32 protein-coding genes and 1 tRNA gene are annotated in these 41611 nt (G+C 46.1%); 23 read left to right on the top strand and 10 right to left on the bottom strand.

The features are described from left to right. Positions 1–119 precede the first annotated feature (119 nt). The 4 genes from I6E38_RS06375 to I6E38_RS06360 form a co-directional block, all read right to left on the bottom strand. On the bottom strand, positions 120–1535 hold the full coding sequence (locus tag I6E38_RS06375) for an MFS transporter (protein WP_235393165.1): 1416 nt from the start codon (positions 1533–1535) through the stop codon (positions 120–122). Positions 1536–1772: 237 nt separating this feature from the next. Then, positions 1773–3941, bottom strand: a complete 2169-nt coding sequence (gene dpp5, locus I6E38_RS06370) for a dipeptidyl-peptidase Dpp5 (RefSeq protein ID WP_235393164.1) — start codon at positions 3939–3941, stop codon at positions 1773–1775. A gap of 201 nt (positions 3942–4142) precedes the next feature. Further along, positions 4143–6041, bottom strand: a complete 1899-nt coding sequence (gene yidC / locus I6E38_RS06365) for a membrane protein insertase YidC (RefSeq protein ID WP_235393163.1) — start codon at positions 6039–6041, stop codon at positions 4143–4145. Positions 6042–6277: 236 nt separating this feature from the next. Further along, a complete protein-coding gene (locus I6E38_RS06360) occupies positions 6278–7903 on the bottom strand; it encodes a CTP synthase (protein WP_235393162.1) in 1626 nt (541 codons plus the stop codon). Positions 7904–8054: 151 nt separating this feature from the next. On the opposite strand from I6E38_RS06360, the gene I6E38_RS06355 reads away from it, so the two are divergent. The 4 genes from I6E38_RS06355 (at position 8055) to I6E38_RS06340 (ending at position 12307) form a co-directional block, all read left to right on the top strand. Further along, positions 8055–9338 (top strand): DUF3078 domain-containing protein, encoded by a 1284-nt coding sequence (locus I6E38_RS06355; protein WP_235393161.1) that lies wholly within the window; start codon positions 8055–8057, stop codon positions 9336–9338. A 176-nt stretch (positions 9339–9514) separates the two neighbouring features. Further along, positions 9515–10186, top strand: coding sequence for a tRNA (N6-threonylcarbamoyladenosine(37)-N6)-methyltransferase TrmO (tsaA, locus tag I6E38_RS06350; protein ID WP_235393160.1), 672 nt, complete (start codon positions 9515–9517; stop codon positions 10184–10186). A gap of 601 nt (positions 10187–10787) precedes the next feature. Further along, complete coding sequence (locus I6E38_RS06345; protein ID WP_235393159.1) at positions 10788–11783, top strand: helix-turn-helix domain-containing protein; 996 nt, start codon at positions 10788–10790, stop codon at positions 11781–11783. A 2-nt stretch (positions 11784–11785) separates the two neighbouring features. After that, entirely contained in the window at positions 11786–12307 is a 522-nt protein-coding gene (locus I6E38_RS06340; protein ID WP_235393158.1) for a PIN domain-containing protein, read from the top strand. Between the two features lie 57 nt (positions 12308–12364). On the opposite strand, the gene I6E38_RS06335 is transcribed toward I6E38_RS06340, so the two are convergent. Together I6E38_RS06335 and I6E38_RS06330 are read right to left on the bottom strand one after the other, a co-directional pair. Further along, positions 12365–12586, bottom strand: coding sequence for a hypothetical protein (locus tag I6E38_RS06335; RefSeq protein ID WP_235393157.1), 222 nt, complete (start codon positions 12584–12586; stop codon positions 12365–12367). Between the two features lie 11 nt (positions 12587–12597). Then, positions 12598–12759 carry a DpnD/PcfM family protein gene (locus tag I6E38_RS06330; protein ID WP_235393156.1) on the bottom strand — a complete coding sequence of 54 codons (162 nt, stop codon included), beginning with the start codon at positions 12757–12759 and terminating at the stop codon, positions 12598–12600. A gap of 260 nt (positions 12760–13019) precedes the next feature. On the opposite strand from I6E38_RS06330, the gene I6E38_RS06325 reads away from it, so the two are divergent. The 8 genes from I6E38_RS06325 (at position 13020) to I6E38_RS06290 (ending at position 22724) form a co-directional block, all read left to right on the top strand. After that, positions 13020–14438, top strand: a complete 1419-nt coding sequence (locus I6E38_RS06325) for a MutH/Sau3AI family endonuclease (protein WP_235393155.1) — start codon at positions 13020–13022, stop codon at positions 14436–14438. Further along, positions 14425–15960: a MutH/Sau3AI family endonuclease gene (locus I6E38_RS06320; protein WP_235393154.1), complete on the top strand. Its 1536-nt coding sequence runs from the start codon at positions 14425–14427 to the stop codon at positions 15958–15960. Before I6E38_RS06325 ends, I6E38_RS06320 begins: the two co-directional genes overlap by 14 nt. 3 nt (positions 15961–15963) lie before the next feature. Further along, positions 15964–17703, top strand: coding sequence for a DNA (cytosine-5-)-methyltransferase (gene dcm, locus I6E38_RS06315; protein ID WP_235393153.1), 1740 nt, complete (start codon positions 15964–15966; stop codon positions 17701–17703). 91 nt (positions 17704–17794) lie between these two features. After that, positions 17795–18703 carry a hypothetical protein gene (locus I6E38_RS06310; RefSeq protein WP_235393152.1) on the top strand — a complete coding sequence of 303 codons (909 nt, stop codon included), beginning with the start codon at positions 17795–17797 and terminating at the stop codon, positions 18701–18703. 142 nt (positions 18704–18845) lie between these two features. Continuing rightward, positions 18846–19787 carry a hypothetical protein gene (locus tag I6E38_RS06305; protein ID WP_235393151.1) on the top strand — a complete coding sequence of 314 codons (942 nt, stop codon included), beginning with the start codon at positions 18846–18848 and terminating at the stop codon, positions 19785–19787. Between the two features lie 224 nt (positions 19788–20011). Beyond that, the gene (locus tag I6E38_RS06300) at positions 20012–20893 is read left to right on the top strand and encodes a DNA-methyltransferase (RefSeq protein WP_235393150.1); all 882 of its coding nucleotides are present in this window, start codon (positions 20012–20014) and stop codon (positions 20891–20893) included. A gap of 156 nt (positions 20894–21049) precedes the next feature. Further along, positions 21050–21988, top strand: a complete 939-nt coding sequence (gene tcmP, locus I6E38_RS06295) for a three-Cys-motif partner protein TcmP (protein WP_235393149.1) — start codon at positions 21050–21052, stop codon at positions 21986–21988. A gap of 4 nt (positions 21989–21992) precedes the next feature. Beyond that, positions 21993–22724 (top strand): phage Gp37/Gp68 family protein, encoded by a 732-nt coding sequence (locus I6E38_RS06290; RefSeq protein WP_235393148.1) that lies wholly within the window; start codon positions 21993–21995, stop codon positions 22722–22724. Positions 22725–22845: 121 nt separating this feature from the next. Here I6E38_RS06290 and I6E38_RS06285 read toward each other — a convergent pair whose 3' ends face one another. Beyond that, on the bottom strand, positions 22846–23259 hold the full coding sequence (locus tag I6E38_RS06285; RefSeq protein ID WP_235393147.1) for a DUF3127 domain-containing protein: 414 nt from the start codon (positions 23257–23259) through the stop codon (positions 22846–22848). Between the two features lie 179 nt (positions 23260–23438). On the opposite strand from I6E38_RS06285, the gene dnaN reads away from it, so the two are divergent. From dnaN to I6E38_RS06255, 6 genes are all read left to right on the top strand, one after another. Further along, complete coding sequence (gene dnaN / locus I6E38_RS06280) at positions 23439–24566, top strand: DNA polymerase III subunit beta (RefSeq protein WP_235393146.1); 1128 nt, start codon at positions 23439–23441, stop codon at positions 24564–24566. 196 nt (positions 24567–24762) lie between these two features. Beyond that, entirely contained in the window at positions 24763–25614 is an 852-nt protein-coding gene (locus I6E38_RS06275; RefSeq protein WP_235393145.1) for a 3'-5' exonuclease, read from the top strand. Positions 25615–25770: 156 nt separating this feature from the next. Continuing rightward, entirely contained in the window at positions 25771–26979 is a 1209-nt protein-coding gene (coaBC, locus tag I6E38_RS06270) for a bifunctional phosphopantothenoylcysteine decarboxylase/phosphopantothenate--cysteine ligase CoaBC (protein WP_235393144.1), read from the top strand. Between the two features lie 63 nt (positions 26980–27042). After that, entirely contained in the window at positions 27043–27921 is an 879-nt protein-coding gene (porD, locus tag I6E38_RS06265; protein WP_235393166.1) for a type IX secretion system protein PorD, read from the top strand. Positions 27922–27924: 3 nt separating this feature from the next. Further along, complete coding sequence (gene recN / locus I6E38_RS06260) at positions 27925–29601, top strand: DNA repair protein RecN (protein ID WP_235393143.1); 1677 nt, start codon at positions 27925–27927, stop codon at positions 29599–29601. 20 nt (positions 29602–29621) lie between these two features. Continuing rightward, the gene (locus tag I6E38_RS06255) at positions 29622–31295 is read left to right on the top strand and encodes a tetratricopeptide repeat protein (RefSeq protein ID WP_235393142.1); all 1674 of its coding nucleotides are present in this window, start codon (positions 29622–29624) and stop codon (positions 31293–31295) included. Between the two features lie 277 nt (positions 31296–31572). Here I6E38_RS06255 and I6E38_RS06250 read toward each other — a convergent pair whose 3' ends face one another. Continuing rightward, positions 31573–32388 (bottom strand): hypothetical protein, encoded by an 816-nt coding sequence (locus tag I6E38_RS06250; protein WP_235393141.1) that lies wholly within the window; start codon positions 32386–32388, stop codon positions 31573–31575. Positions 32389–32609: 221 nt separating this feature from the next. Here I6E38_RS06250 and I6E38_RS06245 point away from each other — a divergent pair, with 221 nt between their 5' ends. From I6E38_RS06245 to I6E38_RS06225, 5 genes are all read left to right on the top strand, one after another. After that, positions 32610–33890 (top strand): replication-associated recombination protein A, encoded by a 1281-nt coding sequence (locus tag I6E38_RS06245; RefSeq protein WP_235393140.1) that lies wholly within the window; start codon positions 32610–32612, stop codon positions 33888–33890. A 4-nt stretch (positions 33891–33894) separates the two neighbouring features. Beyond that, positions 33895–34854 (top strand): D-2-hydroxyacid dehydrogenase, encoded by a 960-nt coding sequence (locus I6E38_RS06240; RefSeq protein WP_235393139.1) that lies wholly within the window; start codon positions 33895–33897, stop codon positions 34852–34854. Next, positions 34851–35483, top strand: coding sequence for a trimeric intracellular cation channel family protein (locus I6E38_RS06235; RefSeq protein WP_235393138.1), 633 nt, complete (start codon positions 34851–34853; stop codon positions 35481–35483). The genes I6E38_RS06240 and I6E38_RS06235 overlap by 4 nt, the downstream gene beginning before the upstream one ends. A gap of 126 nt (positions 35484–35609) precedes the next feature. Beyond that, positions 35610–35684, top strand: a tRNA-Arg gene (locus tag I6E38_RS06230). A 109-nt stretch (positions 35685–35793) separates the two neighbouring features. Next, positions 35794–37941 (top strand): DPP IV N-terminal domain-containing protein, encoded by a 2148-nt coding sequence (locus I6E38_RS06225; RefSeq protein ID WP_235393137.1) that lies wholly within the window; start codon positions 35794–35796, stop codon positions 37939–37941. A 136-nt stretch (positions 37942–38077) separates the two neighbouring features. Here the strand turns inward: I6E38_RS06225 and I6E38_RS06220 are convergent, their stop codons facing one another. Beyond that, positions 38078–38515 carry a hypothetical protein gene (locus tag I6E38_RS06220; protein ID WP_235393136.1) on the bottom strand — a complete coding sequence of 146 codons (438 nt, stop codon included), beginning with the start codon at positions 38513–38515 and terminating at the stop codon, positions 38078–38080. Between the two features lie 88 nt (positions 38516–38603). Then, positions 38604–41611 (bottom strand): LPD3 domain-containing protein (locus tag I6E38_RS06215; protein ID WP_235393135.1); only part of this gene is annotated, 3008 nt, incomplete at its 5' end.

Raw genomic sequence — 41611 nt, 5'->3', positions numbered from 1 at the left:
CAAAGTCCGAGCTTGTGAAAGTTCGGGCTTTGTGATATTTTAAAAGAGGGTGTGAATTTTGACACACCCCCTTTTCTCTTTTTATGTGAGTTTCGCTATAACTCTTTTCGCCTACGTTATTATGCCTTAATGTTAGGCTCTTCCAGACCGAAGCCTCTCTTCTTGTCGAGAGCCTTGAGATAGATGGCGAAGAGCAGGGCGAGAACGCCGAAGCTTGCGAATACTATCAATGGCACGGTGTAGTCGTAGGGGATGAAGTCGGCACCGGCTTCCTTGGCTGCTATAACGGCAGGGTTGTCGGCGTTGGTAGAAGCGAGGAGGTTGCCGATGAGCTTCGGTACGAAGCAGAGGCCGATGTTCTGTACCCAGAAGATGAGGCAGTAAGCCGAACCGAGAATCTTCTCGTCGATAATCTTAGGAACGCTTGGCCACAGAGCTGCGGGCACGAGGGCAAACGAGATACCGAGCAATACGATGGTAGAGTAGGCGATGAGCGGACTCTTTGTAGCCGGCAATACGAAGGCGAACACGAGGTGGCAGCAGATGAGGAGCAATGCGCCGCCCATAAGCATTGTGGCACCCTTACCCTTGCGGTCGAGGAAGTTGCCGAGGAACGGAGTGATTACGGCTGCTCCAATCGGGAACCAACGGAAGATGTTGGCAGCTGCTTCGGCAGAGATACCGTCGAGGTTGCACTGCAGCATGTTGGCACCGTAGCGCTGGAACGGGAAGATGGCCGAATAGTAGAGCACGCAGAGCAGAGCTACAATCCAGAACACCTGCGAAGAGAAAATCTTGCCGAGGTCGCTGAACTTGAATTCCTCCTCGGGGTCGCCTGCCTCCTCTGTTGTGCCCAACTGCTTGTCGAGCGTCTTGTCCATGAAGGTGAACACGATGAAGGTGATAAGGCCGATGAGCAGCAATACTGTGCAGAATGCTACAGGAGCTACTACTGTGCCGAAGTGGTTGGCGATGATTGGCGAGATAGAGAAGATAGCGAACACGCCTACACGTGCGATAGCCATTTCCAATCCCATAGCCAGCGCCATCTCCTTACCCTTAAACCACTTTGCAATGGCCTTAGATACGGTAGTACCAGCCATCTCGCAGCCACAACCGAAGAGCATGAAGCCGAAGCAAGCCATCTTGGCACTTGCAGGCAGAGTCACCCACCATGAGTTGAGCCAGTCGGCAAAGGCTGTCTGAGCGAACCAGTCACTGATACCGATAAGCTTGATAAGCGCACCGATGAACATCATTGAGGCAGACAGAACGCCAGTGAAGCGCACGCCCATCTTGTCGAGGATAACACCTGCAATGATGAGGAAGCCGAGCACGTTGACGATGTACTCTGATGCTGCATAGGTACCGAATGTGTCCGGACCCCATCCCTTCTGGCTTTCCATAAGGGCCTGGATTGGTGACATTACATCGACAAACATGTAGCCGAAGAACATCATGGAAGCGACAAGCACAAGGGCTGTCCAACGTGCCCATGCCTTATCGTTCAATAATTGATTTACTTGTTGAACCATATTTTAAATTTTGAGTTTTGAATTTTGAGTTTTGAATTGTTGCGCGGTGCGCAATTTTGAGTTTTGAGTTTTGAGTTTTGAGTTTTGAATTGTCACCTGCGGCGATTTTGAATTGTTCAATTTTGATTTTTGAGTTGTTGATTCTTTGTTTCCTATAAGTAATTTTCAATTCAAAACTGAACAATTCCTAATCGGCTTTGCCGATAATTCAACATTCAAAACTCAAAACTCCTAATTCTATTTAAGCCACTTATCCAGCCATCCGAAGAATGTGCGCTGCCAGAGCACACCGTTCTGCGGTTTGAGTACCCAGTGGTTCTCGTCGGGGAAGATGAGGAGCTCGGCGGGTATGCCGCGCATGCGTGCTGCGTTGAAAGCGCCGAATCCCTGGTTGGCATTGATGCGGTAGTCCATCTCGCCGTGGATGCAGAGTATAGGAGTGTCCCACTTGTCAACAAACTTGTGCGGCGAGTTCTCGTAGGTGCGGCGTGCACGGTCGGTCATGTCTTTGTTCCAGTAAGCGTCGTCATACTCCCAGTTGGAGAACCAAGCCTCCTCGGTGTCGGTGTACATCGACTCAAGGTTGAAGGCACCGTCGTGGGCAATGAAAGCCTTGAAGCGCTTGTTGTGGTGGCCGGCAAGATAGTAAACCGAGAATCCGCCGAAGCTTGCGCCTACACATCCCAGACGGTCCTTGTCTACGTAAGGCAGGTTGTTGGCAGCGTCGTCGATAGCCGACAGATAGTCGTCCATGCACTGACCGGTCCAGTCGCCCGATACAGCCTCGTTCCACTCATGGCCGTAGCCCGGCAGTCCGCGACGGTTGGGGGCAATGACTACGTAGTCGTTGGCTGCCATAATCTGGAAGTTCCAGCGATAGCTCCAGAACTGGCTTACGGGGCTCTGTGGTCCACCCTCGCAGAAGAGCAGTGTGGGGTACTTCTTGTTGGGGGCGAAGTGTGGAGGCAGAATCACCCATACCTGCATCTGCTTGCCGTCGGTGGTCTTCACCCAGCGCTCCTGCACCTTGCCCATTTCGAGCTGGTCGTAGAAAGCCTTGTTCTCGTTGGTAATCTGCTGCACCTTGGTCTTCTTCACGTCCTTGCCCGGAGTGATGATGTACAGCTCGTCGGCCTGTGAGATGCTGTGGCGTGAAGCCAGAATCTTGCCGGTTTTGCCGAGCATCTGTATTGATCCGAAGTCCATCCAGTCGTCGGTGAGTGCACGCACGTCGCCGTTGAGGTTGGTCTGGTACATGTTCACGCAGGCGTGCCAGCATCCGATGAAGTAGAGAGTTTTCGAGTCGGCATTCCAGCAGAATGCGTCAACGTTCGAGTCGAACTTCTCAGCCACATACTTCTTCTCGCCGGTAGCGAGATTGTACACGCAGAGACGGTTGCGGTCGCTCTCATATCCGTCGTTCTTCATCGACTGCCAAGCCACGTACTTGCCGTCGGGAGAGAACTGGGGATTGGTGTCGTATCCCATGTTGAGGTCGCCCTGCTGATGGTTAATGGCCTGGGTCTTCATGGTCTTGGTGACGTTGATTTCGGGGTCCTTATATCCCTCAGGCTTGCAGAGGTTCTTGGTCGAACCTGAAGCCACGTCATACAGATAGATGTCAGAGTCGGTAGAGATGGCGTAGTTTACGCCGGTCTTCTTGCGGCATGTGTATGCAATGGTCTTCGAGTCGGGGCTCCAAGCCAGCTGCTCCACACCGCCGAAGGGTGCCATCGGGCACTCGTAAGGTTCGCCCTCGATGATGTCCTTTCCGTTGTCTATACAATTCTCGGTTACGTCAGCCACGAAGGGATGGGCTACGCTTTCCACGTAGTGGTCCCAGTGGCGGTAGTTGAGGTCGGTCACGCGGCGACCGGTAGCCAGTGGCAGGTCGTCGGGATTCTTCTGTATGCTTTCGTGATAGGGCAGCGACTTGATGAGAATCACCTTCTTCTCGTCGGGCGAGAACTTGAATCCCTCAATGTCGATGTCGCTCTTGGTGAGCTGTCGGCGGTCGGTGCCGTCGGCGTTCATCGACCACAGCTGTCCCTTTGTGAGGAACGCGATGCGCTTGCCGCCCTCTATCCATGCTGCGTCAGTCTCGCTGGCAGCGGTAGTGGTGAGAGTGCGCTGTAGTTTGCCGTCAGCGCTTACGGTGTAGAGCATTTGGTGGCTCTTGTTCTGCTTAACGCTGTAGTAACCCACCTGATAAACTACGGTCTTGCCGTCGGGCGAAGCTGCAGCTCCGCCTACGCGTCCCATTGCCCATAGTGTTTCGGGTGTCATACGGTCGCCCTTGCTGATAGCAGCAACATTGGTAGTTTTGCCAATCATAGTTTGTGCTTCGGCATTGATGCTGGCGCAGCCGATAAGAGCGGCGGCAGCGATTGATAAAGCTTTGTTCATTGTAGGTATGTTTAGGGTAAGATATTTAAAAATAAAGTTGAGAGTTGTTTCTTAACGTTGAGAGTTGAGAGTTGAAAGTTTAGAGTTATGATATGCTTTATAGCAAATGTTTGGAATAAAAACATCCGTTATCGGTAATCATAACTCTCAACTCCAGACTCTCAACTCTCAATTAATATAGCTCTCAACTGTCTATTTCTTTTAAAGTCCCTTGCGCTTGCGCTCCAGTTCTTCGCGCTTGCGCTGCATTTCCTGCTGCTGCTCCTGCATAGCCTGGAGGCGTGCAGCCAGTCCGCTGAGCTTCTTAGGGTTGTTCTTGTTCTCCTCATACTTCTTCTCGAGAATGGCGAGCAGCTTCTCGTCGTTTGTAGTCTTGCGCAGTATCCACATGATGGCAGCGCTGAAGAACAGCGAGATGAAGTAGTAGAAGTTCAGTCCGGCAGAGTAGTCGTTGAACATGAAGAAGAACATCAGCGGCATGAGGAACATCATCCACTGCATCATCTTCATCTGCTCAGCCTGCTGGCCCACCATCTGGTCGCGCTGCTGGCGCATGGTCATCAACGAGTAGAGGATGTTGGCAACGCAGAAGAGTATACATGTCAGCGAGAGGTGGTCGCCGATGAGCCACAGATTGGTGTTCCACTCGATGATGGGGTCGTAGGTCGAGAGGTCCTTAATCCATAGGAAGCTCTCGCCACGCAGCTGAATGGCGTTAGGCACGAAGTTGAACATTGCAATCCAAATAGGCATCTGTATGAGCATAGGCAGACATCCCGACAGTGGCGAAACGCCATACTTGGCATATTCGGTCATCATGGCTTGCTGCTTCTGCATCTGGTCCTCAGGCTTGTTGAGGTGCTTTGTAGCCTCCTCCAATTTCGGCTTCAGCACGCGCATCTTTGCCGACGACATATAGCTCTTCTTCACCATAGGATAGGTGATGAACTTCAGGAGCAATGTGATGAGAATCAGCACGATACCCATGTTGATGTTCAGTCCGGTGAGGAAGTCGAACACGTAGATAGTGAACCATCGGTTGATGATGCGGAAGAGTGGCCAACCGAGGTATACGAGGCGCTGCATGTCGAGATCCTTGTCGAATGCGCACTCCTTTTCAACACGCTTCAGCAGACGGAAGTCGTTCGGACCATAGTAGAAGTCAAACTCCGACGGAGTCTTTCCGCTTGGGTCGAAGAAGGTCTTCATCTTGGCCTCATACTGCTTCAGATAGCCCGAGCCCTTATCCTGCGGAATGCTTGTCATCTGCGAATTCTCGGCGAAGTCGTTCTTGGCAATCATCACAGCCGAGAAGAACTGGTTCTTGAAAGCCACCCAGTCAATCTTCTTCTCGATGGTCTCGTTCTCAATCTTCTTGCCTTCCGACAGGTAGTCGGTGCCACCCTCAGCCTCATGATAGGTCAGAGTAGCGTAGCGGTTCTCGAATGTGAATCCGCGCTCCTGCTGACGAGCCATGTCCTTCCACTGTACATCCATCTGTGTTGTCGACGGGGCGAAAGCGCCAGCCAGTCCTATTGCCTGCACCTTAGTGTGCAGCATATAGTCCTTGCCCAGCACATAGTCGATTACGAGCGACTTGCCGGCACCAGCCACAGCGGTCATAGTTACTGTAGAGTCGGTCTGGTTTGACGGTGTGAAGTAGAGGTCGGCAGTGTTTATGTTCACCTCCTTAGCAGCCAGAGCGAAGTTGAGGCTCTGTGTCTTGCTGTCGAAGAGAGTGACGTCCTTGTTGCCATTGCGGTCCTCAAAATTCTTGATAACAGCCTTCGACACTACGCCGCCCTTGGTGTTGACGGTCAGTTCCACGTTCTTGTTCTTCAGTACAACGTCGGTAGCGTTGCCCTGCAGAGCAGCGTAAAACAGAGCAGTAGTGTCGGCTTCGGCAGCTGCCTTAGCCTGAGCAGTCTTCTGCTGTGCTGCCATTTTTGCAGCATTTTCGGCCTTTGCTCGTGCCACGTTCTCGATTGAGTCCTGCTTCTGTTGTGCCGCAATCTGCTCGGCAGAAGGCTGGCTCCAGATGCCAAATCCAATCAGTACGGCGGCTATAAGCACAAAACCGATGATGTTGTTTTTGTCCACTTTTTTTAGTTGTTAATTAGTATTTGTTTAATTATTATTCTTATTATTGTTATTTTTTTCTTTCTATTTCTTTTATAGCTTTATTGCTTGCGCGCGTAAGCGAATTTTGAGTTTTGAATGTTGAATTTTGAATTATTCTCGGCTACGCCTGCGATTAAGAATTAACGAATTTTGAATTCATAATTGAATAATTCACAATCGCCTAGGCGACCAATTCAACATTCAACATTCCTAATTCAACATTCATCACTCGCAGCTCCGCTGCGTTGCGCTGCTGCTGTCTTTATGAAGTCGACAAACAGTGGGTGTGGATGCAGCACGGTACTTTGATATTCGGGGTGGAACTGTGTACCGATGTACCATTTCATGCCCGGAATCTCCACAATTTCCACGAGGTCGCTTTCGGGGTTGCGTCCTACGCATTGCATACCGGCACGCTCAAATTCCTTCTGGAAGTCGTTGTTGAACTCGTAGCGGTGGCGGTGGCGCTCCTGTATGTGCTCCTTATTATATATATTGAACACGCGCGAGCCCTGCTTCAGCACACACTCGTATGCGCCCAGACGCATTGTTCCGCCCATATTCGTAATGTTCTTCTGCTCCTCCATGATGTCGATGACGTTGTGTGGAGTCTTCTCGTCCATCTCGCGGCTGTTGGCGTCGGCATAGCCCAGCACGTTGCGGGCAAACTCTATCACCATCATCTGCATGCCCAGACAGATGCCGAAAGTCGGGATATTGTGCGTGCGGCAGTAGTGGGCTGCTACAATCTTGCCCTCGATGCCACGCTGTCCGAATCCCGGACAAATCAGTATGCCGTCCTGGCCTTCTATCTTCTCAGCCACATTCTCCTCGGTCAGATATTCCGAGTTGATGAATGTGATGTTCACCTTGCGGTCGTTGTACGTACCGGCGTGCGAGAGGCTTTCGCGTATTGACTTGTAAGCGTCCTGCAAGTCGTATTTGCCCACGAGTCCGATGTTCACCGTCTCGGTAGCCTTGCTGCGACGTTCGAGGAATGAGCGCCACGGACCGAGTGACGGCTTCTCGCCGATAGGTTCGCCCATCTTGCGCAGAATGGCTGTGTCCAGTCCCTGGTTCTGCATGTTTATGGGCACTTCGTATATGCTTGGCAGGTCTTCGCTCTGTATCACACAGTCGAGGTCGACATTGCAGAATCCTGCCACCTTCTTCATTATCCCCTCATCCAAGTGTTTTTCGGTGCGTAGTATCAATACGTCTGGCTGAATACCCACACTCTGCAGTTCCTTCACGGAGTGCTGAGTAGGCTTGGTCTTCAATTCGCCGGCTGCTTTCAGATATGGTACGTATGTCAGATGGATGTTAATGGCGCGCTTGCCCAGTTCCCACTTGAGCTGTCGTATGGCCTCCATGTATGGAGCGCTCTCAATGTCGCCAATGGTTCCGCCAATCTCGGTTATCACGAAGTCGTAGTTGTACTTCTTGCCGAGCAGCTTCACGTTGCGCTTAATCTCGTCGGTTATGTGCGGCACCACCTGAATGGTCTTGCCCAGATAGTCGCCACGGCGCTCTTTGTCGATAACCGCCTTGTATATGCGGCCTGTTGTCAGCGAATTTGCTTTGGTGGTCTGGATTCCGGTGAATCTCTCGTAGTGGCCTAAGTCGAGGTCGGTTTCCATTCCGTCAACCGTCACATAGCATTCGCCATGCTCGTAAGGGTTGAGTGTTCCAGGGTCGATGTTGATGTACGGGTCAAATTTTTGGATAGTGATGTTGTAACCTCTTGCCTGCAAGAGCTTACCGATTGACGACGAAATGATGCCTTTACCAAGTGAAGACACAACGCCGCCTGTTACAAATATGTACTTTGTTTCAGCCACGGTGATATAAATTATAAAGAATTAAATATTCTAATACGTACAAAAATACAAGGTGCAAAGTTAATATAATTATGCGAAACCGACAAAATTTTTATTTTTTATTCTTACCTTTGCACCATTATTTATTAGCATTTCATCTATTTTTATGCATATGAAAATTTTCCATATCGCCATAGTGGCAATGTTGCTTTTCGCAGGTCATGCCGATGCACAGGTGCGCTCGCGCCACGCCAAGGTGCATGATGCCGACACGGTGCCGGTCATTGTACGTTCGTATGTCGACTCCTTGCAGGTGAGCCGCACCCGTGTCGACTCGCTTTTCGCCCTGCGTCGCGACAGTCTTTCGGCACCCGACGGCCGCTACTATCGTCTCTTCGTGCCCTTCACTTTCTATCACGGCATTGCTGCCAACGCCTTCCGCCTTGGCGACTCCATACCCGAGCTCGACCGCAGTCTGCTCAATGTCTATCTGCATCGACCCGACCTCGTGGTCAGCACGCAGAGCCAGCTCGACCGTGTAGGCCCCATCATCGAGCCTTCTACCACTCCCGTCAAGCCCGAAACCGACATTGTCGACCTCGTGTCGCCTAAGGTAGACGATGACGATGTGGTGTCGCCCGTGCAGATATACGTCGAGAAGCCCAACTTCTGGAAGTTCAGCGGCGACTACAGTCTGCAACTCTTCCAGAACTATGTGTCCGACAACTGGTATAAGGGTGGCGAGAGCAACTACTCGCTGATAGCTGCCGTGACGCTGCAGGCCAACTATAACAATAAGCAGCGATTCCAGTGGAACAACAAACTCGAGATGCGTCTCGGACTGCAAAATTCTCGTGGCGACACCCTACATACGGTGCGTGCCTCCGAAGACCTCATACGCTACACCAGCAAACTCGGACTGCAGGCTTCGAAGCATTGGTACTACACGTTCCAGCTCATAGCCAGCACCCAGTTCATGCGTGGCTTGCGCAGCAACGACACCCGCATCTACTCACGCTTCCTCTCGCCGCTCTACGTCAATCCCTCACTCGGTATGGACTATAAGGTCAATTGGTTTAAAGGTCGCATGACGGGTTCGGTCCACCTCGCTCCAATAGCCTACAGCCTCACCTATGCCCGTGATAAGGATCTTGCTCCACGCTTCGGTATCGACGAGGGACACCACGCCAAGAACGATTACGGTTCGGAGGTTACGGTCGACCTTGTGTGGCAGATGGCCAAGGATGTACGCTGGAAGACCCGCTTCTATGGCTACACCACCTATCATCGCATGAAGATGGAGTGGGAGAACACCTTCACCTTCGTAGTCAACAAGTACATCTCGACCAACCTCTTCCTCTATCCACGATTCGACGATGGCGTGAAGCGCGACGACAAATACGGCTACTTCCAGTTTAAGGAGTACGTGTCGCTCGGATTCAGTTATGGAATATAGCGCGAAATCGCGAATGTTGAATTTTGAGTTTTGAGTTTTGAATTGGTCGCCTACGGCGATTGTGAATTATTCAATTATAAATTATTCAATTGTGAATTCAAAAATCGTTAATTCTTAATCGCAGGCAAAGCCGAGAATAACTCAAAACTCAAAATTCAAAACTCAAAATTCAAATCATGCAAATCGAACCTATAGCTTATTTTCATTCTCCGTTTGCCACTAAGTTTGGCGTTCCGAAGCAGAGCGGACTTGTGGAGAACCTGGAGGGCACAATCGAGTTTGTGCCACAGTATCGCAATGCCGACGCCTTGCGAGGCATTGAGGCGTTCGACTATCTGTGGCTCGTGTGGGAGTTTTCTGCCAACAGCCATGCTGCTGTCAGCCCCGTAGTGCGTCCGCCGCTGCTTGGCGGCAACACCCGTATGGGAGTGTTTGCTACACGTTCGCCATTCCGTCCCAACCGTATAGGACTCTCGTCGGTGCGCCTCTCGCACGTCGACCTCAACGCCCCAAACGGTCCGCTGATACACGTTCTTGGTGCCGACCTCATGGACGGCACCCCCATCTACGACATCAAGCCCTACGTGGTCTATGCCGACTCCCATCCCGATGCCCGTAGCGGCTTCGTCGACACCCACGCCCTTCAGCGCCTTCAGGTAGACATTCCGCAGCCGTTAGCTATGCGTTTTACGTCTGCCCAGCTCCAGGCCCTGCACGGTGTGCTCTCGCTCGACCCCCGTCCGCATTATCACAACGACCCCAACAAGCTCTACGGCATGTCGTATGCCGGTCGCGACGTACGATTCAAGGTGGCTGATGGCGTGCTGACAGTAGTAGAAGTGGAGTGATTTTGAGGATGCAAATATCGTACAGGCAGTAAAAAAGTGTTACAAATAAAAAATCGATTCTAGAGATTTCAGAAGCGGTTTTCTTCGTTTTTTTAGTGGCTTAAGCCACTCGATTTTCCATTCAGGGCTTCTTTGCATTGCAAAAGGACAACTTTTGAAAGGCAAAGAAGCCCTTATTGCATTGCAATAGTAGCTTGAATGGAGGGCAAAAATGCTCCATTTGCATTCAAATGGAGGCTTTTTTCGTTCATCTTTCTTGCACACTTCCGTTCGCCATAGTTACAATCGTCTGTGTATAAGCAATATAACACCTGCACGCGCAAAACTCGAGAATTTCGAGCCAAAGATTTCTTCGTGCGTTCAACTCGCAGTTTTGAGCGGTTAGAAATGCAAATATAGGAGCGAAGCGTAGCTCGTTCGGTTGAAAAGGTCCTCGCCGTTGGCGAATTTTGAATTACTAAAATATTTGTTAAAAAACATGCTGTATATATTCTGCTGGTGTGCATTTTTATAAATTATTAGTAACTTTGCACACCTAAACATTTTAAATATGGATAATACTTTTGCTCAAAGATTGGTTAACGCCAGAAAAATCCGTTGTATGTCACAACGTGAACTATGCAATTCGGTTGATGGTAAAGTGTCGCCAACTGCAATTGCAAAGTATGAAAAGGGACTGATGATGCCGTCAAGTGACGTGTTGATTTTGCTTTCCAACGCATTGAACATGAAATTAGACTATTTCTTCCGTCCTTATACCATTGATATAGATCCTTCTAAATTTGAGTTTCGCAAGAAGTCAAGCATGGGAAGTAAGAAGGTCGAGTCTATAAAATACTTTGTCTGCTCCGAAATAGAGAAGTATCTTGAAATCGAGGCTATTCTTGGCATAACGTCTAAATTCTGCTTGGATTATGGTAATACGACCGTTGAGGGAGAGAACGAAGCTAAACTCTTGGCTTTGCGTCTTCGCAATGATTTGAATATCGGTTCTGATGCCATAGTCTCCGCTATTGACTTATTGGAATCAGTTGGGGTGAAGATAATAGAGATTGAACACGACAGCTCATTCTCTGGCACTTGCAACGAGGCTGGTGGATTGCCTGTTATTGTGGTCAATAAGAATATGTGTTCTGAGCGCAAGCGTCTTACTATTTTCCACGAATTGGGTCATCTTCTGATGCATTGTGCTGACGGAGTTGATAAGGAGAAGATGTGTAACGTGTTTGCAAACGAGGTGTTGATACCATCTGACAAGTTCAAGAATCTGATAGGTGAGTCCCGTCACGATATTTCCTTGGTCGAGCTACAGGCCATGCAGCGTGAATACGGTATTTCTGTTGATGCTCTTATGGTAAAGGCGGCACAGCTGAATATCATTACAGACAGACGCTTCACTTCTTACCATAAAAAGAAGAATGCCTTGCCCACTTTCAAGGAGGCTGTAGAACAAAGTCTCTATCCAATGGAGCATACCTGTCGCTTTGAGCGTCTGGTCTACCGTGCGCTTGCAAGCGAGGTTATTTCATACTCCAAAGCAGCCGCTCTTTTGGATAAGTCTGTCAATGAAGTCCGTGACACTCTCAATCTGATGTAAGTATGGAGATTGTTATTAATGACACAAATATCTTGATAGACCTATATAATGCAGGATTGCTGGCGTATTGTAAGAAACTTAATCTCGACTTTCGCACATTGGATGTCGTTATCAACGAGATTGAAGATTCTGAACAGTATACAGCAGTCCAAAGCATTATTGATGAGGGTACTTTGTCTGTTTATTCTCTTTCAGGTGAGCAGGTTGGCACTGTTTTCCAAAAGGTTTCAGAATATAATGGTGTTTGTAACTTGTCCGTGGAAGATATTTCCGTTATGGTTTATGCCATAGACAACAATTGTCGTTTGCTGACTGGTGACAAAAAGTTGAAAGACAAGGCTACGCTTGAAAATGTAAAAGTCTCAGGCATTCTATTCCTCACCGATATGCTGACACAGGAGGGTGATATTGACTGCGGTGAAATGATTAACGCCTTGGAGCGTCTTCTAAGTTCAAATAACCGTCTCCCTAGGAAACTTATCAAAGAACGAATTGAAACTCTTAAACGTCTAAACACATTATAGTCATATCTCGTTGGCGAAGCTCCTTTACGAGGAGCAACGCCATGGTTACAGCGTGGTTCATTGTTCAATCTTCCATTTGCTGTTGCCGTACCATTCTTTGACTTCGCTTTCGCTGATTGGCGAGAAGGGCCAGTCGCGAGTATGCATAAACGTTCGTTTCTGAGCGTCCCAATACCAGTAATGAGTAGAGACAAGACGATGGCCCAAGTAAAGTCGGCATTCAAAATGGAGTAGAGGCGTAGACAAAGCAAACTTAGGAGGGTATGGTATCCCTGCCATATCCACTCAACCTAAAGGGCAAATATTTCTGTTGTATCATAATCGTCAGCTGATAAAACAATGTCGCAGTTATGATATAACTTAGTAGCAGTAGATTTTGCTTCTTTAAGTGAGTCTGCTTCAATCTCTATCGTTTTTGCAAGAATTTCTTTTATTGTGATTTTGTATTTCATAAGTAAGCACAAAACTATGATAAAAATTTAAGATATAAACTATTTGATCAATGTTTAACAATCTTGATCTAAATTTATCTTTACTATAGCCTTATTGCTATATATTTAGCCTGTTTATTAAGTTCTTTGAACTAACTACTCTGCATTTATTCCGTTTATTTTTAGTATTTTTGCATCCTTGAAATTGATAATCGTCCTTGTGTATATGTGACGCTTGATAATCAATTGCGAAGTCAATAGTAAGTTTAAAGAAAACAAGTATGGCAAAGAAAACATATAATCCAAAATCTGCAACTTCCATATTAAACTATGGAAAGGCATTGCTTGGTAAGTCTTTGAAAGAAGTTTACCCTAATGCTGTGCTTCATAGTGGAAAAGGTGGATTGGGTCAGGCTGTAGAAAAGTATCACTATGGCTATGAGCCAAATTCAGAAGCTGAACCTGATTTTACAGAAGTAGGTTTAGAGTTGAAGTGTACGCCATTGAAGGAGTTGGCTGATAAAAGTATGGCTTCAAAAGAACGGCTTGTTTTAAATATCATAAATTATGTTGAGGAAGCCCAGAAATCGTTTGAGACAAGTAGTTTTTGGCATAAGAATCATTTTTTACTTTTAATGTTCTATCTTCATAAATATGGGGTAAGTCCTGTAGATATGATTTTCAAGCTGATTCGTACTTGGAGGTTTCCAAAAGAAGACTTAAAAATCATAACTGATGATTGGAATAAAATTCATTCCAAAATTCTTGATGGGCAAGCTCACAAATTGACAGAAGGAGATACTTTCTATCTTGCAGCATGTATGAAAGGAAGTAAGGCATATGCTGAATTACGAAAGCAACCTAATTCTGAAGAACTGGCTCAACAGAGAGCTTATTCATTAAAAACAGGCTATATAAATAAGATAATTCTGCAATCTTTCTTGGATGAAAATGTTCAACATCAGCTTCAGATTTCCCCCAAGAGAGTTAAAAGTCTTCAAAAGAAATATTTTTCAGATAAAATTGTAAAGTCATTACATAGTTACAAGGCAAAAGAGACTTTCGAACAGTTAATAGAACGACGGTTGAAACCATTTTATGGTAAAACTGTAGCTCAAATTGAGAGAAAAAAACATGTAGTATTAAATGTAAAAGCTAAAGATTTCGCATACAATGTATGTCGAGCAATGTTGGGGATTAAGACTCGTAAAATACAAGAATTTGAAAATGCAGGAATATCTTTAAAATCCATAGTTCTTGAAGCGCATCGCAACAAGATAAAGGAGTCAATGTCGTTTCCCTATATTAGGTTTGTTGATATTGTGAATCAAGAATGGGATGAATCAGAATGGTATAAACTGCTTTCATCTAAATTTTTGTTTGCAGTATTTCGTAAGTCATCTGATGGAGATAAAAAGAAAATGAAGCTAGTAAAAGTATTCTTTTGGAATATGCCATATGATGATATGCTTATAGCTAAGTCTCTTTGGGAAGATACAAAACAAAAGGTTAACAATGATGATTTTGATAATTTCATAACCACCAAAACCCATAAGGTTTGTCACATTCGTCCTCATGGCACCAAGAACCAAAAAGTTCAAACACCTAAAGGCGATTGGGTTCAACCAAAATGTTTTTGGTTGAACAATGATTACATTCTTGACATTGTAATGAAAAATATAGAAGATGGCAGTAACTGACGATAGAAAATTCACAAAGGCGCAAGTCTTTACTATTTTGGAAGAAGCCAAGGGAAAAACATTAGGGGAGGTTGATAAATCTCGCCAGTTTGACCGTACCATAAAGAGTGAGAAAATTACTGGTATAGCTGGTGATGTGATAGAACAGTCTGTCTTTGGATATGAACGAGATAGTGACCAAGAATGTGATATAGAAATTGATGGTGTACTTACGGAGTTGAAGACCACTGGCGTTCGTGTACCTAAAAGTGACCTGAAGAATATTAAAGGTAAAACGGGAGAAGCCTATAATGTATATCTAGGAGCTAAAGAAGGTATTAGCATAACTGGCGTAACTTTTGAGCCGACAATCCAAACAGACTTCAATACTTCTCATTTTTGGGAAAAATCTGAACATCTCTTGATAGTATTTTACGAGTATAAGTCTTACGAGGTTGTTCCTGCATCAGGCTATGCTCAATTTCCCATTGTTGATTATTGCTACAATTCATTCTCGGACGAAGAAAAAGCGAAGTTGCAAAACGATTGGGAGATAGTACGAGACCATTTGCAAAAAATATATGATGAATATCATGAAGTAGCTAGACGCAATGAACAGTTGATAGGTTTCACTCATCTTCTGCGTCCAAATCTGCTATTGATAGAGTTGGTACCTGGTTTCAAACGCAAAGCATCCGGTTCGTATCAAAAGCCTCGATACAGATTGAAGCAGACATTTGTTGATTATATTGTTAGAGGACATTTTAATAAAAGCAGAACAAATAACGAGATTGCGTTGAAAGAATCATTCTCCAGTTTTGCTCAATTAGATGCAAGATGTCATTCTCTCACAACTCAATATAAGGGGAAAACATTGGCAGAGTTGAAAGTAATATTTGGGATTGATGTTTCTGCTAAGGATATTGCTGCGAAATGTGTAATTCGTATGTTTGGAACTGATTGCAAAAGGCTTAATCAGATTTCTGATTTTACAAAAGTAGGTATCATTGCAAAAACAATAACAATTACTCCTAAAGGTGGAAGGACGGAAGATATGAAGCTAAAGCATATTGACTTTGGAGAATGGGCCGATAGAGATGCTGATTTTGAAGAATCGGATGTATATGATTACTTCTGTGAACATAGTTTCCTTTGTCCTATCTTTTGTGAATATGACAGCAAAGACCAAAGCAAAACAACGTTTGAGGGATTTAAGCGCTTTGCCTTTGACGAAGATTTCATAGAGCATGAAGTTCGTCGGACATGGGAGGATTCAAGATATTTAATTCATAGTAATGAACTAGAATGGGAATACTTATATGATAAACATGGTAACAAACGAATGAATAGTAGTGGTTCATATTGTGGAGCCCCAAACTTCCCTAAGAGTTCTGAATATAAGGTGTTCTTCCGTGGCGGAGCAGACGTGTCTACAGAGAAAACAAGAACAGAATGTGTGAATGGCATAAGAATGTTGCCACAGTTCTTCTGGCTTAAAGGTTCATACATAGCAAAAAAATTACAAGAAATACCATATATTTAAAGTATGCCAAAAAGAAACGATAATAAGATAAAAGTTGTAGAATTATTTGCAGGTGTTGGAGGCTTCCGTATTGGATTGGAAGGTGCTTCCGATGCCTATGAAACTATTTGGAATAACCAATGGGAACCATCGACGGTGCACCAAGATGCATCACTTGTATATAGAGCACGATTTGGTTCAACAGGACATAGTAACAAAGATATAAATACTGTTCCTACTGATGAAATTCCCAACCATGACCTTTTGGTTGGTGGCTTCCCATGTCAAGACTATTCTGTTGCTTCAACTCTCAGCCGTTCTGGTGGTATTGAAGGTAAGAAAGGTGTACTTTGGTGGCAAATTTATCGTATTCTTAATGAGAAAGGTGAAAACCGCCCAAATTACATTTTCTTTGAGAATGTAGACCGTCTTCTTGGTTCTCCGGCTAAACAACGTGGTCGTGATTTTGCTATTATACTTGCGTCTCTTGCTGACCTTGGATATGTTGTAGAATGGCGTGTTATTAATGCTGCTGAATATGGAATGCCACAGCGTCGTCGGCGTACATATATTGTGGGATATCGTGAAGGTTCTTACGTTTCAGATAAAGTGCAAGATTTGAAAGATTGGACACTTTATGAAGGCGTATTAGCAAAGGCTTTTCCTTTTAAACCAAAGGATAATACTTTTTCAGAATTTGAAATAGAAGGTACGATTAAAGAGGTTTCTGACAACTTCAATAAAGATGGTAAGAATAGCCCATTTGGTTCTGCTGGAATTATGCGTAATCGTTGTGTCTATTCAGTAAATGCAGAAGCCGTATATGATGGTCCGTCTATGACTCTTGGAGGTAATGTAGTTGATGAGTCTTTAGTACCTGAAGAATTTTTTATTTCCGAAGAAGATGTAGCAAAATGGGAATATGAGAAAGGGGCAAAGAAAATTGAAAGAACATCTAAAGAGGGTTTCAAATATACTTTTTCAGAAGGTGGAATGGCGTTTCCAGATTCCTTGGATAAGCCGTCTAGAACCATTATTACTGGTGAAGGAGGAGCGGCTGCATCACGTTTTAAGCATGTGATACTTACTCCTTCTGGACGTTATCGTCGTTTGATTCCAATCGAGTTGGAGCGTTTGAATATGTTCCCCGATAATCACACATGTCATCCAGATGTAACAGATGGTCGTAGAGCTTTTTTGATGGGGAATGCTTTGGTGTGTGGTATAGTGCAGCAGATAGGTAAGAGTCTCTATCGCTTTATTTATGATAAGGAGCCTATATCTACTCACCCAATAGACATTCAACGCGATGCACAACCTAAGTTAAATCTTGACCTGTTCTCTGAGTTAGAACCTCAGTTGAAAATAAACAAGCCAAAGAAGAATTATACCTTGGATATGACCAAGAATCTTCTAATTGGTTTTGTGAAAGAAGACAATAAGGATTATTTCCTTGATGGAGGTCAGACAAAGATTTACTATACAGGTAAAACAAAGTCATTCCCGTCAACTATAGCCCTTAATAAGCTCTTCTATTTCATGCCCTATATCAAGGGTAAAGGAGTGAAGGATTTGTATCTTATTCGTATTGCTCGTATTGGTAATAAAGCGGAAATTCATCCTGAGACTGAAGATAGAGAACCACGTCTTGTGTTTGAACTGGAATATCTTGAAAGTTTGCCAAATTATGTAGTAATTAAACCCAATATCTTTAACACTTATCGAGATACCGTGTTAGGAAAAGTGATGGGTAAAACCATTTGATATATAGTGTGTAAAAATATAACAAAGCTATGAGCGAGAAAAGAATCTCGCTCATGGCTTATTCTAAAGGCTTAATAAAATTAGATTAATTATGGATATACAACAGTATTTGGACAATATTGGTATCGATGGGCAAAATATAATAATGAAAGATGTTTTGTCTAGTTTAGGTGACGGATTGTTTCATTTGTTTTATAATTGGCGAATATGTTATGATAACAAAGACATATCCGAGGTTGAATCCGTTTCACAATGTATACTTCAAATTATTATTTGTAAAATTCGTACATTGGTATCTATGTGTGAAGGAATCAAATTGATTCCTGATAACTTGCCTACAAAAGTATTGGATATACCTTCCATGATGTCAGTTTTAAGAAGTCTCTATGAAGCTACTTTTGTATTTCATAATATTTATGCAGAACAAAATTCGATATTAGAAAGAGAACTTGTTTTTAATATTTGGAAAATAAGAGGGTTTAACAATCGTCAAAATTTACAATATGTACCAGGTCGATATAGAGTAAAAGAAAAAAATGAAAAGGAACAAATTGATGAAATAAAAACAAGAATTCTTACATTGGCTTCTAAATTAGAAATCTCCGAATCAATTATGCAACAATTAAGAAAGGTCATTTCAAGTAATAGTGTTGACATAAAAGGATATAAGTTTAAAAAAGATAATAAATCTAAGATAATTTCTTTTGATAGTATTAGGTTTGAACAGGGAACAGAAGGTTTGGTGGGCAATTCTCTAATGCCTTTATATAGATTTTTATCTATACATGGCCATCCTTCTTTCCTGGGTGTTTTACAGTTTGGACAGATGTTTAATTCAAACGACGATATTAAATTTCTGGAAATATTATTAACAATAGCCTCTAGGTTAGCTTCTGTTGTGGCGGTTGATTTTTGTGATAATATTATTGGAGCAAAAGATATATATGATAATTTACCAGAAATGGAAAAGAAATATATACAAGTGTGTTATGTGAACTAATTAAAAGCAATAAATCTCAAACTATATGTGTAGTTTTGTTTTTTCTTGGGCTGAGAATTCTGAAGGTAAAATGGTACATGTAGATACTGTGCCAAGAGGTCTTCAGTGTAATTGTGTGTGTCCGTATTGTCATGAGCGACTGATGGCTCGTCATGGAGATGTGAGGGAACATGGTTTTGCTCATCATAGCGATAATCGTGGTGCCAATCTGAAAATATGTTATATGGTGATACTCTACAAGTTGGCAGAGCAAATTGTTCAGACACATAAGCGTATTCATGCTCCATCATACTATGATATATTTCCTGAGAAAGACTTAGAGTTTGAAACAGTAAAAGTAGATAGCCGTTATGACCGTGAGGACAAGCAGCCAGATGTTATAGCTACCACTAAAGATAACAAACAATATCTGATAGAGTTCGTTTTCGATTATAAAGTGCAGCACAAGAAGGCAATTGATTATAAGAACCTTAACTGTATTGAGATAGATTTGCGTAATCAGAAGCTTGAAACCTTAGAAAAATTCCTTCTTTCTTCAATAGAAGAAAAGAAATGGTTAAACAATTATGATGATTTCAATAAGATAGAGGAGAGGTATGCGAAAGCCAATAAGAATGTACGAGTGGTAGAAGTGGCTGAATGTGATAAATGTGAATTATACTACAATTGTGCTGCTGTGACGAAAGGAAAGTTATCATATTCTCCTTTGGTAATTGAGAACAATGGCACGACATATCGTCTGTGTAAGACAAACCTCTATTCTTTTAATTTGCAGAAACGTAGAGAAGAAGATAAAGTAAGACTGGAATGTAAAGCTATGGAATATGCTGCTGCTGAGCAAGCGGTGGTTGAGCGACGTAAACGAATATTAAAAGAACAACTCTCAACAGTTAAAGTTCAAGACGAACATGAAAGTTCGGAAGATACTTCAGAACGCTCGTGTTTTAATTGTCAGATAAACCTCAAGTGGGCCAATCGTGATGGTTATGCCTATTGTGGTGCATGGGAGAGTAATGGTGTTCCAAAGAAAACACCGCCAGAATGTGCAAAGACATGTCGAAGATATGAAAAAATAAATGATTGAGTATTTTGCAGCAATATGAACTTATGTGTAAGTTGCAGAAGAATGATGGTTTTATCTGATTCGTATGATCAATAATTAACATAGCAAAATATTGGTAAAAGGCGCTATACATCTGATGCGTAAACATTTGTAACTGATTGATAATGATCATTTTTGATCACAAAAGTCAAAGATTGATCTTTTCGGGTTCGCTTAAGTTTTTTGATATACTTTTGTGCCCGAATATGGAATATCAGAAACCGAAAACATATTATCAATCGAAGACAAATGACTTTGTTCTTGCTCATGGCGATTGCTTCAAACTCCTCAAAGAGTTTGATTTCAAGTTCGACATGATATTTGCCGACCCTCCTTATTTTCTATCCAATGGAGGAATATCATTGCAGAGCGGAAAAGTAGTATGTGTAGACAAGGGTGATTGGGATAAGGGCAAGTCGCAGGAGGATATGATGAATTTCAATATGGAGTGGCTGCGACTGTGTCGTGACAAGTTGAAAGACAATGGCACGATATGGATTAGCGGAACATATCACAATATCTTTTCTGTGGCTAACTGTCTGACTACTCTTGGCTATAAGATTTTGAACGTGATAACATGGCAGAAGACGAATCCTCCTGCCAATATATCGTGTCGCTTCTTCACGTATTCTACGGAATTTGTAATCTGGGCACGAAAGAAGCAGAAGGTTGCTCATAAGTTCAACTATGGCCTGATGAAAGAACTGAACGACGGCAAGCAAATGACTGACGTATGGCGTATGCCGGCAATAGGCACTTGGGAAAAGACTTGTGGCAAACATCCTACGCAAAAGCCCTTGCGTCTGCTCGTGCGTATGATACTTGCGTCAACCAATCAAGGCGATTGGATACTCGACCCTTTCAGCGGAAGCTCTACAACAGGCATTGCAGCCAACTTGTGTGGCAGACGATTTGCAGGACTGGAGCAGGAAGAGAAGTTCTGCCGACTAAGCATGGCACGGCGAGAGGAAATAGAAAACCTGACAAGCTACGACCGGCTCGTCAAGCATATTGACGACTTGCAAGCTCTGCAAGATTGCAATGTGGTGAACGTTAACGACAGCGAGTGCATACAAATGCCATTTTAAGCAGAATCGTTCATTGAGAATGAATGATCATCTATAAAATCGTTCATTCGCAATGAACGATTTCGTAGATAAAGGATGTATTTTTCTCGATTTTTATTTGTATTTTTGCCATGCCTTTTGATAAATACGTTGGTGTAAATTAAAAATAAGATGATTATGGAAAAATATAATATACCACAAGATACAGAAATCGTCTCAGAACCAAAACTATTATGGGGTGGTCGCTGGACTGATGAAAAATTAGATGCTTTCGAGAAATACGTGAGGGCCTATTTGACAATAATGAACAAATATAGGCATAAATATAATTGGAAACTATTGTATTTTGATGGTTTTGCAGGAAGTGGTACTCGTAATGATGATATTGGCGAAGATGCCACATTGTATAAACTTTTTGAAGACGAAACTATTACGGAGGAACAGTTAGGTGTTTATAAAGGTGCTGCTGAACGTGTGGTGTCTTTAGATATTGAAGGCTTTGACAAATACTATTTTGTTGATTTGGATAAAGAGTCAAACAATAAATTGAAAGAAAGACTCTCACCGTATGATCCTGATGGAGTCCGTTTTGAGTTTCGTAATAAAGATGCCAATGATATAACTCAAATGATGGGTCAGCATATGGCGAAAGAATGGAGAAAGTGGAAAGGGCTTGTATTGTTGGATCCTTTTGGTATGAGTATAAACTGGAGTACGATAGAAAGTTTAAAGAATGCATCAATAGACTTGTGGATATTAGTACCAACTGGAGTAATAATAAACCGCTTACTTGAGCGTGATGGTAGCTTAAAACATATAGATAAGCTGAAATCGTTTTTCGGAATGACCAAGGATGAGATATCAGACTTCTTTTATAAAAAGCGAACAGAAAACACTTTGTTTGGAGAAGTTGAATTGATAGAGAAAGTAAAGAATCCAATACAGAAAATAGCCGAATTGTATGTTGAGCGTTTGAAAAAAGAATTTAAATATGTGACCGAGTCGCCTCTTGTTTTGACAAACAATCGTGGAGTCCCAATCTTCCATTTTGTGTTTGCTTCAAATAATCAAACAGCTGTTAATATAGCACAACAAATAATCAAAAAGAAATCGTAATAATATGTCAACAAAAATAGAATGGACCGATAAAACTTGGAATCCAATAACAGGATGTACTAAGAAATCGGCTGGTTGCGCACATTGCTATGCAGAAGTGATGGCGAATCGTATAAAGAACATGGGGCTTGCAAAATACCGAAATGGATTCAGCCTGACATTGCATGATGATGATTTGGAAGAGCCTCTTCATTGGAAAAAAGGACATAATGTGTTTGTATGTTCAATGAGTGATATCTTTCATGAAGAAGTGCCTTATGTGTTTGTTGACAAGATATTTGAAACAATAAATAAAACCCCTCAACACCGATATCAAATTCTGACAAAAAGAGCTGAACGTATGGCTGAATATTTTCAGAGTAGAGAGATACCTAAAAATGTATGGTTGGGAGTGACGGTGGAATGTAAAGACACCATGTTTAGAATTGATTATCTACGCAAACTCAGAGCTTCTGTTAAGTTCCTTTCCTGTGAACCTCTTCTCGAAGACTTAGGCGAAATGTGTCTTGATGGCATTGATTGGGTTATCGTTGGTGGTGAGAGTGGTCCAAAAGCAAGGCCGATGCAAGCGGAATGGGCTATAAATATACGTAATCAAGTGGAAAACCAAAATGCTGCGTTTTTCTTCAAACAGTGGGGAACATGGGGAAGTGATGGCATTAAAAGAAGTAAGGCGAAAAATGGAAAATTACTTGAAGGACAAGTGGTACAGAAAATGCCTAAAGAGTCTATTTAATAGAGCTTTTCATTGCTTCTTAAACACGAAAAAGCCCTCTTGTCTTTCAGCATGCTGAAGGCAAGAGGGCTGTATTTATTGGTTGGTTTAGTCGAAATGTCGTTGCTATGCGGTCGGCGGCTTAGAAGGGCAGATCGTCTTCTGAGCTCTGCTCGGCTGCGGGTGCTGCAGGCTGTGCTGCGGGCTGAACGGGTGCTGCGGGCTGTGCAGGAGCCGGACCGAAAGCTGCGCCTGGAACAATGCCGGGCTGCATGCCTACTGCTGCGGGATCAACCTGACGCACGTCGAAAGCACGGATGCTGTTAAACCAGCGTCCGTTGTACTCGTGAGCGTCGATGTCGAACGATACGTTCACTTCCTGGCCCAACTGTATGTTGAAACGGCTGATGCGGTCGGCACCGAATACGCTGAACACCATCTTCTTTGGATATGCGTCGTGAGTCTCGATGACGTAATCCTGCGCCTTCCACTCACCGCGTGCTGATACACCGCTTTTCGGTTCCATTACGGCGATAACTTTTCCTTGAATCTCCATTTGTCTTTGATTGTATTTAATGTGTTATAATTGCGTAGTATATATTTAATCGGAGTGCGAAATTAATAAAATTGTTCAAGATAGAAAAACTTTTGTTGTAGTTTTTATTTTTGGTGTTGCTTTTTAAGCAATTTTCATTACCTTTGTAGCCAAAACAATAATATAAAAACATAAGAACAATGCAATTCACATTATCAAGCGGAACGCTAAATGCGCGACTTCAGACCCTCGTTAGGGTTATCGGTGGCAAGAACGCCATAAGTATATTGGACTGTTTCCTTTTCGAGGTTGCCAACAACACCCTCACCGTCACTGCAAGTGACTCGGAGAATGTGATGCAGGCCACTATAGAACTCGACGAGTGCACAGGCGAGGGACGCTTCGCTCTGCCTAATCATACCATTCTCAACGCTGTGAAGGAGCTGCCCGAGCAGCCGCTTCAGATGACTATCGACGACCAGAGTCTGTCGGTGGTTGTCGACTATCAGAACGGTTCGTTCAGCCTGGCTGCCCTGCCAGCCGACGACTATCCGGTGATGCCCGACATGAGCGACGACGCTACTGTGCTCACTCTCAACCAGCAGCTTTTGGCTGAGAACGTCTCACGCTCGCTCTTTGCCACTGCTCAGGACGAGATTCGTCCGGTGATGGGCGGTATTCTGTTCGACCTCAAGACCGACGGACTGACCGTTGTGGCTACCGACGGACACAAGTTGGTGCGCAACCGCATACTCAATGTTGTGGCTGAGGAAGAGCCTACATCGTTCATCCTGCCGCAGAAGCCGGCACAGTTGCTGAAGGGTGTACTTGCCAAGGGCGAGGGCGACGTTGTGGTGCGCTTTGCTGCCAACAGCTGCGAGTTCAAGTATGACGGAGGCGAGTTCCGCTGCCGTCTGATTGAGGGTCGCTATCCTAACTACAACTCGGTGATTCCTACCAACAACACCAACTGTCTGACTGCCGACCGCAAGACCATGCTCGGTGCCCTGAAGCGTGTATTGCCGTTCTCAAGCGAGAGCAGCCGTCTGGTTCGCTTCCATCTGGAGAAGGGACTGCTGCGTCTGCAGGCTTCTGACATCGACTTCGCAACAAGCGCCAAGGAGAGCATTGCATGCGAATATGCCGGAACTACAATGGACATCGGCTTCAAGGGCGACTCGGTATGCGAGATTCTCAACAATCTGAGCAGCGACGAGGTGACCGTGCAGCTGGCTGACCCAAGCCGCGCCGGAGTGTTTGTGCCGGTAGAGCAGCCTGAGAATCAGGAAATCCTGATGCTCATGATGCCAATGTTGCTGAACGACTAAATTAAATAGAATTAGGAGTTAGGAATGTTGAATGTTGAATTAGTGCGCTTTGCGCATTAGGAATTTTAGAATTTCGAATTGAGAGTTGTCAATCAATTCAACATTGAACAACTCAAAATCGGCAAAGCCGACTAATTCAACATTCCTAATTCAAAATTCAAAATTAATACAGCGGCTCTGTCGTTTATATTATATAATGAAACTAAATCTTACACGACCCCTTGTTGTCTTCGACCTTGAGACAACGGGACTTGACCTCGTGCGCGACCGCATAATCCAGCTTTCTTACATTAAGGTTATGCCCGACGGCGAGGAACGACGCGAGAACCTGCTCGTAAATCCAGGCAAGGCCATTCCGCAGGAGGTGACCGAACTGACCGGCATCAGCAATGACGACGTGAAGGACGCACCTACATTCAAGGAGATTGCTCCGAAGCTGAACGAGAAAATGAAGGACTGCGACTTTGCAGGATACAATTCCAACCACTTCGACATACCGATGCTCGCCGAGGAATTTCTGCGTGCCGGCATCGACTTCGACTTCTCGAAATGCCGACTCATCGACGCACAGACTATATTCCACAAGATGGAACGACGCAATCTGGCTGCCGCATACAAATTCTTCTGCGGACGCAAGATGGAGGACGACTTCACCGCTCACCGTGCCGACGAGGATACTGAGGCTACCTACCGTGTGCTCATGGCTGAGCTCGACATGTATGCTCCGGGCGTACAGGAGGAACCCGACCGTGTGCTGGAGAACGACATGGACTTCCTGGCTGAATTCTCAAAGCAGAACGACAATGTAGACTTTGCCGGTCGCATAGTATGGAAACCGTTGCTCGGTGCCGATGGCAAGCCATTGCTCGACAAGGACGGCAAGGAACGCAAGTTTGAGGCGTTCAACTTCGGCAAGTACAGAGGACGCTCGGTGGCTGATGTGCTGCGTGCCGACCCCGGCTACTACAGCTGGATGATGACTGGCGACTTCACATTCAACACCAAGCAGGTGCTGACACGCATCCGCCTGAAGGGATTTAATAAATGAATTAGGAATTTTGAGTTTTGAATTTTGAATTAGTCGCGGCTTAGCCTGCGATTATGAATTTTTGAGTTATGAATTTTCAATTCAAAAATGAACAACTCAAAATCGGCAAGGCCGACCAATTCAAAACTCAAAATTCAAAACTCAAAAATCAAAACTATGCTAAAGGGCAAGAAAATAGTATTGGGCATAACGGGCTCTATAGCCGCCTATAAGTCGTGTCTGCTGATACGCGAATTTGTGAAGCAGGGAGCTGAGGTGCAGGTGGTGATAACACCTGCCGGTAAGGAGTTTATCACTCCCATTACGCTGTCGGCTCTGACACATAAGCCAGTGGTGAGCGAGTTCTTCTCGCAGCGCGACGGCACATGGAACTCGCATGTCGACCTCGGACTGTGGGCTGATGCAATGGTGATAGCTCCGTGTACTGCCAGCACTATGGGCAAGATGGCGCACGGCGTGGCTGACAATATGCTCATCACTACATATCTGTCGATGAAGGCTCCGGTGTTCATAGCTCCTGCCATGGACCTCGACATGTATCGACACCCGTCTACTCAGGCCAATATGCAGACCCTGCTGTCGTATGGCAACCACATCATTGAGCCGGCTGACGGCTTTCTGGCAAGCGGACTGGAGGGTAAGGGACGTATGGAGGAGCCGGCTGTGATAGCACGCCGCATATCTGAATTCTTCGACCGTAAGGACAGCAACTCGCCATTGGTGGGCAAGAAGGTGATGATAACAGCCGGACCTACGTATGAGCGTATTGACCCAGTACGCTTCATCGGCAACTACTCGAGCGGCAAGATGGGTTTTGCCATTGCCGAGGAGTGTCGCCGACGCGGTGCCGACGTGACGATAGTGTGCGGTCCGGTTAGCCTGAAATGCGACGACGGCATACGGCGTGTAGACGTGGAAAGCTGTGAGGAGATGTATCAGGCTGCCACACGCGAGTTTGCCAATGCCGACGTGGCTGTGCTGGCTGCTGCTGTGGCTGACTTCAAGCCAGCCGACGTTGCCGACCGCAAGATAAAGCGCGAGAAGGACGACCTCGTGATGCGTCTGTGTCCTACGCACGACATTGCTGCGGCTCTGGGACAGGCAAAGACCGAGCGCCAGACCATTGTGGCTTTTGCGCTTGAGACCAACGACGAGGAGGCAAACGCTCAGCGCAAGCTCGAAAAGAAGAATGCCGACTTCATCGTGCTCAACAGTCTGCGCAACGAGGGTACGTGTTTCCGCACCGACGACAACCAGATAGAGATAATCAGCCGTAAGGACAAGAAGCAGTATCCCAAGTGCTCGAAGGCTGAGACGGCTCAATACATCGTGGACGAGATTGAGGCCACAGTAAGCCACAAATAGTCATAACACACATATATAATTATGATGTCAATTCGATTGCTAACATCGTTTGTTGCCGCCGTGATGTGTGGGGTGGGGTGTGCCGACGTGCATGCCCAGGAACTCGACGCACGCATCAGCATCAACCACTCGCAGGTGCAGGGCACTGACGCAAGAGTGTTCGATGACCTCGAACAGAATCTGACGCGGTTTGTCAACGAGCGCCAGTGGACCAGTATGCAGTTCTACAAGAATGAGCGCATACAGTGCAGCTTCAACATAACGGTGACTAAATACGACAAGGCATCGAATGTGTTCACATGCAAGGCTGTGGTGCAAGCCAACCGACCCGTGTACAACGCCTCGTACACCACGACGCTGTACAGCAATACCGACAACGACTTCAACTTCGAGTATGCGCAGTTCGACCAGATACAGTTCAACGAGGAGCAGGTGGACAACCAGCTCACGGCGCTCATGGCTTATTACGCCTATCTGATTATCGGACTCGACCTCGACTCGTTTGCTCCGATGGGAGGTGAGGATGTGCTGCAGCAATGCATGAATCTGACCAACAATGCTCAGAATCTGAACTATCCCGGATGGAAGGCTTTTGACAGCAGCCGTAACCGATTCGCCATAATCAACGACTATCTTGACGGAGCGATGAAGCCTTTCCGCCAGTTGCAGTACGACTACTATCGCAACGGACTCGACGTGATGGCGACCAACGCCGACCGCGGACGTGCTGCCATAACGACAGCGCTGGAGGAAGACCTGAAGAAGGCACATGCCGACCGACCGCTGAGTCTGCTGCCGCAGATATGGACCGACTACAAGCGCGACGAACTTGCCAACATATATCGAGGCAAGGGTACGCAGAAGGAGAAACAGAGTGTTTACGACATATTGTTTGGTATCAATGCCAGCCAGAATACGGCTTGGGAAAAGATAAAGGAATAGATTATGCTGAAAAAACTTGACATAAGAAACTTTACGCTTATAGACCATCTGGAGATGCTCTTCTATCCCGGATTCTCCGTTATCACGGGCGAGACGGGAGCCGGCAAGAGTATCATCATCGGGGCTATCGGACTGTTGCTGGGCAATAGGGCGGACACCAAGATGGTGAAGCGTGGGCGCGACAAGTGTATCGTCGAGGCAACGTTCGACCTTAGTGTGTATCACTCGGACGTGCTGAAGGACTTCTTCGAGCGCAACGATCTCGACTATGAGCCTGAGGAATGTCTGCTCAGACGCGAGGTGAACGCCAACGGCAAGAGCCGGGCTTTCATCAACGACACGCCGGTGACGCTGGCGCTGATACGCGAACTGGGCGAACAGCTCATCGACATACACAGCCAGCACCAGAACCTGCTGCTCAATCGCGAGGACTTCCAGTTGAATGTGGTGGACATCATCGCCCACGACAAGAAGCAATTGGCCGACTACCAGGTGTCGTACGGTAAGTATCGCAAGACGCAGGACGAACTGGCACGTGTGAAGGAGGAGATTGAGCGCAATCGTGAGAACGAGGACTTCCTGCGTTTTCAGCAGAAGGAACTCGCCGATGCCAATCTTGTAGACGGCGAACAGGAGACGCTCGAACAGACGGCAGAGATGATGAGTCATGCCGAGGACATAAAGCGTGTGCTGCATGAGGCAGACCAGTGTCTGGCGGGCGAGGACATGAGCATCGTGAACGAGGTGCGCCAGCGTGCGTCGCAGTTGCGCAGCATAGCCGACATCTATCACGATGCGCAGGAAATGGCCGACCGACTGGACAACTGCTATGTCGAACTGAAGGACATTTCGCAGGAGATTGCATCGCACATCGATGACGTGGAGTTCGACCCCGTGAAATACAACGAGACTACCGAACGCCTCGACACCATATACTCATTGCAGCAGAAATATCATGTGGCTACCGTTGAGGAGCTTATAGCCAAGAAGGCTGAACTCGACGCCCAGCTCGGCAACATCGACAATAGCGACGAGCGACTGGAGGAGTGCAAGCAACGTGTTGAGGCGCTGAAGGCTGAGTGCACGCAGAAGGCTGCTGTGCTGAGCGAGGTGCGCCGCAAGGCTGCCGTAGAGGTAGAAGGCGAACTTGCCAAGCTGTTGGCTCCGCTGGGAATACCTAATGTAAGGTTTAAGGTGCAGATTACTACCGGCGAACTTGCCCAGAAGGGTGTCGACAAGGTGATGTTCCTATTCAGCGCCAACAAGAGCACCGACATGCTGCCCGTATCGCAGGTAGCTTCGGGTGGCGAGATTGCACGTGTGATGCTGTCGCTCAAGGCCATGATAAGCAAGGCAATAGGATTGCCTACCATCATATTCGACGAGATTGACACAGGTGTGAGCGGACGCGTGGCTGAGCAGATGGCGCACATAATGCGTGGCATGGGCGAAGTGAACCGACAGGTTATCTGTATCACCCACCTGCCGCAGATTGCCGCTTACGGCTCTACACACTATAAGGTGGCTAAGCACGAGGCTGAGAGTGGCACGGTGAGCACGATGACACAGCTCACGCCCGACCAGCGCATAACGGAGATAGCCCAAATGCTCAGCGGTAGCGACGTGACACAGGCGGCTATAGACAACGCCAAGTCGCTATTAATGAAAGAAAAGAAATAAAAGTATATAGAATATTTATTATGAATCGATTTTTTGTTACTGTCTTTGCAGTCTTTGCTATGGCGATGGCATCGTTTGCCCAGCCATCAGCAGTCAAGAATGCTGCAAAGTCAACGTTCCGTCTGGTATGCTATGACGCGAACGGCAACCGCAATGCCGAGACTTACGGTGTGTTCACATCGACCGACGGTGAGGCTGTTGCACCATGGTCGGCACTGTCGACGGCAGCGCGTGCTGAGGTGGTCGACTTCAATGGCAAGACATATAATGTACGCACACTGGTTGGCGTAAACGAATTGTATGACGTGTGCCGTTTTCGTGTAGATGCTTCAAAGACTCAGCCGGCTGCAATGGCTACTGCAACGGTGCCTGCCAACTCAAAGGTGTGGCTCGTCAACTTTGCCGACAAGAAGGTGAAGACCGACGAGTATTCGGTAGAGCGAAGCGAGAAGTTTATGGACAAGTATGCTTACTACATTTTTGCCTATAACGACAAGAGTGGTGTGGCTGGCAGTCCGTTTGTCAATGCCAACGGTCAGGTGATAGGACTGTTGCAGCAGTCGGAGACCAACATCGAGACACATGCCGTAGACCCGCGTTTTGCAACGACATTGGCATTCAATTCTTTGGATGTGGCTCGTCCCGATTACAACAAGACAGCTATACGTATGCAGTTGCCCGACGACAGCAAGCAGGCACTGCTGATGATTATGCTTACTTCGGAGCGTCAGGATTCAGCCAAGTATGTGGGCTACATCGCCGACTATATCGCCAAGTTCCCGCAGCATGTTGACGGTTATACTACGAGTGCTTTGCGCAAGAGCGGCAATGGCGACTTTGCCGGTGCCGATGCCGATATGAAGCAGGCGCTGAAGCATGCTACAAACAAGGCAGAGGCTCATGCCGAATATTCGCGTGTGATGTATCAGAAGCTTATCTACAGCAACGACTCGTTGTATAAGGAGTGGACCCTGGACAAGGCTCTCGGTGAGGCAGAGGAGGCTTATAAGATTGACCCGCAGCTGGCTTATCGCCACAGCGCTGCCCAGATACTCTTCTCGAAGCGTGAGTATGCCAAGGCTTACGATATATTCAATGAGTTGTCGAATACTTCGTTTGCCAATAGCGAGGTGTTCTACGAGGCTGCCCAGTGTAAGGCTCAGCTTGGTGCTAAGAATGAGGAACTGATAGTGTTGCTTGACAGTGCTGTGGCACGTTGCACCAAGCCGTATACTTCGGTGGCTGCTCCGTATGTGCTTGCACGCGGACAGATGTACGATGCCATGAAGGACTATCGCCGCGCACTTGCCGACTATAACGCCTACGATACTATAATGTATGGTCGTGCCAATGCCGATTTCTACTTCACACGCTACAAGTGTGAGGTCAACATACGTCAGTATCAGGTGGCTCTCAACGACATTGCACACGCTGCTTATGTGTGTGAACCGCAGATGCGCCCCATCTATCTGGCTGAGATGGCTTCGCTACAGCTCCGTGTCAATATGCTCGACAATGCTGTGAAGACTGCCGACCTCTGCTTGCAGCTGGATGCCGACAACACCGACGCCCTACTTATCAAGGGTGTAGCCCTCGTAGGACTGAAGAAGAAACCTGAGGCTATGGAGTGTCTGCAACGAGCCAAGACTCTGGGCGACCAGCGTGCCGATGAGTATATAAAGAAATACAAATAAGAATGTTGAATTTTGAGTGTTGAATTTTGAATTAGTCGGCTTCGCCGATTTTGAATTGACGAATTTAGAATTCATAATTGAATAATTCCTAATGCGCAAAGCGCACTAACTCCTAATTCAAAACTCCTAATTCGCAAAGTGCACTAACTCCTAATTAGAAACTAAAAAAGCGCTTGAACACTAAATGTTGTGTTCAAGCGCTTTTATGTATATTAATTCAAAAATTGAAAATTCAACATCGGCGTTAGCCGACCAATTCAAAATTCAAAATTCAAAATTAATAATTGTCATCGTCGTCGGTAACGTCTTCTGCCTCAAGGTTGAGGTCTTCGGGGTCGGTATCGAATGTGGTGCGATAGCTCTCCTCTGTGAGCTTGTCCTCATCGAATGTATCGTCGTCGTCGTCATCATCGTACTTGTCGTCCGGCAAATCGAGATCGTCGTCGTCCTCATCGTCTTCGTCGTCGTAGTTCTTAGCCTTCTTGGTTGTCTCGCTTTCGAGGCTTGCAACCGGCTTCTCCATTTCAGGCTTCTCCTTAGCGAAGATGGCCTCAATCCATGCACCCTTGGCAATCTCAAGCACCTCAAAGCCGTCGTTCACCTTCTTCTCGTACATTCCGCCCGGCTTGTGCAGACGATCCTTGGGCAGTGTAGTGGTGCTGATGTCGAATCCGCTCTCGATGATGTCCTGAATGCTCTGCGAGAGTGAGTCCCATCCACCGCCAAAGTTGCGGTCGAGAACCTCAATGAGCTTGGCAGCCGAGATGTGACGTATGTTCTCGTATGTAAGGTCGGTGACGCGCATAATCTGACGCTTCTTGATGGCCCACTTGCTATTATCGCCTTCGTCAGCACCCAGCGAACCAATCTTGAAGTCGCGGGCTTCATATTTCTTGATTACTTCAGGGCGGTCAATCTTTATCTCTTCTATTTCGAAAGCGCTTTTGATAACATCGAAGTAGTGTCTCTTGTTGTCCTTGAAATCAGATTCCTTTTTGGCCGATTCCCACATACGTAAGATGTCATTCTCCTGCAATTCCCATACATTACTCTTTGTTAGAGTCTTGAGTGTCAAAGCTTTCTGTTGTTTCATATATTATTAATTTGTTTTCGTTTTATGTTTTGTTTAGTCTATCTTGCTCATCAGCCCAAAGGCCGATGGAAAAACGTGTTGCAAAAGTATATACTTTACTCCTAATTCACAAGTTTTTATCGAAAAATATAATACGTCGGAGCTATAAAAAATCGTGAGTTAAGTTTTTTGAATACAAGTGTTGCGTATATCATTTATATTTAATAATTTTGTCAGGATTTATGAGTGAACCTTTAGCTGAAAGAATGAGACCTCGCACTCTCGACGATTATGTCGGGCAGAAACATTTGGTGGGCGAGGGGGCCGTCCTGCGCAAGATGATTGACGCGGGGCGCATATCGTCGTTTATATTGTGGGGACCTCCGGGTGTGGGCAAGACCACGTTGGCGCAGATTATTGCCAACAAACTCGAGACTCCATTCTACACACTGAGTGCCGTAACGTCGGGTGTGAAGGATGTGCGCGAAGTGATAGAGCGTGCCAAGAGCGGACGTTTCTTCAGTACGGCATCGCCAATACTGTTTATCGACGAGATTCACCGCTTCTCGAAGTCGCAGCAGGATTCGCTGCTCGGTGCCGTGGAGCGAGGTGTGGTGACGCTGATAGGTGCCACTACAGAGAACCCCTCGTTTGAGGTGATACGCCCGTTGCTGTCGCGCTGTCAGCTGTATGTGCTAAAGTCGCTCGACAAGGACGACCTGCTCGAACTGCTTCAGCGTGCCATTACTACCGACACCGAACTGTCCAAGCGCCACATCGAGCTGAAGGAGACCGACGCCATGCTGCGCTATAGCGGTGGCGACGCGCGCAAGTTGCTCAACATCCTCGAACTCGTGGTTGAGGCCGACAGCAACGACCCTGTTGTCATCACCGACGACATCGTGGCAAGCCGTTTGCAACAGAACCCACTGGCTTACGACAAGGGGGGCGACATGCACTACGACATCATATCGGCATTCATCAAGAGCATTCGTGGCAGCGACCCCGATGCCGCTCTCTACTGGATGGCACGAATGATAGAGGCAGGCGAAGACCCGCAGTTCATAGCTCGACGTGTGGTGATATCAGCAGCCGAAGACGTAGGACTTGCCAATCCAAACACCCTGTTGCTTGCCAATGCCGCCTTCGATGCCGTAATGAAGATAGGTTGGCCCGAGGGACGCATTCCGCTGGCTGAGGCTGTAGTGTATCTCGCTACAAGTCCTAAGAGCAATTCGGCATACAAGGCCATCAACGATGCCCTGTCGCTGGTGAAGCAGACTGGCAATCAGCCCGTGCCATTGCATTTGCGCAATGCTCCCACACAACTCATGCAAAGCCTGGGCTATCACGACGGATATAAATACTCGCACGACTATCCGGGCAATTTCACACCCCAACAATACCTCCCCGACGCATTGGTTGACACACGCCTATGGCATGCCCAACACTCGCCAGTAGAGGAAAAATCGTATCAACAGATGTTGCGCCTTTGGGGCGATAGATTTAAAGATAAAGATTGAAAAAATGAAAATAGTAGTTTTAGACGGAAAAGGTGTTAATCCTGGCGATATGTCGTGGAGCGGCATAGAGCAGTTTGGCGACCTTACCGTATACGAGCGCACTGCGCCCGATGAAGTTTTGAGTCATGTTGGCGATGCCGAGATTGCGCTCACCAACAAGACAGTGTTCAATGCCGACACCATTGCACGCCTCACCAATACCAAATATATAGGTGTGCTGGCTACCGGATATAATGTAGTTGACCTTGAGGCGGCTTCACGCCACGGCATCGTAGTGACAAACATTCCTGCCTATAGCACCGACAGCGTGGCGCAACATACATTTGCCCACATTCTCAACGTCACCAATCAGGTAGACCATTATGCACGTGCTTCGCGCGACGGAGAGTGGAGCCGTTGCCCCGATTTCTGCTATTGGGACAGTCCGCTGGTAGAGTTGGCTAGCAAGAATATTGGTATTGTAGGATTGGGACATATCGGTATGAAGGTGGCTTCGATAGCTCTCTGCTTCGGTATGAATGTATATGCTTATACAAGCAAGAGTTCCGACCAGTTGCCGCAGGGCATAAAGAAGGCAACGATGGAAGGACTGCTGAGCGTAAGCGACATCATCACCCTACACTGTCCGCTCAACGAAGAGACCAACCGACTCATCTGCGCCGACACCATACAGCACATGCGCGACGGAGTGATAATAGTAAATACAGGACGCGGACCACTGGTCGACGAGAACGACATGGCGGCAGCCTTGCACACGGGCAAGGTAGGAGCCTACTGTGCCGATGTGATGTGCTCAGAGCCACCGTCGGGTGACAACCCGCTGTTCTGCGAACCTCACGCCTATATAACGCCGCATGTGGCATGGGCATCGGTAGAGGCACGCACCAGACTTATGAGTATTGCCGAGAACAATATCAAGGCTTTTCTTAATGGAACACCCCAAAATGTAGTGAACAAGATATGATGCCTAATGAAGATCTTTACGGCCCACTGCTCAATGTGATAGAGTTTTTGGGAACATTCGCCTTCGCCATCTCGGGCATACGCCATGCAGCTGCCAAGCGTTTCGATTGGTTTGGAGGATTTGTATGTGGCGTTGCCGTGGCCATTGGTGGCGGTACGCTGCGTGATATGATGTTGGGAGTGACTCCTTTCTGGATGACCTCTTCCATATACCTCATCTGTACGTTTATGGCGCAGCTGTTTGTCATTGTCTTTGCCCGTTCGCTCAAGCGATTGGACAATACATGGTTTTTCTTTGACACATTAGGTCTGGCGCTTTTCACGGTAGCCGGTCTGCAGAAGACGCTCGATTGCGGTCATGCATTCTGGGTGGCGATAATAATGGGAACCATAACAGGATCGGCAGGCGGTGTAATCCGTGACGTGTTGCTCAACAACGTGCCCGTTATCTTCCAGAAGGAGATATACGCCATGGCGAGCGTCATAGGAGGTTTGGCATACTGGGGACTCGTAGAGTGCGGTTGCGACATGACCATTTCGGTCATCATCGCATTCTTCCTCATTGTGGCAATACGCATCCTCGCTGTGAAATATCACATCTCGCTGCCGGTGCTAAAGGGCGAAGAATAACATATTCGCCCCTAACTATAGTGCTATTTATAGCTAAAATACACCTCTATAGCAATTTTTTTGCATAAAAGTCGAGTCAGTTTTTGCCAATTAGAAAAAAAACATTACCTTTGCACTCGATTTGTAGGTTCCGTAGCTCAGTTGGATTAGAGCAACAGCCTTCTAAGCTGTGGGTCTTGGGTTCGAACCCCAACGGAATCACAAACTAAAAAAAGAGGATTTTACTTCGGTAAAGTCCTCTTTTTTTAGTTTGTGATGGTATGTTTGAAGACGATTCATAATAGTGAAAAACATTTAATAGTCAAGTATAATGAAGAATAATATTTTAGGAATTTCGCTGATGGGCATGGCTTTGGCAATGCCTGTAGCTACTGCTTCAGCACAGGGAACAGTAGAGGATTACAACAGAGCCTATGACGTGCGTCGTCAATTCGTTGCCGACTCCGTGTTTCACTGGGTACGCTCGTCGGCTTGGTGTGACTCTTCGCACGTGTTGCATTATCAGATTTCTACTCCTCAAGGCAAGAAGTTTGTTTCGTATGATGCCGACAAGGATGAACTGAAAACCTACGATTCGCAGCAAGCGATGGAGAAAGCTTTGGGCATAAAGCCTCGTCCTGTCAATAAGCCCAGATTTGGCAGACGCCACGTGCGCCATTGGATGGAGGTAGACGAGGAGAAGGATGCTTATCCAGTACTATCGCCTGATGGCAAGATGGAGGCTTATATAGAAGGTTATAATGTAGTGATTCATGAGGCAGGAAAACCTTATACAGAAGCCAAGCGAATCCTTACTCAAGACGGCACTATAGGCTGCTATTACAGCAATCGCATCCAGTGGAGTCCTGATAGTAAGCACATCTTTGTCTGCAAGCGAGTGCCCGTAGAGAAGCGTTATGTTTACTATGTAGAATCTTCGCCTTCCGACCAGTTGCAGCCTATACTCCACAAACAAGAGTATGCCAAGCCTGGTGATGCGGTGCCACAGCATTTTCCAGTTATCATTGATGTGGCTTCTGGCAAGAAGGTAGAGGCTGACAAGCATCTAATAGAAAACCAGTATGCTCTGGAGTGGATGCAATGGACACCCGACAGCAAGGAGGTGACGATGGAGTACAATCAGCGTGGTCATCATCTCTATCAGATGTTGGCGATGGATGCCGAGACAGGAAAACTTCGTACCGTGGTGGAGGAGCGTGCCAATACCTTCGTGAACTATTCGCGTCTTTGGCGCCAGTTTATCAAAGACGGTAAGCAGCTACTATGGCTGAGCGAGCGCGACAATTGGAATCATCTGTATCTATATGATGTGCAGAAGGCCAAGGTGATTCGTCAGATTACCAAGGGCGAATGGTTTGTACGCGGCATTCAGCGTGTGGACGAGGAGAAGGGAGAAATCTACTTCTCGGCATGTGGTATGAACAAGAATGAGGACCCTTATCTAGTACATTATTATAAGATAGGTATGGACGGTAAGAATCTGGTGGCGCTCACTCCTGAAGAGGGCAACCACAGTGTACAATATACCTACGACTATCGCTACATGTTAGATACATATTCGAAGGTGGATACGGCTCCGGTCACAGTGCTCAGAGATGCGCAGACTGGCAAGCTCGTAAAGACTCTGGAAACTGCAGATATTTCAACCTTGAGGAAGCATGGATGGCAGACACCTGAGGTGTTTGTAGCAAAAGGTCGTGACGGCAAAACTGATATGTGGGGTATAATACAGCGTCCAAGTAACTTCAATCCTAACAAGAAATATCCGGTTATAGAATACATTTATTCCGGTCCGGGCGATGCATACACTCCTAAGAGTTTTATGCCATACAATAGGTATACCACTTCGTTGGTCGAATTAGGATTCATTGTAGTTCAGCTCGATGCAATGGGCACTTCATATAGAGGCAAGAAATTTGAGGAGGTTTGCTACAAGAATCTTAAGGACGCCGGATTCCCAGACCGTGAACTTTGGATTAAGGCTGCGGCTAAGAAGTATCCTTATATGGACATCGACAATGTTGGCATCTATGGTTGCTCGGCTGGCGGACAGGAGAGTACCACAGCCGTATTGCTGCATGGCGACTTCTATAAGGCTGCTTACAGCGCATGTGGTTGTCACGACAACCGTATGGATAAGATATGGTGGAACGAGCAGTGGATGAGTTGGCCCGTTGACTCAAGTTACGTGGAGTGTAGCAATGTGGAGAATGCCCATAAGCTGGAGCGTCCGCTTATGCTCGTAGTAGGCGAGATAGACGATAATGTAGATCCGTCGAGTACATATCAAGTTGTGAATGCCTTGCAGAAAGCCAACAAGGATTTTGAGCTCGTGGTCATTCCTGGTGCCCACCATACTATGGGCGAACTCTATGGCGAGCACAAACGCTATGATTTCTTTGTGAAGAATATGCTTGGCGTGAACCCTCCGAAATGGAATCAGGTGAATAGCAAATAATGTTCACCGCTCCACTTCTTAATTGTAAAAGATGATGTAGTGATATAAAGACAGCTTCCATACTGCGAAAGTATGGAAGCTGTGTTTGCATACTACTTGATTCTTATAGTATGTTTTTTAGATAAGGACCTGTTTGTTACAATCCAGTCTTCAGTCCAGATTGTCTGAAGTTGAATTCATCAAAAACGTCACCGGCTTCTATTTCAAGTTTGATGAAGCGAAAACCGTTTGATGTGGTTGGCTGAATCGTCACGGTCAACTTGTTACCCTCGCACTTAGCTGTCAGCCAATCTGATTTTATGGAAAAGTTTTCGTGGTCGTTGTATTCGGCATAAAAGTGCTTTTCAGTGCCTCCAGGCTCTGATTCGGTTACTTCTGTCAGCCAAAACGAACTGTAGTTTTTACAATAGAAGACAAACGTGCCTCCATTTGGCGATACATGAATATTGCCGTCACTTGATTTCTTTACTTCTGTTTGCCACTTCATAGGGTCCCAGTCGCCATCTTCTTTACTGCAAGAGGATATAAAAAGTGGAATAACCAATAGTAACAATAACCATAATCTTCTTTTCATAGTTTTCTTCTTTATGTTTATCACTACTATTAAAATGCAAAAGTATCAAAAATCTTGCATGGAATGAGAAGAAGAATAGTCAGCGTTTTTATATGTAACTTTGTACAATTGCCTCGTCATACCAGCCAGTCACCTGCTTACCGTTCTCAATGTCACGGCGCACCTGCTCGTTGCCAATCTCCTCAACCGAGTTCACCATCTTCACCTTACCGCCAGTCTGCTTCGATACTTTCTCCACAGTCTCAGCAATCCTGCCTTCCAATGGCTCAGTAAGGCTCAGCGAGGCATAGCGAGGCTTATCACCCTCAGGACTAATCTCCTCTTCCCACATTCTCATCGCAGCGTCGTCAATGCTTTGGTTGAAGTCGTCCAAGATATAGTTAATAGCCTTGTCCATCTTGTCCTTGTCCGAGATTTCAAACAGAGCCTTTATGGCGTCCTTGAATCTCTGCCACAGATTTCTACTGTCCGAATCACCGCGCTTTCTTAATGCAGCGACAATGGTTTCAAACTTGTCCATAGCCTTTCTTTGGAGAGGGTCGGCCATTTGAGCTGTCAGCTCGTATGCATCTTCAAGACCATACGGAGATTCAGCAAAGCGTTTTGGGTCCTTGCTTACCTTGTTGTATATCTCAAAAATGGTGTCGGTTGCCTTTCTTTGTTTCTCGGTCAACCATTCTTTGCCCAAACCTTTCTCTGCAAGATATAATGTTCCTGCTGTAGCTTGGTGTATCATTTCGTGAAGTAGCGTAGTTGCAAGCTCTCTTTGGGTGTTCGTTGAAGTCCGCACCATAGTGTCTATATAATAGTCTATTGTACGTCCACTGCTTGACATGCCAAACAGTCCTCTTTCCTTGGGTACGTCTATATTCTTAAACGCAACGCCAAGCCTCATCGAAAGATTACTGCACCGTCCGGCGAGAGCTTCCAGCTTCTCCCGGTCTTCGCGAGGGAGTCCTGTTTCTCTTGCCAGAACTTCCTTATAAAGTCTTTCAATCTCATCAGCTCTTGTTTCTGTTCCGGCTTGCAGACCGAAAGATTCTCTGAGACGTCCTGCTCTAACTCTTCGATACTCCAACTCCCTATCGGCGGCAAATGCAGCCCCAGTTGCAGATAGGATTTTCTCACTTCGGATTTTAGCTCTATCATCCAGTACATTTCCAAGGTCTCTTTGGATATTCTTTCTCTCATTTTCTATTTCTGTTTTAGTTAATCGTGAAAATTCTATAATTTCATTCCGTACATGTTCTCTGATTTTGGCTTTGTCTTCTTCTGTCTTAGCTAAATTTACAAGCTCAGACAACTTCTTCTCAAACTTCTCCTCAATCTCGCTCACCACCTTCTTGTCAACGTCAGCAGGAACAATACGGCCGTCAGGTTTACGCTCTGGCTCAGTCGGCTTAGATAGGCCCAGTGAGGCGTCACCAGACTTACCTTCCTCTTTCCTAAACAAAGTCTCCCCATCTGTTAAATCTTTGCTCTCATCAAGCAACTTTTTGCCCGAATCGTAGGATTTCTCAACTCCTTGCAGTAACTTTGCAGTATCAATAGAGTTGTTTGATGAAACCAAAGGTGGTCTGTCGGGATTTTCTCGCTTTCCAGGGGAGTCAAGCAGCTCTATTTTTGTTACCTCATAGCTATGAGGTTTGTTTTCTTCCCCTCCTCTAAACTCTTGCATAGTAGTCTTCACACGGTACATCTTACCGCCTATCTCTACTGCACCATAAAGTCTATGCACCAAAACTCCTTCTCCGTATCCATTCTCTACACTACGCAATCCGTCCTCACCCTTCTTGTAATCAGGATGAATCTCTGCCTCGATGCTTTCATGGATAACATCTGTCAACTTTGGAAGAACGGAAAGGTGAACAAATGGGTCTTCGCTTTTTGATATTGCGCTATTGGAAAGATATTTGTCTATTGCTGCCTTGCTTATAATATAAGGTGTGCCATCGCGCATAGTCGGCATATCGCCATTCTTTGTAGCGAGATTGTCTTTAGCCCATATACGTGCATTTTTAATAGCATCTGCCTTGTTTTCTCCAAAGCCATGCTTCTCAACCTCTACAACTTTCACCTTCTCCTTATTCAGATTAGGCATAACGATACCTTTCTCCTCCACAGCTCTGTCTCTCACAGCATCAAAGTGTTCCTTGCTGTCTGAGAAGGTGTTGCCAAGTTCCATGCGGTAATGCTGCTTCGCCTTATTATACACCTCGGCAGCATGCTCGATTCTGTACATCACACCCTTGCCCTCGTACTTCTTCTTCAAGTATCTCTGCATTTCCTCCTCGGTCATGTCAGCCAACTTGCAAGTCAGTTTCTTAAGCTCCGCAAGCACAGCCTGGCTCGTCTCGTTTCTTGTCTGACGTTCCTGCTGTTCAAAGGTCTCGTACGTACTGGCGAGGAATTTCTTCTTCTGCTCGGCACTATATCCCTCCATGCCAAAGGGGAAAGCGTACTCGTCCCAGCTTCCTCTTACACGGACATTAATTCCACGCTCGTCCATGTCTACCGTCACATTCTTCAACTCCTTCAAATCCTTCACGGTCTGCTTGCTCTTCTTCATCATTATCGCGTTCGTGTCGATAATGCGGTCGGGCATTTCCACATCGCGCAAATCCTCGAAGAAGTCCTCTATCTTGTCGTAGTGACCGCCCAAGTCCCATTTCTCTACGCTGCCAGCTTTGGCTCGCATAGCCTTGTTGCTTATCTTGTCCACTACTACCACACGGCATACTACCTTCGTACCTGCCTGTTCGAACACGATGTCGGGCAGCTCTACCTCCGCACGCATTACGGCGGTCTTCTCGCCCTCAATCCATTTGTCAAACTTCTTGTCTGTCGAACCTCTTGGAATAAGGGCCACAACACGACCGCCTTCCTCCAAGTGTTTGAATGCCTTACCCAAGTGGGCAATGGCTGTTGCACCGGCTGTACCGAACGGCGGGTTCATCACCACAACGTCGTGCTTGTTGCTGATGTCATAGTTCTCGAATATGGTGTTTTGGAACTTTCGGCCCAGTCCTCCTGCCTTCAACTGTAGTTTGGTGAACAGGCTCTGACTCGGCTCTATCGCTACCATTTGATTGCCCT

The organism is Leyella stercorea (assembly GCF_021531355.1).
Taxonomy (GTDB): domain Bacteria; phylum Bacteroidota; class Bacteroidia; order Bacteroidales; family Bacteroidaceae; genus Prevotella.
Note: the sequence above shows the minus strand (reverse complement) of the source record. Positions and strands in the feature narration are given on the sequence as shown.

Excerpts from the sequence above, each read along its gene's own strand:
- I6E38_RS06285 (WP_235393147.1), bottom strand. The coding sequence starts at position 23,259 with ATGGAGATTCAAGGAAAAGTTATCGCCGTAATGGAACCGAAAAGCGGT.
- tcmP (WP_235393149.1), top strand. The coding sequence starts at position 21,050 with ATGGAAAAATATAATATACCACAAGATACAGAAATCGTCTCAGAACCA.
- I6E38_RS06330 (WP_235393156.1), bottom strand. The coding sequence starts at position 12,759 with ATGAAATACAAAATCACAATAAAAGAAATTCTTGCAAAAACGATAGAG.
- I6E38_RS06245 (WP_235393140.1), top strand. The coding sequence starts at position 32,610 with ATGAGTGAACCTTTAGCTGAAAGAATGAGACCTCGCACTCTCGACGAT.
- recN (WP_235393143.1), top strand. The coding sequence starts at position 27,925 with ATGCTGAAAAAACTTGACATAAGAAACTTTACGCTTATAGACCATCTG.
- I6E38_RS06220 (WP_235393136.1), bottom strand. The coding sequence starts at position 38,515 with ATGAAAAGAAGATTATGGTTATTGTTACTATTGGTTATTCCACTTTTT.
- dnaN (WP_235393146.1), top strand. The coding sequence starts at position 23,439 with ATGCAATTCACATTATCAAGCGGAACGCTAAATGCGCGACTTCAGACC.
- I6E38_RS06300 (WP_235393150.1), top strand. The coding sequence starts at position 20,012 with ATGGAATATCAGAAACCGAAAACATATTATCAATCGAAGACAAATGAC.
- I6E38_RS06250 (WP_235393141.1), bottom strand. The coding sequence starts at position 32,388 with ATGAAACAACAGAAAGCTTTGACACTCAAGACTCTAACAAAGAGTAAT.
- tsaA (WP_235393160.1), top strand. The coding sequence starts at position 9,515 with ATGCAAATCGAACCTATAGCTTATTTTCATTCTCCGTTTGCCACTAAG.
- I6E38_RS06235 (WP_235393138.1), top strand. The coding sequence starts at position 34,851 with ATGATGCCTAATGAAGATCTTTACGGCCCACTGCTCAATGTGATAGAG.
- I6E38_RS06375 (WP_235393165.1), bottom strand. The coding sequence starts at position 1,535 with ATGGTTCAACAAGTAAATCAATTATTGAACGATAAGGCATGGGCACGT.
- I6E38_RS06225 (WP_235393137.1), top strand. The coding sequence starts at position 35,794 with ATGAAGAATAATATTTTAGGAATTTCGCTGATGGGCATGGCTTTGGCA.
- I6E38_RS06325 (WP_235393155.1), top strand. The coding sequence starts at position 13,020 with ATGGCAAAGAAAACATATAATCCAAAATCTGCAACTTCCATATTAAAC.
- I6E38_RS06320 (WP_235393154.1), top strand. The coding sequence starts at position 14,425 with ATGGCAGTAACTGACGATAGAAAATTCACAAAGGCGCAAGTCTTTACT.
- dpp5 (WP_235393164.1), bottom strand. The coding sequence starts at position 3,941 with ATGAACAAAGCTTTATCAATCGCTGCCGCCGCTCTTATCGGCTGCGCC.
- I6E38_RS06255 (WP_235393142.1), top strand. The coding sequence starts at position 29,622 with ATGAATCGATTTTTTGTTACTGTCTTTGCAGTCTTTGCTATGGCGATG.
- I6E38_RS06335 (WP_235393157.1), bottom strand. The coding sequence starts at position 12,586 with ATGGCAGGGATACCATACCCTCCTAAGTTTGCTTTGTCTACGCCTCTA.
- I6E38_RS06345 (WP_235393159.1), top strand. The coding sequence starts at position 10,788 with ATGTCACAACGTGAACTATGCAATTCGGTTGATGGTAAAGTGTCGCCA.
- I6E38_RS06275 (WP_235393145.1), top strand. The coding sequence starts at position 24,763 with ATGAAACTAAATCTTACACGACCCCTTGTTGTCTTCGACCTTGAGACA.
- I6E38_RS06340 (WP_235393158.1), top strand. The coding sequence starts at position 11,786 with ATGGAGATTGTTATTAATGACACAAATATCTTGATAGACCTATATAAT.
- I6E38_RS06355 (WP_235393161.1), top strand. The coding sequence starts at position 8,055 with ATGAAAATTTTCCATATCGCCATAGTGGCAATGTTGCTTTTCGCAGGT.
- I6E38_RS06305 (WP_235393151.1), top strand. The coding sequence starts at position 18,846 with ATGGCTCGTCATGGAGATGTGAGGGAACATGGTTTTGCTCATCATAGC.
- I6E38_RS06290 (WP_235393148.1), top strand. The coding sequence starts at position 21,993 with ATGTCAACAAAAATAGAATGGACCGATAAAACTTGGAATCCAATAACA.
- coaBC (WP_235393144.1), top strand. The coding sequence starts at position 25,771 with ATGCTAAAGGGCAAGAAAATAGTATTGGGCATAACGGGCTCTATAGCC.
- dcm (WP_235393153.1), top strand. The coding sequence starts at position 15,964 with ATGCCAAAAAGAAACGATAATAAGATAAAAGTTGTAGAATTATTTGCA.
- I6E38_RS06310 (WP_235393152.1), top strand. The coding sequence starts at position 17,795 with ATGGATATACAACAGTATTTGGACAATATTGGTATCGATGGGCAAAAT.
- porD (WP_235393166.1), top strand. The coding sequence starts at position 27,043 with ATGTGTGGGGTGGGGTGTGCCGACGTGCATGCCCAGGAACTCGACGCA.
- I6E38_RS06240 (WP_235393139.1), top strand. The coding sequence starts at position 33,895 with ATGAAAATAGTAGTTTTAGACGGAAAAGGTGTTAATCCTGGCGATATG.